The organism is Pseudomonas rhizozeae, assembly GCF_031583775.1.
Lineage (GTDB): Bacteria > Pseudomonadota > Gammaproteobacteria > Pseudomonadales > Pseudomonadaceae > Aquipseudomonas.
In genome coordinates this window covers 55,354-112,600 of sequence record NZ_JAVLSB010000064.1, presented here as the reverse complement: position 1 = coordinate 112,600, position 57,247 = coordinate 55,354, and the positions used below count along the sequence as shown (strand labels likewise).

Here is a 57,247-nt window from a genome sequence, read left to right as displayed (position 1 = left end):
TGTGCCAGTCCCAGGTGCCGAGTTGCGCCGATTCCAGGGCCAGGTCGAGGCGTTCCTGGCTGTCCTTTAAGGCGTGCTCGGCAGCCTTGCGCTCGGTGGTGTCGAGGAAGGTGCTCAGCAGATAGGGCTGGCCCTCGAGTTCGACCTTTTGCGCGCTGAGGATGCCGTCGTGAATCTGGCCGTTGCTGGCGCGGAACTGCACCTCCATGCTCACCAGCTCGCCCTTGGCCTTGGTCGACTTGATCAGCGCCGCGCGCTGTTCGGGATGCACCCACAGGCCCAATTCCACGGTGGTGCGGCCGATGGCGTCCTGCACCGGCCAGCCGAACAGGCTTTCGAAATACTGGTTGGCCTCGGTGATCAGGCCGTCTTCCTGGCGCGTCAGCAAAACCATGTTCGGACACAGGTGAAACAGCGTGGCGAAGCGTTTTTCCGAACTGCTCAAGGCCTGTTCGCGCTGGCGCTGGTGGGTGATCTCGCGGATCACCCCGATCATCCGTGGCCGGCCGTGTTTGTCCGGCAGCAGGCTGCCGTTGATCTCCAGCCAGTGCAGGCTGCCGTCGGGCCAGCGGATGCGGTGGTGCATCGCCTGCTCCAGTGGCGCGCCGGCCACTACCGCGTGGAAGGCGCGGATGGTTTTCGCCCGGTCTTCGGGCGGCAACAAGTCGAGGTATTCGAGGTCTTCCGGCAGCGGTTGCCGGGGATCGAAGCCGAACAAGGCCTGGGTGCCACGTGACCAACTGATCTGGCCGCGTTCGATGTCCCAGTACCACGCGCCCAAATGCGCGCCGTTCAGGGCCGCCAGCAATTGCGGGGCACTTTCCCAACTCTGCTCGGAGTGTTGCGGGTCGACAGCCTGAATACGTGGCATCGGCGGTATACGGTCAACAGATTTGGGCATCGGGAGCAGGCCTTGGGCTGAATTGGGCGTGAGGCACAGGATTCGCGGCTTTATAGGAGTAGCACAACTTTGCCTTATGTCCCTGGCAGATCGACTTGTGCATCCAGTAAGGCCATGAAAGCCCGTGCAGCATTCGACAGCGTCCGTTCGGTGTGCACGATATAGCCTAGCTGGCGAGTGAGCTGTATGCCCGGCAAAGGGATACGCGCCACTTGATCATCGAGCATGGTGCGCGGCAACACGCTCCAGGCCAGGCCTATCGAGACCATCATCTTGATGGTCTCCAGGTAATTGGTGCTCATGGCGATGTTCGGCGTCAGGCCTTGAGCCTCGAACAGCCGCTGGACGATGTAGTGGGTAAAGGTGTTGCCGCCGGGGAAAACCGCCGGGTGGCGGGCGACGTCCGCCAGGCTGACCGGCCCTTGGCTGAGCAGTGCATGTTCCGGCGCGACCACAAAATCCAGCGGGTCGTCCCACACCGGCATGGCTTTGACCAAGGTGTGCGGCTCCGGCGCCAAGGTGATCACTGCCAGCTCGGCGCGGCCATGGAGGATTTCTTCGTAGGCCACTTCCGAATCGAGAAACTGAATGTCCAGCGCCACCTCGGGATAACGCCGGGTGAACTCGCGCAACAGCGGGGGCAAGCGGTGCAGGCCGATGTGATGACTGGTTGCCAGGGTCAATCGGCCGCTGACTTCGCCGGTCAGGTTGGTCAGTGCGCGGCGGGTGTCGTCCAACACGTTGAGAATCTGGTAAGCCCGTGGCAGCAAGGCCCGGCCCGCTTCGGTCAGGCCGACTTCACGGCCCAGGCGATCGAACAGCCGCACGTTCAACTGCTGCTCCAGGCCGGCAATGCGTTTGCTGATCGCCGGTTGCGTCAGGTGCAAGCGTTCTCCGGCGCCGGAGAAGCTGCCAGTCTCGGCGATGGCAATAAAGGCATTCAGGTTGGCCAGATCCACGGTGCTATTCCAGTTGGTTATTCAAAGCATGAAAAATATGAATTTGAGTTATTCAATGTAACCCCATAGGATCAGCCTCACAAGCCAAGGGGTTATTGAACCGTTCAAGACCCAGGGCATAGAAACAAGCTGATGAGGAACCGTCTGATGGCCGGCAAAACGCTCTACGACAAGCTCTGGGATTCGCATTTGGTCAAACAGCGCGACGATGGCTCGGCGCTGATCTATATCGATCGTCACATCATCCACGAAGTGACTTCGCCGCAAGCCTTCGAAGGTTTGCGCCTCGCCGGGCGCAAGCCTTGGCGCATCGATGCCAACATCGCCACCCCGGACCACAACGTACCGACCACCCCTGAGCGCAAGGGCGGCATCGAAGCCATCGCCGATCAGGTCTCGCGTTTGCAGGTCCAGACCCTTGATGACAACTGTGACGAATACGGCATCGTCGAGTTCAAGATGAATGACGTGCGCCAGGGCATCGTCCATGTCATCGGCCCGGAGCAGGGCGCCACCTTGCCGGGCATGACCGTGGTCTGCGGCGATTCGCATACCTCGACCCACGGTGCTTTCGGTGCCTTGGCCCATGGCATCGGCACCTCTGAGGTCGAGCATGTGCTCGCCACCCAGTGCCTGGTCGCCAAGAAAATGAAGAACATGCTGGTCAGCGTCGAGGGCAAACTGCCGTTCGGCGTGACGGCCAAGGACATCGTCCTCGCGGTGATCGGCAAGATCGGCACCGCCGGCGGTAATGGCCACGCCATTGAGTTCGCGGGCAGCGCGATTCGCGACCTGTCCGTCGAAGGCCGCATGACCATCTGCAACATGTCCATCGAAGCCGGCGCCCGCGTGGGCCTGGTGGCGGCGGACGAGAAAACCGTGGCCTATGTCAAAGGTCGCCCGTTCGCCCCGAAAGGCGCGGAGTGGGACTTGGCTGTCGAAGCCTGGAAAGATCTGGTGTCAGACCAGGACGCGGTGTTCGACACCGTCGTCGAACTCGACGCCACCCGGATCAAGCCGCAAGTCAGTTGGGGCACGTCGCCCGAAATGGTCTTGGCGGTTGATCAAAACGTGCCGGACCCGGCCAAGGAAATGGACTTGGTCAAACGCGGCTCGATCGAACGTGCGCTGAAGTACATGGGCTTGACCGCCAATCAGGCGATCACCGACATCCAGTTGGACCGGGTGTTTATCGGTTCCTGCACCAACTCGCGGATCGAAGACTTGCGCGCCGCGGCGGTGATTGCCAAGGGCCGCAAAGTCGCCTCGACCATCAAGCAAGCCATCGTGGTGCCGGGCTCGGGTCTGGTGAAGGCCCAGGCCGAATCCGAAGGCCTGGACAAAATCTTCCTTGAGGCCGGTTTCGAATGGCGCGAGCCGGGTTGCTCGATGTGCCTGGCGATGAACCCGGACCGTTTGGAGTCTGGCGAACATTGCGCCTCGACCTCGAACCGCAACTTCGAAGGCCGCCAGGGTGCCGGGGGGCGTACCCACCTGGTGAGCCCTGCGATGGCCGCCGCCGCCGCGGTGAACGGTCGTTTCGTCGACGTCCGTGAATTGATCTAAGGAGCGCAGCATGAAAGCTTTTACCCAGCACACCGGTCTTGTCGCGCCTTTGGATCGTGCCAACGTCGACACCGATCAGATCATTCCCAAGCAGTTCTTGAAGTCGATCAAGCGCACCGGTTTCGGCCCGAACCTGTTCGACGAGTGGCGTTACCTGGACGTCGGGCAGCCGTATCAGGACAACTCCAAGCGCCCGCTGAACAAGGACTTCGTGCTCAACGCCGAGCGTTACCAAGGCGCCAGCGTGTTGCTGGCCCGTGAGAACTTCGGCTGCGGTTCCAGCCGCGAGCACGCGCCGTGGGCCCTGGAAGAGTACGGTTTCCGCAGCATCATCGCGCCGAGCTACGCCGACATCTTCTTCAACAACAGCTTCAAGAACGGTTTGCTGCCGATCATTTTGAGCGACGCCGACGTTGATGAGTTGTTCAAGCAAGTGGAAGCCGATCCGGGCTATCAGTTGCAGATCGACTTGCAGGCGCAGACCGTCACCCGTCCCGACGGCAAGGTGCTGGGCTTTGAGATCGACGCGTTCCGCAAGCACTGCCTGCTCAATGGCCTCGACGACATCGGCCTGACCTTGATGGACCACGAGGCGATCGCGAGCTTTGAAAGCAAACACCGGGCGAGCCAGCCTTGGTTGTTTCGTGATGCCTGACTGATTTCGAATGTGTGTAGGCAGGGCCGGCCCCATCGCTGGCAAGCCAGCTCCCACAGGATTCGCGTGGAATCCATTTCTCGTGGGCACTACAAACCACTGTGGGAGCTGGCTGCCAGCGATGGCGGCATAAGCAACAACACAAGACTCACTCCAAAAAAGGAAGTCCCCATGACCAGCACCGCCCAGCACACTCAAGTGGTCCAAAAGCAATTCGGCGAACAGGCTTCGGCCTACCTGAGCAGTGCCGTGCACGCTCAAGGCACCGAGTTCGCGCTGCTACAGGCTGAGCTGGCCGGGCAGGGCGCTGCGCGGGTGCTGGACCTGGGGTGTGGCGCCGGGCATGTAAGTTTTCAGGTGGCCGGGCTGGTCAAGGAAGTGGTGGCCTACGACCTGTCGCAACAGATGCTCGACGTGGTCGCCGCCGCGGCGGTGGATCGCGGTTTGAGCAACGTGACCACGGTCAACGGTGCCGCCGAGCGCCTGCCGTTCGCCGAGGGTGAGTTCGACTTCGTTTTCAGCCGCTATTCCGCGCACCACTGGAGCGACCTGGACCTGGCCCTGCGGGAAGTGCGCCGGGTGTTGAAACCGGGTGGCGTGGCGGCGTTTATCGACGTACTGTCGCCGGGCAGTCCACTGTTCGACACCTACCTGCAAAGCGTCGAAGTGCTGCGCGACACCAGCCACGTGCGCGATTATTCTGCCGCCGAGTGGCTGCGCCAGGTCAGCGAGGCCGGGTTGCACACCCGCAGCACCACGCGCCAGCGCTTGCGTCTGGAGTACAACTCCTGGGTGGAACGCATGCGTACCCCCGAAGTGATGCGCGCGGCGATCCGCCAGTTGCAGCAGGCGATGGGCAACGAAGTGCGCGAGTATTTCGAAATTGACGCCGACGGCTCGTTCAGCACCGATGTGCTGGTGCTGTGGGCTGAGAAGTAGTCTGTTAACGATAAAATTTTCCGGGTGGGCCCACGGGCGCGCCGACTGATGACACGAGGAACGCATGAGCAAGCAGATTCTGATTCTCCCAGGCGACGGTATTGGCCCGGAAATCATGACCGAAGCGGTCAAGGTCCTGGAGCTGGCCAACGACAAGTACAGCCTGGGCTTCGAACTGAGTCACGACGTGATCGGTGGCGCCGCCATCGACAAACATGGCGTGCCGCTGGCTGACGAAACCCTGGAACGTGCCCGCGCCGCTGATGCCGTGCTGCTGGGCGCGGTGGGCGGCCCGAAATGGGACACCATCGAGCGGGATATCCGCCCTGAGCGCGGCCTGCTGAAAATCCGCGCGCAACTGGGTCTGTTCGGCAACTTGCGTCCGGCGATTCTTTACCCGCAACTGGCCGACGCTTCCAGCCTGAAACCGGAGATCGTCTCCGGCCTGGACATCCTGATCGTCCGTGAACTGACCGGCGGTATCTACTTCGGCGCGCCACGCGGCACCCGCACCCTGGAAAACGGCGAGCGCCAGTCCTACGACACCCTGCCGTACAGCGAAAGCGAAATCCGCCGTATCGCCCGGGTCGGCTTCGACATGGCCATGGTTCGCGGCAAGAAGCTGTGTTCGGTGGACAAGGCCAACGTCCTGGCGTCCAGCCAGTTGTGGCGCGAAGTGGTCGAGCAAGTGGCCAAGGATTACCCTGAAGTCGAACTCAGCCACATGTACGTCGACAACGCCGCCATGCAGCTGGTCCGCGCACCGAAGCAGTTCGACGTGATCGTCACCGACAATATGTTCGGCGACATCCTGTCCGACCAGGCATCGATGCTCACCGGTTCCATCGGCATGCTGCCGTCGGCCTCGCTGGACACCCAGAACAAGGGCATGTACGAGCCGTGCCACGGTTCGGCGCCAGACATCGCAGGCCAGGGCATTGCCAACCCATTGGCGACCATTCTGTCGGTGTCGATGATGCTGCGTTACAGCTTCAACCAGCAGGCTGCCGCCGATGCCATCGAACAGGCCGTGAGCCGGGTGCTCGACCAAGGCTTGCGCACCGGCGATATCTGGTCTGCCGGTTGCACCAAAGTCGGTACGCAGGAAATGGGCGACGCAGTAGTCGCCGCGCTGCGGAATCTGTAATCTCTCGGGCCCGCTGCCACTTTCACCCATGAAAGCAGCGGCCCACTTTTCAAGAAGGTGTAGTTGCGATGAAACGTGTAGGTCTGATCGGTTGGCGCGGTATGGTCGGTTCCGTGCTCATGCAGCGGATGCTGGAAGAGCAGGATTTCGATCTTATTGAGCCGGTGTTTTTCACCACTTCCAATGTCGGTGGCCAAGGCCCGTCCGTGGGCAAGGACATTGCTCCGCTCAAGGACGCCTACAGCATTGAAGAGCTGAAAACCCTTGACGTGATTCTGACCTGCCAGGGCGGCGACTACACCAGCGAAGTTTTCCCCAAGCTGCGCGAAGCCGGCTGGCAGGGTTACTGGATCGACGCCGCGTCCAGCCTGCGCATGCAGGACGACGCCGTGATCGTGCTGGACCCGGTCAACCGCAAGGTCATCGACCAGCAACTGGACGCCGGCACCAAGAACTACATCGGCGGCAACTGCACCGTCAGCCTGATGCTGATGGGCCTGGGCGGCCTGTTCGAGGCTGGCCTGGTGGAGTGGATGAGCGCCATGACCTATCAGGCGGCCTCGGGTGCCGGCGCGCAGAACATGCGTGAGCTGATCAAGCAAATGGGCGCGACCCACGCGGCCGTCGCCGATCAACTGGCCGATCCGGCCAGCGCGATCCTCGACATCGACCGCCGCGTGGCCGAAGCCATGCGCAGCGACGCCTACCCGACCGAAAACTTCGGTGTGCCGCTGGCCGGCAGCCTGATCCCGTGGATTGACAAGGAACTGCCTAACGGCCAGAGCCGCGAAGAATGGAAGGCCCAGGCCGAGACCAACAAAATCCTCGGTCGCTTCAAGAACCCGATCCCGGTCGACGGCATCTGCGTGCGCATCGGTGCCATGCGCTGCCACAGCCAGGCGCTGACCATCAAGCTCAACAAAGACGTGCCGATCGCCGACATCGAAGGGCTGATCAGCCAACACAACCCATGGGTCAAGTTGGTGCCGAACAACCGCGACATCAGCATGCAGGAGCTGAGCCCGACCAAGGTCACCGGCACCCTGAACGTACCGGTTGGCCGCTTGCGCAAGCTGAACATGGGCTCGCAGTTCGTTGGCGCCTTCACCGTCGGCGACCAGTTGCTGTGGGGCGCGGCCGAACCGCTGCGTCGCATGCTGCGGATCCTGCTGGAACGTTGATTGCTCGGTGATGTGGAAGAACCCGTGCCTTGAAAGAGGTGCGGGTTTTTTATTGGGTGTGCCTGCGAGTCATGTGTCGATTTATAAGCCTTAATCGCTGGCAAGCCAGCTCCCACAGGTTGCCAGGGTGTCTGTGAAATTTGCATACGACCCTGAACCTTGCTGGAGCTGGCAAGCCAACTCCCACAGGGGCCAGCGGTGATCATTCAATCTCTGTACACCGAAAAAACCTGTGGGAGCTGGCTTGCCAGCGATGGGGTCAGCCCTGCCACTGCAAACCTCAGGTCAATTGCCTGCCCGCCACCCACCCGGTAAAGTGCCGCTCCCCCCGTTTCGCCTGAGGTACACCCATGAGCCAGTCCTTTGCCATTGCCGTGATCGGCGCCACCGGTACTGTCGGCGAAACGCTGGTGCAGATTCTTGAAGAACGCGACTTCCCCGTTTCTGATCTGCATCTACTGGCCAGCAGCGAATCCGCCGGGCATTCGGTGCCGTTTCGCGGCAAGAACGTGCGAGTGCGGGAAGTGGATGAGTTCGACTTCAGCAAAGTCCAACTGGTGTTCTTCGCCGCCGGCCCGGCGGTGACCCTGAGCTTCGCACCCCGTGCCATCGCCGCCGGCTGCTCGCTGATCGACTTGTCCGGCGCCTTGCCAGCGGAGCAGGCCCCGCACGTGGTGCCGGAGGCCAACGGCCAAGTGCTTGCCGGCCTCAAGCGCCCGTTTCAGGTCAGCAGCCCGAGCCCGAGCGCGACCACGTTGGCCGTGGTGCTGGCACCCTTGCTGGAATTGCTCGACCTGCAGCGGGTCAGCCTGACCGCCAGCCTGGCGGTGTCAGCCCAGGGCCGCGAAGCCGTGTCTGAGCTGGCGCGGCAGACCGCCGAGTTGCTCAACGTGCGGCCGCTGGAGCCGCAATTCTTTGATCGGCAAATGGCCTTCAACCTGCTGGCGCAAGTCGGCACACCAGACGAGCAGGGCCACACGCTGCTGGAAAAACGGCTGGTGCGCGAGGTGCGCCAGGTGATCGACAAACCTTTGCTAAAGATTTCCGTAACTTGCATTCAAGCCCCGGTGTTTTTTGGCGATAGCCTTAGCGTGACCTTGCAGTCAGCCACTGACATTGACCTGGCGAAGATCAACGCGGCGCTGGAAGCGGCACCGGGTATTGAGCTGGTGGAGGCGGGCGATTACCCGACGCCGGTGGGCGATGCAGTGGGGCAGGACGTGGTGTACGTCGGTCGTGTACGCGGCGGCATCGACGACCCGGCGGAACTAAATATGTGGCTGACGTCAGATAACGTACGCAAGGGCGCTGCGCTCAATGCTGTGCAGGTGGCTGAATTGTTGATAAAAGACCTGCTGTAAAAGATACTTGGCAACAATTTGTCGACTGATTCTAGGCGAGCGCTATGCTTGGCCGGAGTGCTGAAGGCGAGCCACCCTCCGGGGCTTCCTGGGGCATGAAAGAAATAATCGCACGCGACACCCCGCCGGGACCGCGCGCAATGCCTTACGGCAGCGATCATCAACACCTTCTCGCTGGCCGAGGAACGCTCAAACAAAGGATGAGGCTATGGTTCAAGTTCGCAAACTGGTGTTAGCAATAGCGGCCGCCTCGGCGCTGTCCTCCGGTATGGCGCATGCCCTCGGGCTCGGGGAACTGACCCTGAAGTCGACCCTGAACCAGCCGCTGGTGGCGGAAATCGAGTTGCTTGATGTCAAGGAACTGACCGCCGCCGAAGTGGTGCCGAGCCTGGCCTCGCCCGATGATTTCGCCAAGGCCGGTGTCGACCGCCAGGCGTTCCTCAATGACTTGAGCTTCACCCCGGTAATCAACGCCAACGGCAAGAGCATCCTGCGGGTCACGTCGAGTAAGCCGCTGTCCGAGCCGATGGTGAAATTCCTGGTCCAGGTGATGTGGCCCAATGGCCGCTTGCTGCGCGACTACAGCGTGCTGCTCGACCCCTCCAAATTCTCGCCACAAACCGCCGACGCCGCCGCGCAGCCGGCCCCTGGCAATGCCGCAACGGGTGCTGCAGTCTCGGCACCGGTCACCGGCGCCAGCCAGGCCAGCCAATACACCACCACGGCGCGCGATACGTTGTGGGAAATCGCCGCCAAGGCGCGCAACGGTGCCTCGGTGCAGCAAACCATGCTGGCGATCCAGGCGCTGAACCCGGATGCCTTTATCGATGGCAACATCAACCGTCTGAAAACCGGCCAGGTGCTGCGCCTCCCGGACGCAGTGCAGAGCGCCAGCCTGCCGCAACCCCAGGCCATCGCTGAAGTCGCCGCGCAAAACACCGCATGGCGCCAGGGCCGTAAGTACGTCGCCAAGCAGGGCGCCGGCCAGCAGCAACTCGACGCCACCAACCGTCCGCGTCAGCAGGCCCCGGCGCCGGGTGCGGCCAAGGACAATCTGAGCCTGGTCTCCGCCGAAGCCGGCAAGGCAGGCAAGGGCGCGGCTGGCGACAGCAAAGCCTTGAGCAACAAATTGGCGGTGACCCAGGAAAGCCTGGACACCACCCGTCGCGACAATGCTGAGCTGAAAAGTCGCATGGCCGACCTGCAGAGCCAACTGGATAAACTGCAGCGCCTGATCGAACTCAAGAACAACCAGCTCGCCAAGCTGCAGGCTGAAAACGGCGGCGCCCCTTTGCCGGCAGACACCGCGCCGACGCCAGCCATGCCCGCGGAACTGGTCGCCACGCCTGCCAATCCAGCCACTCCCGCAACGCCTGCCGGCGAAGCGCCCATCACACCTGCCGCACCCACTGAGGCGGCACCGGCCACCCCGGCCGTCACACCAGTCGCCGAGCCTGTCGCGTCGGCCAGCGATGAACGGAAATTCAATGACCTGCTGACCAACCCGGTGCTGATGGGGCTGATCGGCGGCGGCGCGGTCATTCTGCTGCTGTTGCTATTGCTGTTGGCCCGTCGCCGCAAAGCCCAGCAGGAAGCCGAGAAACACCTGCGCATGGCTCGCGCATTGGCGGAAGAACAAACCTTCACCACCGATCAGGACCTGCCGGACAGCAGCTTCGAAGGCCTCGAAGTGCCGCCGCCAGCGGTGAAACTCACACCCGCGGCGGCAGCCCCGGCTCCGGCACCCGCGCCTGCTCCGGCGCCGGTGATTGCGCCAGTGGTGGTCACTCCGCCAATCGCTGCGCCACTGGTGTCACCGGCCGCCGATGCGTTTGACGATGTACTGCCCAAAGCCCAGTCGCACATCGACCAGGGCCGTCTAAACCAGGCCGCTGCGCTGCTGGAAGAGGGCATCAAGTACGAACCGCAACGCAGCGATTTGCGCCTCAAGCTGATGGAAGTCTACGGTCAGCAGGGCGACCGCGATGCCTTCGTCGGCCAGGAGCGGCAGTTGGTGGCCAACGGTGAAAACTACGCCCAGGTCGAGAAGCTCAAGGCGCGCTTCCCGGCCATGGCGGTGGCCGTGGTCAGTGGTCTGGCTGCCGCAGCGGTCGCGGCCGAGCTGGACGCCCAGTACGTCAAGGACCTGCTGCTCGACGAGCCGCAAGCGCCGAGCACCACTGATGACGATTTCGACAGCACATTCGACCTGAGCCTGGACGACCTGGAAGCCGGATCGCCGACCGTGGTGCCTCCGATAGCCGACACCAACGGCGAGCTGGAAGCCTTTCCGGCCGACGACGACTTGAGCTTCGAGTCGATCCTGGCGCAGCAAACCGACCTCAAGGACAACCTTGACGATCTGTCGGACTTCGATCTGGACATGGACCTCGGTGCAGAAACTTCACCGGCCATTCTGGCCGAGGATGACTTCCTGCTGAACCTGGACGACGACCTCAGGGATCTGCCCGCCGCAGACGTGCCGACCATCAATGAAGCGGCGCTGGACGATCTGGAATTGCCGGCCGACTTCGACCTGTCCGTGGCCGACGACGTGGCGACCACCAGCGAGCCGGATGCGTTCACCGCCGAGCTGGATGACGTCAATGCCGAGCTGGACCGCATGTCCGGCGACCTTGGCGGGCCACGCTTCACCGCCGAAGACGCTGCCGCCACCGCGATGGACGAGCCGGAATTCGACTTCCTGTCGGGCACCGATGAAGTCGCGACCAAACTCGACCTGGCCCAGGCCTACATCGATATGGGCGATAGCGACGGCGCCCGCGACATCCTCGGTGAAGTGCTCAGCGAAGGTGACGATGGCCAGAAGAGCGAAGCCAAGGACATGTTGTCCCGCTTGGTTTGAGGGTGAAGTGAACAAAAACGGCAGCCATTGAGGCTGCCGTTTTTGTTTCAGCTTACAGTCCACGTTGGCTGATCCTTCGCCTTCGCGGGCAAGCCCGCTCCCACAGGGTTCAGGGCTGACCGCTCATTCTGGGTCCGGCACAAGAACCTGTGGGAGCTGGCTTGCCTGCGATGGGGCCATCACTGCCACCAGACACTTTGCTCCAGCATTCAGGCCAGCAAATCCTCATAAAACGCACCAAACGGCCGGGTAGGGTGGGCGATCTGGATTTCCAGGATCCACAGGCCGACGTTCGGGCATTGCTCGAAACTGCCGAGGTCGCCGGCGCGGTAGATGGCGTGCGGGAAGTCGCTGACCCGGTGTCCGCGAATTTCCAGGTTCAGGCGCCAGCCCATGGCGCGGGCCTGTTCCTCGGCGTAGCGGTACAGCTCGCGCCCGGCCACTTGATGATGTCGCCAATGTGCCTGCACCCGCTCAAACAGGGTTTTCGCCGCCAGGGCACAGGCCTGCATCTGCGGGTCGTTGCCAACGGTGAAAGTGGCACCGGTGTCGCCTTCATGGAGGTTCCAGACCACGCCCAGGTCGATAAAGAAAATATCGTTGTCGGCCAACAGCGGATCACCGTCGGAGGGTTGCTTGAAGGTTTTCAGGGTGTTGGCGCCGAAACGGATTTTCGACGGGTGCCAGATGCGGTCCATGCCCAGTTCGTTCAGGACCTCCAAGCTCATGGCTAAGGCTTCGGATTCGCGCATGCCGGGGTGGATGCGGCGCGCCATTTCCTCAATGGCTTCCCAGGTTTTCTGCTTGGCATGCAGCATGCCTTTGAGGCTGTAGGCCAGGCCCACGGCTTCTTTTTCCAGGATTGTCATCGGCAGGTCTCGGCGTGGAGCGGTTTCAATAGGTGGCTAACCTTATAGCCAAACTGGCTGGCAGTATGCAATCACTGAAAACACGGCGGGCACTGGCGTCCCGCGATTGCAGCCTTATAATGCCCGCCTTTGCGACCATCAGCAGGCTGTCACCCCTTGGCAAATATAGATAACCCAGCCGTCGAAATGGCGGCTGACGGCTTTTACCGCATTGCGCTGGGCGTCGAATACAAAGGCTCGCGCTATCGCGGCTGGCAGCGCCAGGCGTCTGGCGTGCTCACCGTGCAGGAAACTCTCGAAAACGCCTTGTCGAAAGTTGCCGATTCGCCGGTCTCGCTGCAGTGCGCCGGGCGGACCGACGCCGGCGTGCATGCCTGCGGGCAAGTGGTGCACTTCGACACCCAGGTCGAACGCTCGATGAAAGCCTGGGTGATGGGCGCCAACATCAATTTGCCGCATGACGTCAGCGTCACGTGGGCGCAGGTGATGCCGGCGCATTTTCACGCGCGCTTCAAGGCCATCGCCCGGCGCTACCGCTACGTGATCTACAACGACCAGATCCGTCCAGCGCACCTCAATCAGGAAATCACCTGGAACCACCGCCCGCTGGACGTCGAGCGCATGGCTGAGGCCGCGCAGTATCTGGTCGGCACCCATGACTTCAGTGCGTTTCGCGCCGGACAATGCCAGGCCAAATCGCCGATCAAGGAACTGCATCACCTGCGCGTGAGTCGCCACGGCAAGATGATCGTGCTGGATATCCGCGCCAGTGCGTTCCTGCATCACATGGTGCGCAATATCGCCGGCGTGCTGATGACCATCGGTGCGGGAGAGCGTCCGGTGGAATGGATGAAAGAGGTACTGGAAAGCCGCATCCGGCGCACCGGTGGGGTCACGGCGCATCCGTTCGGCTTGTATCTGGTGCAGGTCGAGTACCGCGACGAATTCCCGCTGCCCGAACGTTACATCGGGCCGCACTTCCTCACCGGGTTCGCCGAACTTGACGGCTGACGCCCTCGAACGCATTTGTTACCATCCGGGACTTTCTCGGATTGGCCTGGGAGTTTTCAACGACATGTCAGCCGTTCGCAGCAAAATTTGTGGGATTACCCGCATAGAGGATGCGTTGGCGGCGGTCGAGGCCGGGGCCGATGCCATCGGATTTGTGTTTTACGCCAAGAGCCCGCGGGCGGTGACGTTCCAGCAGGCGCGCGCGATTATCCAGGCGTTGCCACCGTTCGTGACCACCGTCGGTTTGTTCGTCAACGTCAGCCGTTGCGAGTTGGGTGAATTGCTCGACGCCGTGCCCCTGGACCTGTTGCAGTTCCATGGCGATGAAAGCGTCGACGATTGCGAAGGCTGGCACCGTCCGTACATCAAGGCTGTGCGGGTCAAGGCCGGTGACGATATCGCTGCGGCGTGCGCGGCTTTCCCGAGCGCCAGCGGCATTTTGCTGGACACGTATGTCGAAGGAGTGCCCGGCGGAACCGGCGAAGCGTTCGACTGGTCACTGATACCGCAAGGGTTGAGCAAACCGATCATCCTTGCCGGCGGCCTGACGCCGGAAAACGTCGCCGGGGCGATTGCCCGCGTTAGGCCGTATGCGGTGGACGTCAGCGGCGGCGTCGAGGCGAGCAAGGGAATCAAGGATCACGCGAAGATTCAGGCATTTATCAAAGCGGTGCGTGATGTGACGGCTGGCTAGCTGCCGCCGTCCATACCTTCACTTGCACGAAAGCAGGCATGGCTGAGGGTTTTTGGCGGGTACGCAGGTCAGTTTCACCGACCCGGCCAGCCAAGAATCATCGCCACACACATGAATTTAGCTCAAGGGCATACACGGGGCTGCGAACTCAAGCGTTCGAGCCGCCGGTACTGGAGAAAGAAAGCATGAGCAACTGGTTAGTAGACAAACTGATCCCTTCGATCATGCGTTCCGAGGTGAAGAAAAGCTCGGTGCCAGAAGGTTTGTGGCACAAATGCCCGTCCTGCGAGGCGGTGCTCTATCGTCCTGAGCTGGAAAAGACCCTGGACGTCTGCCCCAAGTGCAACCACCACATGCGTATCAGCGCTCGCGCTCGCATCGACATCTTCCTCGATACTGAAGGCCGTGCCGAACTGGGTGCGGACCTGGAGCCTGTCGATCGCCTGAAATTCCGCGACGGCAAGAAGTACAAGGATCGCCTGACCGCTGCGCAGAAGCAGACTGGCGAGAAAGACGCGCTGATCTCCATGAGCGGCACCTTGCTCGGTATGCCCGTGGTGGTGTCGGCGTTCGAATTTTCGTTCATGGGTGGCTCGATGGGCGCCATCGTCGGTGAGCGCTTCGTGCGCGCCGCCAACTACGCCCTGGAACACAAATGCCCGATGATTTGCTTTGCCGCCTCCGGTGGTGCGCGGATGCAGGAAGCACTGATCTCGCTGATGCAAATGGCCAAAACCTCCGCGGTGCTGGCGCGTCTGCGTGAAGAAGGCATCCCGTTTATTTCGGTGCTGACCGACCCGGTGTACGGCGGCGTGTCTGCCAGCCTGGCGATGCTCGGCGACGTGATCGTTGGCGAACCGAAAGCGTTGATCGGCTTTGCCGGCCCGCGCGTGATCGAGCAAACCGTGCGTGAAAAACTGCCGGAAGGCTTCCAGCGCAGTGAATTCCTGCTGGAACACGGCGCGATCGACATGATCATCCACCGCCAGGAACTGCGCCCGCGCCTGGGTAACCTGCTGGCGCAGATGATGGGCTTGCCGACGCCGAAGTTCGTCGCCGCGCCGATCGAACCCATCGTGGTTCCGCCGGTACCTGCGGACCTATGACCCCACGCACCCTGGGCGAGTGGCTCGCCTACCTTGAGCAGTTGCATCCTTCGGCCATCGACATGGGGCTGGAGCGTTCGCAACAGGTAGCGTCGCGCATGGGCCTGGGTAAGCCGGCGCCTCGGGTGATCACGGTCACCGGCACCAACGGCAAGGGCTCGACCTGCGCATTCGTGGCGTCATTGCTACGCGCGCAGGGCCTGAACGTCGGTGTCTACAACTCTCCGCACTTGCTGCGTTACAACGAGCGGGTGCAGGTCAACGGCGTCGAAGCCACCGATGCGGCACTGTGCGAGGCCTTTGCCGCTGTCGAAGCGGGTCGCGGCGACACCACGTTGACGTATTTCGAAATGGGCACCCTGGCGGCCTTCTGGCTGTTTCAACAGTCGAGTCTCGACGCCGTGGTGCTGGAAGTCGGACTGGGTGGGCGTCTTGATACGGTCAACGTGGTCGACGCCGACATGGCGCTGGTCACCAGCATCGGTGTGGATCACGCCGATTACCTGGGCGATACCCGCGAATCCGTGGCTTACGAAAAGGCCGGGATTTTCCGCCAGGGCGCGCCGGCGTTGTGTGGCGACCTCGATCCTCCGCAACCCTTGCTGGACAAGGCTCAAGAGCTGGCCTGTCCGCTATTGCTGCGTGGCCGCGACTTCGACCTGAACATCGGTACCGACACTTGGCACTGGCGCGGTGTCGACGGGCAGGGCGGAGCGGTCGAGCTGCGCAATCTGCCGTTGTTGGATCTGCCGATGGAAAACGCCGCGCTGGCCTTGCAGGCCTATCGGCTGGTCGGTTTGCCGTGGGATGACGCGCAGATTGTCGAGGCCTTGAACGCCACTCGAGTGGTCGGCCGTCTTGATCGGCGCACCTTCACCTGGCAAGGCAAGCGCCTGAATGTGTTGCTGGACGTTGGGCATAACCCGCATGCCGCGCAGTACCTGGCGCGGCGTCTGGCCAGTCGGCCACCGATTGGCAAGCGTCTGGCGGTGTTCGGTTTACTGGCCGACAAGGATCTGGACGGTGTGGTCGGCGAACTAAATGCTAGTGTCCAGCATTGGGCGGTGGCGCCACTGGATTCACCGCGCGCGCGGCCCGTGGCGGATTTGCACAAGGCGTTGCAGAACCTTGGCGCGTCGGTGACGTCCTACGACAGCGTGGCGGCCGCCCTCGACGGGCAGTGCGCCGCAGCGACCGGCGACGACGAAATTCTGTTGTTCGGATCATTTTTTTGTGTTGCCGAGGCCCTCGACTGGTTGGCCCGGCGCTCCACGGAGGAAGCGGCAAATGGCTTTGCTGGATAAGGCATACAAGCAGCGCATGGTAGGTGCGTTGGTATTGGTGGCCCTGGCGGTGATTTTCCTGCCGATGCTGTTTTCCCGTCAGGATGAACAGCGGCAGATCACGGTCGAAGCCCCGGTCACACCGCAGGCGCCTTCGGTGCCGCCGGTGCAGGTCGAGCCCGTGGCGGTGCCGGAACCTCAGGCGCTGCCGCAGGAACCGGTGCCAAGCGATGATGAGGTGGTGCAACAGGCCGCACCATCGACGTCGATAGCGCCGGCCGCTCCTGCGCCAGCGCCAGCACCTGCACCTGTCCCGGCGGCCAAGCCGATTGCGCCAGTGGTGCCCAAGACTCCGCCGTCGCAGCCGATTGTGCCAGCGCCAGCCACCAGCAAACCGGACACCGCGCAAAGCCGTGTCGACGCTAATGGCCTGTCGGTCAGTTGGTCGGTGCAACTGGCCAGCCTGTCGAGCCGCGAAAGCGCCGAGGCCTTGCAGAAAAACCTGCGCAGCCAGGGCTACAACGCCTACATCCGCTCCGGCGATGGCAAGAATCGGGTGTTCGTCGGGCCGCTGATCGAGCGCGCGGAAGCCGATCGACTGCGTGACTTGCTGGACCGCCAGCAGAAGCTCAAGGGTTTCGTCGTGCGTTTCCAACCAGAGCGCGGCTAAAACTATCGCCCCGATTTGAAATGCACACACAATCGCAGCTTACCGATAGTCATGGGCTCTGCTAAAATGCGCCGCCTTATCCGTCTGTAGGCTGCACTGTGCCATTTACCTGGGTTGACTGGGCGATCGTTGCAATCATCGCCATCTCCGCTTTGATCAGTCTGAGCCGCGGCTTCGTAAAAGAAGCATTGTCGCTGGTGACCTGGATCATCGCAGGAGTCGTCGCCTGGATGTTCGGTGGTTCATTGTCCGAGTACCTCACCGGATACATCGAAACCCCATCGGCTCGCGTGATCGCGGGCTGTGCCATCATGTTTGTCGCCACACTGATCGTGGGCGCAATGATCAATTATCTTATCGGCGAATTGGTTCGCGTCACCGGGTTGTCCGGGACCGATCGATTCCTCGGCATGGCCTTTGGCGCCGCCCGTGGCGTGTTGCTGGTGGTCGTGGCGGTCGGGCTGTTGAGCCTGGGGCCGGTACAGCAGGACGGGTGGTGGAAAGAATCACAACTCGTGCCGAAGTTTTTATTGGTCGCAGACTGGTCCAAAAACCTGATCCTGGGGTGGAGCAGTCAGTGGCTTGCCAGCGGAATCAGCGTACCCGCTGAAATTCCGTTCAAGGAGCACCTCTTGCCCGCAGCCAAAACGCCGCAGTGAGTCGTGTTCAGTTCAGATCCATAAAGTAGGGGTTGCGTCGCATGTGTGGCATCGTCGGTATCGTCGGTAAGTCGAACGTCAATCAGGCGCTGTATGACGCGCTAACCGTGCTCCAGCACCGCGGCCAGGACGCTGCCGGGATCGTGACCAGCCATGATGGCCGGTTGTTTCTGCGCAAGGACAATGGCCTGGTGCGTGACGTGTTCCATCAGCGTCACATGCAGCGCCTGGTCGGCCACATGGGAATCGGCCACGTCCGTTACCCAACCGCCGGCAGCTCGACATCGGCCGAGGCTCAGCCGTTCTACGTCAACTCGCCGTACGGCATCACCCTGGCGCACAACGGCAACCTGACCAACGTTGAACAACTGGCCAAGGAGATTTACGAATCTGACCTGCGCCACGTCAACACCAACTCCGATTCGGAAGTGCTGCTCAACGTGTTCGCCCACGAACTGGCCCAGCGCGGCAAGTTGCAGCCTACTGAAGAAGACGTGTTCGCCGCCGTGACTGACGTGCACAACCGTTGCGTCGGTGGCTACGCGGTCGTGGCGATGGTGACCGGCTACGGCATCGTCGGTTTCCGCGATCCGCACGGTATTCGCCCGATCGTGTTCGGCCAGCGTCACACCGACGAAGGCGTGGAGTACATGATCGCTTCCGAAAGCGTGGCCCTGGACGTATTGGGTTTCACCCTGATCCGCGACCTGGCACCGGGCGAAGCGGTCTACATCACCGAAGACGGCAAGCTGCACACCCGCCAGTGCGCGACCAACCCGTCGCTCACCCCGTGCATTTTCGAACACGTGTACCTGGCGCGTCCCGACTCGATCATGGACGGCGTGTCGGTGTACAAGGCGCGTCTGCGCATGGGCGAGAAACTCGCCGACAAGATCCTGCGTGAGCGTCCTGAGCACGACATCGACGTGGTCATCCCGATCCCGGACACCAGCCGCACCGCCGCGCTGGAATTGGCGAACCATCTGGGCGTGAAGTTCCGCGAAGGCTTCGTCAAGAACCGTTACATCGGCAGGACCTTCATCATGCCGGGCCAGGCCGCGCGGAAAAAATCCGTGCGCCAGAAGCTCAACGCTATCGAACTGGAATTCCGCGGCAAGAACGTGATGCTGGTGGACGACTCGATCGTCCGTGGCACCACCTGCAAGCAGATCATCCAGATGGCCCGTGAAGCTGGCGCGAAAAACGTCTACTTCTGTTCCGCAGCCCCGGCCGTGCGTTACCCGAACGTGTACGGCATCGACATGCCGAGCGCGCACGAGTTGATCGCGCACAACCGCAGCACCCAGGACGTGGCCGACCTGATCGGCGCCGACTGGCTGATCTATCAAGACCTGCCGGACTTGATCGAAGCGGTCGGCGGCGGCAAGATCAAGATCGACAGCTTCGACTGCGCGGTGTTTGATGGTCAGTACGTCACCGGCGATATCGATGATGTCTACCTGAACAAGATCGAGCAGGCGCGCAACGATGCCTCCAAGGTCAAGACCCAGGCGGTCAGTGCGATCATCGATCTGTACAACAACTGAGTTTCCACCGGCCCTGAGGGGCCGGTTTTGTATCTACCAAGGCTCCCGGCAGCGGGAGCCGCGCAAGGAGTGACAGCATGAGTCAGGATTGGGATGCCGGTCGGCTGGACAGCGACCTCGAAGGCGTAGCGTTCGATACCCTGGCCGTCCGCGCCGGTCAGCACCGCACGCCGGAAGGCGAACACGGTGACCCGATGTTCTTCACTTCCAGCTACGTGTTCCGCACCGCCGCCGACGCTGCCGCGCGCTTTGCCGGTGACGTGCCGGGCAACGTTTATTCGCGTTACACCAACCCGACCGTGCGCTCGTTCGAAGAGCGTATTGCCGCGCTGGAAGGCGCCGAGCAGGCCGTGGCGACCGCCACTGGCATGGCGGCGATCATGGCAGTGGTGATGAGCCTGTGCAGTGCCGGCGACCACGTGCTGGTGTCGCGTAGCGTGTTTGGCTCGACCATCAGTCTGTTCGAGAAGTACTTCAAGCGCTTCGGCGTCGAAGTCGATTACGTGCCGTTGGCCGAATTGTCCGGCTGGGACGCCGCCATCAAGCCCAACACCAAGTTGCTGTTCGTCGAATCGCCATCCAATCCGCTGGCGGAATTGGTTGATATCGCCGCTCTGGCGCAAATTGCTCACGCCAAAGGCGCGATGCTGGTGGTCGATAACTGCTTCTGCACACCGGCGCTGCAACAACCGCTGAAGCTCGGCGCCGACGTAGTGGTGCATTCGGCCACCAAGTTCATCGACGGCCAGGGACGTTGTATGGGCGGCGTGGTGGCTGGTCGCAGCGAGCAGATGAAAGAGATCGTCGGTTTCCTGCGCACCGCCGGGCCGACCCTCAGCCCGTTCAATGCCTGGATTTTCCTCAAGGGCCTGGAAACCCTCAACCTGCGGATGAAGGCGCATTGCGCCAATGCCCAGGCACTGGCCGAATGGCTGGAGCAGCAGGACGGTATCGAAAAAGTGCATTACGCCGGCCTCAAGAGCCACCCGCAGTACGAGTTGGCCCAGCGGCAGCAGAAAGGTTTTGGCGCCGTGGTCAGCTTCGAGGTCAAGGGTGGCAAGGAGGGCGCCTGGCGCTTTATCGATGCAACCCGGTTGATCTCCATCACCGCCAACCTGGGTGACAGCAAAACCACCATCACCCATCCGAGCACCACCTCCCACGGCCGTCTGGCGCCGGCGGAGCGTGAGGCAGCGGGGATTCGTGACAGCCTGATCCGCGTCGCGGTCGGCCTGGAAGATGTGGCCGACCTGCAAGCGGACCTGGCGCGCGGGCTGGCAGCCTTGTGATCGAGTTGTCCACGCCTGGCGTTGGCCTTAACGGTCGCGTTGCCCTGGTAACCGGTGCTGCACGCGGCATCGGCCTTGGGATCGCGGCCTGGCTGATCTGTGAAGGATGGCAAGTGGTGTTGACCGACCTGGATCGTGAGCGCGGTTCGAAAGTGGCCAAGGTCTTGGGCGACAATGCCTGGTTCATCACCATGGACGTGGCGGACGAGTCCCAGGTCGCCACCGGCGTTGCCGAGGTGCTGGGTCAATTCGGCCGTCTTGATGCGCTGGTGTGCAACGCTGCGGTCGCCGATCCGCACAACATCACTCTGGAAAGCCTCGAGCTCAAGCACTGGAACCGCGTGCTGGCGGTGAACCTGGGTGGGCCGATGCTGCTGGCCAAGCACTGTGCGCCGTATCTGCGCGCGCACAACGGAGCGATCGTCAACCTGGCCTCGACACGTGCCGGACAGTCCGAACCTGACACCGAGGCCTATGCGGCGAGCAAGGGTGGGCTGTTGGCCTTGACCCACGCCTTGGCCATCAGCCTCGGTCCGGAGATCCGCGTCAACGCCGTCAGCCCCGGCTGGATCGACGCCCGCGACCCGGCGTCACGGCGTGCCGAGCCGCTGACGGATGCCGATCACGCGCAGCATCCGGCGGGCAGGGTAGGGACGGTGGAGGACGTGGCGGCGATGGTGGCCTGGCTGCTGTCGCGCAATGCCGGTTTCGTCACAGGCCAAGAGTTCGTGGTCGACGGCGGCATGACCAAGAAGATGATCTACCGCGATTAGCCGTTCTGAAAAAACTTCAATCCTGCTATTGACTTAGCTTCGGTACCTGCGTAAATTTCGCGGCCTCAGAGATGCAAAGGGTGATTAGCTCAGCTGGGAGAGCGTCTGCCTTACAAGCAGAATGTCGGCGGTTCGATCCCGTCATCACCCACCATTTTTGAGTCTTGCGAAAGCAGGAAGGAAGCTGAAAAGCATCCACCGACGCGCAGCGGTAGTTCAGTCGGTTAGAATACCGGCCTGTCACGCCGGGGGTCGCGGGTTCGAGTCCCGTCCGCTGCGCCATATTTTCCAGATCGGTTGCGACCGGCCTGAGATTGAAAAACCGCAAGGTGCTTCAATCCGACAAAGGTTCACACAGACGCAAGTCTGAGCGATACGCAGCGGTAGTTCAGTCGGTTAGAATACCGGCCTGTCACGCCGGGGGTCGCGGGTTCGAGTCCCGTCCGCTGCGCCATATCTGCCTCAAGGCCCACTGAACGCCTTGAAGCACGAAGCAAGCGAAAGCTGCTTTGATCCGATAGCAAAGACCCTGGTCGAAAGGCCGGGGTTTTTTGTTTCTGCGATTTGATCATTTAATCATCTGAGCTGATAGTGCATTTAAATGCGCTCTCTTATCTGCTGTCTGTGCGTCTGTAAATGACTGATCTATGTATCTACAAGTATCTATATCTCGGTTAGATACAGTGAGATACATGTCATAAGGTTAGTTGTTTAAAATCTTTTGGCTGTTATTTAAATATCCGCATACTCCCTGTTTGCCATGTTCGGACGACCGATAAGTTAGCCCGGGCGGGCGTCATTCAATAACGGAGGCGGGTATTAATGAGTACAACAAAAAAGGCGACGTTCGGTGCAGGGTGTTTCTGGGGTGCCGAGCATGCATTTCGGGCGATCGAGGGGGTGGTCGATACCCGCGTCGGTTTCGCCTCGGCCGCCGGTGATGACAGCGTGCAGATCGAAGTGGTGCAGATTGAGTTCGACGCGGCTCGCTTGCCTTACCCTGAACTGGTCGAGCATTTCTGGGGGCTGCACAATCCGACATCAATTGACCGGCAGGGGGCTGACAGCGGCACCAAGTACCGTTCAGCGATCTTCGTGCACGACGCCGAACAGCAGGTGGTGGCGAGGCAGGCCAAGCAGGCGCTGACCGAGTCGGGCCGCTACAGCAAGCCCGTGGTGACCCACATTCTTGAGTTGGGTGCGGTGGAGTGGGCGAGCGAAGATCAACAGCGTTATCTGGAGAAACACGGCAAGACCAGTTGCTCGCTCTAGTTTTCTAACTATTCGTAACGTCACGCGGCTCGGTAATGGAACTTACAGGGCGCGCCGCCGTTCGCCCCTCTAATCATCAGAGCAACACTATCACTATGATTAAAACCACCGTTGTTTCTTCTCTGTTAAGTACTGCGTTATTGTGTGTCGCGCCTTTCGCGCAGGCGGCGTCGACTTTGGTTTATTGCTCGGAGGGCAGCCCGGCAGGGTTTGATCCAGGGCAATACACCACTGGCACCGATTTCGATGCGTCGGCCGAAACCATCTTCAATCGCTTGACTCAGTTTGAGCGTGGCGGCACCTCTTTGGTAGAAGGCTTGGCGACGAGTTGGGATGTGTCGCCCGACGTACACACCTACACGTTCCACTTGCGCAAAGGTGTGAAGTTTCACACCACGCCCTGGTTCACTCCGACCCGTGATTTCAATGCGGACGATGTGCTATTCACGTTTAACCGCATGCTCAACAAGGACGATCCGTTTCGCAAAGCCTACCCGACTGAATTCCCATACTTCACTGACATGGGCCTGGACAGCAACATCACCGCGGTCAACAAAGTTGACGACTACACCGTCCAGTTCCACTTGAAGACTGTCGACGCCGCGTTCGCCCAAGACATGGCGATGAGTTTTGCGTCAATTCAGTCGGCGGAGTATGCCGCGAAGTTGCTGAAGGAAGGCAAGCCGTCCGACCTCAATCAAAAACCGATCGGCACCGGGCCGTTTGTGTTCAAGAGTTACCAGAAAGACTCAAACATTCGCTTCACCGGCAATAAGGATTACTGGAAGCCGGACGACGTGCGCCTGGATAACCTGATTTTTGCCATTACCCCGAACCCATCGGTGCGTGTGCAGAAGTTGGCCAAGAATGAATGCCAGGTCAGCTATTACCCGCGACCGGCGGATCTGGCGGCGTTGCGTGCGGACAAGAACCTGAACCTGCCGAGTCAGGCCGGTTTCAACATCGGCTACCTGGCGTACAACACGCTGCCCAAGATCAAGGGTCACGACGAAGCCAATCCGATGGCGCAGTTGAAAGTGCGTCAGGCGCTGGACATGGCGATCAACAAACAGAACATCATCGACGCCGTGTACGAAGGGGCTGGGCAACTGGCGGTGAACGCAATGCCGCCGACCCAGTGGTCGTACGACACCAGCATCGCCGATGCTCCACGAGACATCGAAAAAGCCAGGCAATTGCTCAAGGAGGCCGGGGTTGCCGATGGCACGGAGATCACCTTGTGGGCAATGCCGGTGCAGCGTCCCTACAACCCCAACGCTAAATTGATGGCGGAGATGATCCAGGCGGATTGGGCGAAAATCGGTATCAAAGCGAAGATCGTCAGTTATGAATGGGGCGAGTACAACAAGCGCGCCAAGCAAGGTGAAAACGGAGCAATTCTAATTGGATGGAGTGGCGACAACGGCGACCCAGACAATTGGCTGGGAACGCTGTTTGGTTGCGACGCGCTGGAAGGCAACAACTATTCGAAATGGTGCGACCCAACTTATGACGCGCTGATCAAAGAAGCCAAGGCGACCGCCGATCATGGCAAACGCGTCGAGCTGTACCAGCGGGCGCAGCATGTGCTCAAAGACGCGGTGCCGATCACGCCGATCGCTCACTCGACAATCTTCCAGCCGCTGAGTAAAGCCGTGGATGGCTACAAGATCAGTCCGTCCGGCTACAGCTCGTTTTATGGCGTCGGCCTCAAGTAACAGCGTTGCGCGCGGATCCACTACCGGCTGAGCCCCGTGCGCACTGATGGCAGCGGATAGGGCCGGGCGCTGACGTTTATGGGCGCCGGCCTGGTTGTCGGTCGGCTCCAGACAAGGGGGGGGGCGATTGGAGCTCCGTCTTGAGACAGTCGATAAACGCGCGCAACTTCTTCGGCGCGTTCTGCCCTTAAAAGTGGAACACGGGATGTGGCGCTTGTTACGTTTAGCGGTCAGTAACCCAACTTGTCTCGCAGCCCGTAATACCAAGCGCCCAAGGCCGCGAACGGCGTGCGCAACAGTTGCCCGCCGGGGAAGGGGTAATGTGGCAAGTCGGCAAACGCATCGAAGCGCTGGGCCTGGCCCCGTAGTGCCTCGGCCAGCACCTTGCCAGCCAGGTGCGTGTAGGTAACGCCATGGCCGCTGCAACCCTGGGAGTAATAAATGTTGTCGCCGAGGCGCCCGACCTGCGGGAGACGCGACAGAGTCAGCAGGAAATTTCCGGTCCAGGCGTAATCAATCTTTACGTCCTTGAGTTGTGGAAAGGCCTTGAGCATTTTCGGGCGAATGATCGCTTCGATGTTCGCCGGGTCCCGAGCGCCGTAAACCACGCCACCGCCGAAGATAAGGCGCTTGTCGCTGGTCAGTCGGTAGTAGTCGAGCAAGTAGTTGCAGTCTTCGACGCAATAGTCCTGAGGCAACAACGCCTTCGCTAGTTCTTCACCCAAGGGTTCGGTAGTGATCACTTGCGTGCCGCACGGCATCGACTTGGCCGCCAGTTCCGGCACCAAATTACCGAGGTAGGCGTTGCCGGCAACGATGATGAACTTGGCCCTGACCTTGCCCTGAGGCGTGTGCACCACCGGATTGGCACCGCGCTCGATGCGCACCGCCGGCGATTGCTCATAAATAGTGCCGCCCAAGGACTCGACGGCAGCGGCCTCACCGAGGGCCAGGTTGAGCGGATGAATGTGCCCGCCGCTCATGTCGAGCATGCCGCCGACGTACTGGTCGCACGCCACGACCTCGCGGACGCGCTGCTGGTCCAGCAGCTCCAGTTGCGTGTGGCCGAAGCGTTCCCACAAGCGTTTTTGGGATTCGAGATGACCCATTTGCTTGGGAGTGATCGCGGCAAACACGCCGCCGTCCTTCAGGTCGCACTGGATGTTGTACTTGGCGACTCGCTCGCGAATGATCCGGCCGCCCTCGAACGCCATCTGCCCCAACAGCTGCGCCTGCCTGGGGCCGACGCTGCGCTCGATCACGTCGATGTCACGGCTGTAGCTGTTAACGATTTGCCCGCCATTGCGCCCTGACGCGCCAAAGCCGACCTTGGCCGCTTCTAGCACGGTGACGCGAAAGCCGCTTTCCAGCAGGAACAGTGCCGACGACAGCCCGGTGTAGCCCGCGCCGATCACGCAGACATCGGTCTCGACGTCGTCTTGCAGTGCCGGGCGCGGCGGCACCGCATTGGCGGACGCGGCGTAATAGGATTCGGGGTAGGGAGTGTTCGCCATCCTGCAGCCTCTGTTTAATATATTTTACGAGTGCGCCGATCCTACCCGAGAAAAAAATCCTCCGCCAGCCAGCCGGATTTTCCGGCCCGCCAACGCAATTAAATATTTTGCATATTCATAGGGTTAGCCCAAAAAAGGTGTTGACACCTTTTTGGAATTCCGTAGAATGCCGCCTCACAGCAGGCACGTAGCTCAGTTGGTTAGAGCACCACCTTGACATGGTGGGGGTCGTTGGTTCGAGTCCAATCGCGCCTACCAAACAAAATCCGCTCTGCTGGGCGGTCTAGAAGGGCTCACCGAAAGGTGGGCCCTTTTTTGTTGCGTGTGGAATTTGCCAAAGCCTTGGGCATCTCTATCGATTCCACGTCTTTTTCGGGTGCCGCTAAAGGCACGATGACATCAGCCGATGAATTAGAACGGAAGTCCAAACTTCCGACTTTCAAAGGCAACCAATAGCCTGCTTTTTTCGTACTTTTTTGCTCATGGATGTTTAAGCGCTGCCGCCCTCATCACTCTTTGAAGTCGAAAATAATGATCGAGCCTGAACGGATCGTCACCCTTTCACGGGAAGTGGAATCACTCGCCAATCGCGGCGTCAGTGACATACAAATGATCACTCGCCAGACCCGATTGCTGGCCATCAATGCGCTGATCGAAGCGGCGCATGCCGGCAAAGCCGGGTTGGGTTTTTCGGTGGTGGCCGAAGAAGTCAAAAATATCTCTGAACGTATTTCAAAAATCGCCAGCGGCCTCACCGAAGACTTGCAGGTGTCGGTCAACGAGTTGACTGATCTAGGCCGCAGCATGTGCTTTGATGTACGTGGGCAGCGGCTGGCGGATTTGTCCTTGAATTTGATCGAGATCATCGACCGCAACCTGTACGAGCGCACCTGTGACGTACGCTGGTGGGCGACGGATGCATCGCTGGTGGATCTGCTGATCAATCAAACGCCGCAAAGCTGTGTCCATGCCAGTGAGCGCTTGGGGATCATTCTCGACAGCTACACCGTGTACCTGGACATCTGGGTGGCCGACCTCAATGGGCAGGTCATCGCGTCGGGGCGGGCCGGGACCTTTGATAAAGTCATCGGCGCCAACGTCGCCGAGGCGCCGTGGTTCAAGCAAGCGCTGCGACATTCATCAGGCGATCAGTATTTTGCCGGCGAAGTGGCGGTCGAGCCGCTGCTCAATGGCGCGCAAACCTGTGCGTTCAGTGCGGCGGTGCGCGGCAAGACGGGCAAGCAGGCGCCGGTGATTGGGGTGATCGGGATTATGTTCGACTGGAAGAGCCAGGCCGATTCGGTCATCAACGGAGTGCGCCTGAGTGACGAGGAGCGTGCTAGAAGTCGAGTGATGATGGTCGACGCCAAGCACCGGATCATTGCTAGCTCTGACGCGCAGAGTCATCTGGGCGAGAGCATTGAATTACGGCCCAAGGCCGGGCAGCCCAACGGTTACAGCTCCCTGAGCGAAAACCACATTCAGGCCTATGCCATGACGCCCGGGTTCGAGACCTATCCCGGCATGGGCTGGCTCGGTGTCATCGAGCAGCAACTGCCGGCCATTGATTCGTAGCAGGACCTTTGGCGAGGCACCGGCACGCGCGCGCTTTTTGGGCTACTACTGACAGCTCAATCAAAATCCTAGCCTGAAGGAAGCCGCGCGATGCTTGCTCATTGGTCTTTGGCTGCAATTCATTTGTTGGCGTTCGCCCTGGGATTCTGGGCGGTGCTCAATCGTGGCACGGCGTTCAGTCGATTGGCCGCCGGAACGGCGCAGGCGCGCAGCGTGTTGCTCGCCGACAACCTGTGGGGCATCTCTGCGGTAATTTTGCTGGTCAGCGGTGGGATGCGCGCCTTTGGTGGGTACGAAAAAGGCACGGAGTATTACCTGTATCAGCCGTTGTTTCACCTGAAGATGACGCTGTTCGCGCTCATTCTGTTGCTGGAAATAATGCCCATGATCACCCTGATCAAATGGCGGATTGCACTGGGTCGCGGCAAGGCGATTGAGGCAGGCCGGGCGAAGATCTACGCGCGGATCAGCCATAGCCAGGCGTTGCTGATGATGCTGATGGTCGTGGCGGCCACGGGCATGGCGCGGGGATTCAGTTTCGGATAGGCGATTTCTCAGTGGTTAAAACGAATCGTCTTACAGCGAATCATGATGGGGATAGTTAGTATCGGTTCCAAGTTGTTACCGCGCTGTTTGCGATTTGGAAAGCCGATATTTGGATCCATCGAGAAGGAGGGGGCGAACGGGAGTCACAAGGGGAGAGGGGGCTTGAATCTTTAGCCAGCCATGCTCTGGGGCGCAAGGGCTGGCTACTGACTGCAACGGGATTCAGGGAGTGTTCGGCTTGTCGGGGGCAGTGAGGCCGGCCTGAATGCGTTGGTAGATTTCTTCGCGATGCACCGCAACGTTTTTCGGGGCGTTGATGCCAATCCTGACTTGCTGGCCGCTCACGCCCAGAATGGTGATCGTAATGTCATCACCGATGTTTATGCTTTCACCGACTTTGCGGGTGAGTATCAGCATGGTCTTCTCCTTGATTGCGTGGTAGGGCACCTGATTCAAAAAGTGCAGAGGTCGGTGGTCTGTATAGATTAATGCCAGTTGTCATGTTGTGGGTGCCTCATTCTGACGCGCAGACGCTGCATTAATTCCCAAGGCGCAACTATACAGCGCCGCACATCATCATTCTCGTTGTTTTGTGGCCGTTTTGTCGCACTCATCAAGTGCGCGCGAGTGATAAAATCGCGATTTTTGGCTTTCAGAGGAAAACGCTGTGCGCAAAATGGCCGTGGTAATTGCAGTACTGGCACTGGCGGGATGCGGTGAAGGCAAGCAGGTTGAAGCTCGCAAGGCCTCTAACGCAACGGTTTCAGCGCCGGCCGTGGCCGCAGGTCCATTGTGGGACCTGGAAGTGCGCGGGGTTACTCCCCAGGCAGTCAGCGACCTGAGCGGCTGGTTGATCGAGCACAGCTTTGTCTCCAACGTGGTCACCGAAAATGGCAAGGTGCGCATACTGGTGGGGCCGTTCAACACCAAGGCTGAGGCCGAAGCGCGACAAGTCGAACTGACGGCGGCGTTGGTTCGTGCGAAAAAACAGAACATCGAATCGTTGGTGGTGGAGCGTCCCGCAGCGCCGTAACGCATTTCAGGAGCGCGCTGTTGCTTGGGATCGCCGGCTGATCGCGATACCCCGACTCCACCAATAAAAAGGCTCTGTTCATCACTGATCAGGCCTTTTTTTTCGGCTTGGCCTGCTCAGCCACAGGCCTTCAAATTCACCGGGCCGACAAACTCGTTGCCGCGTCCCATCACACAGGCAACGCTTTGGTTACGCTGTCGCTCCCAAGCCTCGACCGGATAGGTTTTGTTCCAGGCTTCATAGAGTTGGCGGTCCTGGCGGGACAGTTTCAGACCGTATTGCTTGCTCATGTAGAAGTAAGTGCGCGCGATCATGCCTCGAATGGATGGCCGTGGCATGACCTTCTTGGCCTTGAAATCAATCTGCGTCTGGCAGGAACCGTATTGCCCCGTCTGCACCGGCAACCAGCCGTAACTGAAGTTGCTGCGATCGCCGTTGACCTCGCCGATGCTTGGCACCAGGTTGTGCAAGTCAGCTTCGGCGCGTTGGTAGGTCGGGTCGTAGCGGGTGCAATTCTTGCGTCCGCCCTGTTGCCAGCATTGGCGCTGATGACCGATCTGCCAGGCCGGGACGATGTGTTCCCACTCAATGCGCTCCGCGCGCTTGGCGTTCTTGCGGGGCACGTAACCGCAGGCTGCGAGGTTGACGCGGTTACCGGTGTATTTGCAGCCGCAATAGAACTCGGTGGACTGCGGCGCGTACAACTTCCACGCGACTTTCTTGGCTTCGCTGAAGGTACGGGGCGCAGCGGCTTGGGTGCCCGTTGCGATCAACAGCAACAGCAGGGCAGAACAAAAGCGGACACTCATTGACTCAATCTTCCTTCGGCACGACCCAGAAAATCTGCACGCCACCATCGTCGCGGTAGGCGAGGGTGACGTTGTCGTTTTCGTCGATCTCTTCGAGCAGTTGCTCCCAGTCCGCCTGCGGTTCATCCGGCAAACGGAAGATCAGCGCAGCGCGAGCTTTCTGGGCGGTCGGGGAATTGATGATTTTCGAGATGCGCTGGCCCATGCGTGCGTAGGCATCTGGAGAAGAACTGGCGGCCACGGAGTTATCCTTATTAAGCTGTACGTGCATACAGTATTTAACTGTAAGCGTTTTCGCAACTGCTTAAATTTCAAGAAAATCCTCTGACAGCGCTTTTTCCTTTTTGGTGTAGGAAGTGTCGATTTTTTATGGTGGGAGAGCGGGTGCGTTATCGCGTATCACTCGCCTGAGCGGCGAACGGCAGTGCCCGGCCTGATCAGACCGGGCGGGAGCCGGGATCAATATTCCCAGAACATCCGTTGCAGCTCTTTACTGTCATTAGTCTTGGTCAGCGCGACCATCGCTAAGATGCGCGCTTTCTGAGGGTTCAAATCATGGGCGACGACCCAGTCATATTTATCGTCTGGCTGCTCCGCGTTACGCAGGACGAAACCGCCGGCATTGACGTGGGATGAACGGATGATTTGCACGCCATCCTTGCGCAGGGCCTGCAAGGTCGGGACCACCCGGGACGATACAGAACCATTGCCGGTGCCGGCGTGAATGATCGCCTTGGCGCCCGCCTGAGCCAGTGCCTTGTAAGCCGTGTCGCTGACGTTGCCGTAGGAATAGGCGATTTCTACGTCGGGAAGGCTCTTGATGGTCTTGATATCAAACTCCGAGTCCAGGGTGTGACGCTTGGCCGGCAGGCGGAACCAGTACGATTTGCCTTCGACCACCATGCCCAGTGGACCCCAGGCGCTTTTGAACGCTTCGGTCTTGATGTTGATCGATTTGCTGACATCGCGACCGGACTGGATTTCGTCGTTCATGGTCACCAGCACGCCTTTGCCACGCGCCTCTTTGCTACTGGCCACGGCGACCGCGTTGTACAGGTTGAGCATACCGTCCGCCGACATGGCGGTGCCCGGACGCATGGAGCCGACGACGATGATCGGTTTGTCGGTTTTTTCCACCAGGTTCAGGAAGTAGGCAGTTTCTTCCAGGGTGTCGGTGCCGTGAGTGATGACGATGCCATCGACGTCGTTGCTGTCGGCCAGTTCGGCTACACGACGGCCCAGTTGCAGCAGGTTGTCGTTAGTGATGCTTTCGGAGGCTATCTGCATCACTTGTTCACCGCGCACGTTGGCCAATTGGCTGAGTTCGGGCACGCCAGCAATCAATTGCTCGATCCCAACTTTCGCGGCCTGGTACGTCGCGCTGTTCGCGGCGCTGGCACCGGCCCCGGCAATGGTGCCGCCGGTGGCAAGAATCACGACGTTGGCGAGTTTTTGAGGTGGCGGGGTTTCTTTTGCCTGAAGGGCGGTAGGAAGCAGGAGTAGGAGGGCTAAGGCGCCCGGAACGAAAGTTTTCAAAGCAGATGTCATTATTTTCTCTCTAGTTGTAGTGACGGTGCGGGTGCAGGTCTATCTAGAAACGCCTCCGGGCCGATCTGAATGCCGAAGGTAAGCGTGGTAGAGCAGGATCTGTACCATTCGCCGGTTAAACAGAAAATAAACATAAGTCTCTGATTGTTAGCGTTTAATTCCTGCGTCGCAGTCCGGCTCGCGGTGCCGCCTATCCGGGTTTCCGAACAGGTGTGTGGACATTTGTTCGGCTGACCGAAAGGGCTGACGGCTGCTTTCCAGTGAAGGGCGCGCGTTTACTCAAGAAAGTCAGAGCGGGGTCGATGGACTGTTAGCCCTTTCTCTTCCCTGGAGCTTTCATGTCTTTTTCTGTCGGATTCCCCAATGCCAGCGGCGTCACCATCGGCGGTCAGTCCAGTGCAACCATCAAGGCGATGAGCGAGGCGGCAAGCGACGCCGCAAAGGCGGCGCTGGGCGTTGAAGCGGAAGACGACGGCACGGTCCGCACCGGGCCGTTGAGCGCTCAGCCAGAAGAGAAGAAAGCCGAAAACAGCAACCAAAGCATTGCGGTGAAAACATTGCTCAAGCGCATGCAGGAATTGCAGGAACAATTGCAGCGCCAGCAGCAACAACTGGCGGCCGCCGAAGCCGCGTCTTATCCGACTGAGGAAGCGCGGACGGCGACGATCATGGCGATGCAAAGCCAGATCGGCGATACCAACGGTGCCTTGGCGCAGGTCACTGGAAATCTGGTCAAGGAATTAGCGAAAGACACCTCGAGCGGCAGCGTGATTAATACCACTGCTTGAGTGCAGCGGATTTTGTCTTAGACGCGAATAAACATGTTTTGTGGTCGTTGACAAATCTCCGCCGGGTTCTCATAGTTCGATCTACGCAAACGTTTGCGAGGTGGTTGTGGTGGCTTATTGCGCCGAACGCGGTGTGACAGCCTAACCCAGCGCAAGCGTTGCTCACAAATAATCATAAGATCGGAGTGAACCCATGAAGCTGCCATTCGCTGGACGTCTTCTCGCTGTCGCCATGCTGGCTGCCACCGCCACGCTGCCGCTGTCCTCGGCCTTCGCCGACACCCCCGAAAAACCTAAAGTCGCTCTGGTCATGAAATCCCTGGCCAATGAATTCTTCCTGACCATGGAGGATGGCGCCAAGGCCTACCAGAAAGACCACGCGGCCGACTTCGATCTGATCTCCAACGGCATCAAGGATGAAACCGATACCGCAGGCCAGACCCGTATCGTCGAGCAGATGATTCTGGCCAAGGTCAACGCGCTGGTGATTGCCCCCGCTGACTCCAAAGCCATGGTGCCAGTGATCAAGAAAGCCATCGATGCCGGGATCACCGTGATCAACATCGACAATCAGCTAGACCCGGCCGTGGTCAAAAGCAAAAACATCAGCGTGCCTTTCGTAGGCCCGGACAACCGCAAAGGCGCACGCTTGGTGGGTGAATACCTGGCCAAGCAACTGAAGGCAGGCGACCAGGTCGGCATCATCGAAGGCGTGTCCACCACCACCAACGCCCAGGCGCGTACCGCAGGCTTCAAAGATGCCATGGAAGCCGCGCAGATCAAGGTGGTTTCGGTGCAGTCCGGTGATTGGGAAATCGACAAAGGCAACAAAGTCGCCGCCTCGATCCTCAGCGAATACCCTGATGTCAAAGCCTTGCTGGCCGGTAACGACAGCATGGCCGTTGGCGTCGTCTCGGCCGTTCGTGCGGCGGGCAAGGCCGGCAAAGTGCAAGTGGTCGGCTACGACAACATCAACGCAATCAAGCCGATGCTCAAGGATGGCCGCGTGCTCGCCACCGCCGACCAGTACGCCGCCAAGCAAGCAGTGTTCGGCATCGAAACCGCGCTGAAAATCGTCAAGGGCGAGAAGGTCGACAGCGGCACCGATGGCGTGATCGAAACGCCGGTCGAGCTGGTTACCAAGTAAGTCTTCCTGGCGACACAAGGGCGCTCGCCCGACCGGGCGGGCGCATGGAGAGTTTTATGTCAGTTTCGGCCCCGAACGCTGTTCTTTCGGTCAGCGGTATCGGCAAGACCTACGCACAACCTGTGTTGACCGGCATTGACCTGACGCTGATGCGCGGCGAAGTGCTGGCGCTGACCGGTGAAAACGGCGCCGGCAAAAGCACGTTGTCCAAGATCATCGGCGGGTTGGTCACACCAACCACCGGCCAGATGCAGTTCCAGGGCCAGGATTACCGGCCGGGCAGCCGTACTCAGGCGGAAGACCTGGGCATTCGCATGGTCATGCAGGAACTCAATCTGCTGCCGACGCTGTCGGTGGCGGAAAACCTGTTTCTCGATAATCTGCCCAGCCATGGCGGGTGGATCAGTCGCAAACAATTGCGCAAGGCCGCCATCGAGGCCATGGCCCAGGTTGGCCTGGACGCAATTGACCCCGACACCCTGGTCGGTGAACTGGGGATCGGCCACCAGCAGATGGTGGAAATCGCCCGCAACCTGATTGGCGATTGCCATGTACTCATTCTCGACGAGCCGACGGCGATGCTGACGGCCCGGGAAGTGGAAATGCTGTTCGAACAGATCACCCGCCTGCAGGCTCGCGGCGTGTCGATCATTTACATCTCACACCGCCTCGAAGAACTGGCGCGAGTGGCGCAGCGCATTGCCGTGCTGCGCGATGGCAATCTGGTGTGCGTCGAGCCGATGGCCAACTACAACAGCGAGCAACTGGTGACCCTGATGGTCGGTCGCGAGCTCGGTGAGCACATGGACCTGGGGCCACGGCAGATCGGTGCGCCAGCGCTGACGGTGAAGAACCTCAGCCGCTCCGACAAGGTCCGCGACGTGTCCTTCGAAGTCCGCGCCGGAGAGATTTTTGGCATCTCCGGATTGATCGGGGCAGGGCGCACCGAGCTGTTGCGCCTGATTTTCGGCGCCGATGTTGCCGACAGCGGCTCCGTGGCGCTGGGCTCGCCGGCGCAAGTGGTGAGCATTCGTTCGCCCGCCGACGCGGTGGGGCACGGCATCGCCTTGATCACTGAAGACCGCAAGGGCGAGGGCTTGCTGCTCAGCCAATCGATCAGTGCCAATATTGCCCTGGGTAACATGCCGGTGATCTCAAGCGGCGGCGTGGTCAGTAACAGCGACGAAACCGCCCTGGCGCAGCGCCAGATCAAGGCCATGCGCATCCGCAGTTCCAGTCCGACGCAATTGGTCTCGGAACTGTCCGGTGGCAATCAACAGAAAGTGGTGATCGGTCGCTGGCTGGAACGCGACTGCTCGGTGATGCTGTTCGACGAACCGACCCGAGGCATCGACGTCGGCGCCAAATTCGACATCTATGCCTTGCTCGGCGAACTGACGCGCCAAGGCAAAGCGCTGGTGGTGGTGTCCAGCGACCTGCGCGAATTGATGCTGATCTGCGACCGGATCGGGGTGCTGTCGGCCGGCAAGCTGATCGACACTTTCGAGCGCGACAGCTGGACCCAGGATGATTTGCTTGCTGCCGCGTTTGCCGGCTACCAAAAACGTGATGCGTTGCTCAACGAAGCAGCGCCTAGGGATCTCCCATGAAAACTGCTTCTTCCGCCGGCAAAGCCAGTGGCAATTTCTACGGCCTCGGCACTTACCTGGGCCTGGCGGGCGCCTTGCTGGCAATGGTTGCGCTGTTCTCGGTCATGAGCAGCCACTTCCTGTCCTACGACACGTTCAGCACCCTGGCCAACCAGATTCCCGACCTGATGGTGCTGGCGGTAGGCATGACCTTTGTACTGATCATCGGCGGTATCGATTTGTCGGTGGGTTCGGTGCTGGCGCTGGCGGCATCGACTGTCAGCGTGGCGATTCTCGGCTGGGGCTGGAGCGTGATGCCGGCGGCGTTGCTGGGCATGGCAGTCGCCGCATTGGCAGGCACCGTCACCGGTTCGATCACAGTGGCCTGGCGCATTCCGTCGTTCATCGTGTCGCTGGGCGTACTGGAAATGGCCCGTGGCCTGGCGTACCAGATGACCGGCTCGCGCACTGCCTACATCGGTGACTCGTTCGCCTGGCTGTCGAATCCGATTGCGTTTGGCATCTCGCCGTCGTTCATCATTGCACTGCTGGTGATTTTCATCGCCCAGGCGGTGCTGACGCGCACGGTGTTTGGCCGTTATTTGATCGGCATCGGCACCAACGAAGAGGCCGTACGCCTGGCGGGGATCAATCCGAAGCCGTACAAAATTCTGGTGTTCAGCCTGATGGGGTTGCTGGCGGGTGTCGCTGCGCTGTTTCAGATATCCCGGTTGGAAGCCGCTGATCCTAACGCCGGTTCCGGCCTCGAGCTGCAAGTGATTGCCGCGGTGGTGATCGGCGGAACCAGCCTGATGGGCGGCCGTGGCTCGGTGATCAGCACCTTTTTCGGTGTGTTGATCATCTCGGTGCTCGCGGCGGGCCTGGCACAGATCGGCGCCACTGAACCAACCAAACGCATCATTACCGGCGCGGTGATCGTGATCGCCGTTGTCCTCGATACTTATCGCAGTCAGCGCGCAAGCCGGCGGGTTTGATTCATGGCAACGATCAAGGATGTGGCCGCCCTGGCGGGAATTTCCTACACCACGGTGTCCCACGTGGTGAACAAGACGCGCCCGGTCAGCGAAGAAGTGCGGGTCAAGGTCGAGGCTGCGATCAAGCGTCTCGACTACGTGCCCAGCGCCGTGGCGCGCTCGCTAAAAGCGAAAACCACGGCGACCATCGGCCTGCTGGTGCCCAACAGCCTCAACCCGTACTTCGCCGAACTGGCGCGGGGTATCGAGGATTATTGCGAGCGCAACGGCTACTGCGTGATCCTGTGCAACTCCGACGATAACCCCGATAAACAGCGCAGCTACCTGCGAGTGTTGTTAGAGAAACGTGTCGACGGCTTGATCGTGGCCTCTGCTGGCGACGACGGTCAGTTCGCCGAAGGCCTGGCCAGCGTGCGCACGCCCATGGTGGTGGTCGACCGCGGCCTCGACGGCGTAGATGCTGACCTGGTGCGGATCGACCACGAATATGGGGCCTACCTGGCGACCCGGCATTTGCTCGAATTGGGCCACACCGACATCGCTACCATCGGCGGCCCTCAGGGCACCAGCGTGGCGCAAATGCGTCTGGCGGGCTTCAACCGCGCGCTGCAAGAGGCGGGTATCGATGCCGTGCCCGGGCGCATTCTGCAAAGCGATTTCACCAGCACCGGCGGCTACAACGCGGCATCGCTGCTGCTCGAAAGCCAGCCGCCCTCGGCGATTTTCGCCGGCAACGACATGATCGGCATCGGCGTGCTGCGGGCGGCGGCGGAACGTAACATCCGCGTGCCCAGCGAACTGTCGGTCATTGGCTTCGACGATATTCAGATGAGCCGTTACGTGTACCCGGCCCTGACCACCGTGGGGCAATCAATCCTGCAACTGGGTGAGATGGCCGCCGAAGTTTTGTTGCGCCGCATTGCAACGCCGGCGCTGGCCACCGATCAGCGAATCGTGACGCCCAGTATCGTCTTGCGAGAATCGACCGCGCCGCTTTCCGGTGTGTTTGCCCAATACCGCTGAACCGAATGAATGAGTAGTGACGAATGCCTGCAAAAGTAGTGGTAATCGGTAGCCTGAACATGGACCTGGTGACGCGGGCGCCGCGGCTGCCCCGTGGTGGCGAGACGCTGATCGGTCATACCTTCGCCACGGTGTCTGGCGGCAAGGGCGCCAATCAGGCGGTCGCCGCCGCGCGCTTGGGCGCGCAGGTATCGATGGTCGGCTGCGTTGGCTCCGATGCCTATGGTCACGAGCTACGCGATGCCTTGCTGGCGGAGCAGATCGACTGCCAAGCAGTCAGCACCGTCGAGGACTCCAGCGGCGTGGCGTTGATCGTGGTGGATGACCAGAGCCAGAACGCAATCGTGATCGTCGCCGGTGCCAACGGTGCGCTGACTCCTGCGGTAATCGACCAGTTCGACGCCGTGCTGCAGGCAGCGGACGTGATTATCTGCCAGCTCGAAGTGCCGGATGCCACGGTCGGCCATGCGCTCAAGCGCGGTCGGGCACTGGGCAAAACGGTGATCCTCAATCCCGCGCCGGCGTCGCGCCCGCTGCCAGCGGACTGGTACGCGAATATCGATTACCTGATTCCCAATGAAAGCGAAGCGTCGGCGCTGACCGGCCTGTCGGTAGACTCGCTGGCGTCCGCCGAAGTGGCGGCCTCTCAACTGCTGACTGCCGGCGCTGGCAAAGTGATCATCACCCTCGGCGCTCAAGGCTCGTTGTTTGCCGATGGCCAGGGTTTCCAGCATTTCCCTGCGCCGAAAGTGCAGGCCGTCGACACCACGGCCGCCGGCGATACCTTCGTCGGTGGTTTTGCCGCCGCGCTGGCCTCTGGCCGCAGCGAAGCCGAGGCCATCGGCTTCGGTCAGGTGGCAGCCGCGCTATCGGTCACGCGCGCGGGTGCGCAACCCTCGATTCCTACCTTGTCCGACGTACAGGCGTTCCCGGCACCATGAAAAAGACCCCGTTGCTCAACATCGCTGTGTCACGGCTGATTGCCTCCCTGGGGCACGGTGACAAAGTCGTCATTGGCGATGCCGGCCTGCCCGTGCCTCCGGGCGTCGAGTTGATCGACCTGGCCTTGACCCACGGCGTGCCGGAGTTCATCAGCACCCTGAAGGTGGTGCTCAGCGAAATGCAGGTGGAAAGCCATGTGTTGGCTGATGAGCTGTTCGTCAAGCAACCACCGGCATTGGCTGCGCTGAATGAACTGAATGCCGCTGGCGCGGTAGGCGAGCGGACTTTGGTTAGCCACGAGCAATTCAAAGTGCTCAGCCAACAAGCGCGGGCGGTGATTCGCACCGGTGAATGTCAGCCGTATTGCAACATCGTGCTGGTGGCGGGGGTGACGTTCTAATCTCCAGCCCGGATTTCAGATTTTTCCCACGCACAAGGAGTGCGCCATGTACCGCTATGCTCAGAAACTGCCTCAACTGCTGTGGAGTGTTTTGCTCGTGTCCCTGCTGAACGCAACAAGCGCCCAGGCGGCGGAGAAGATTGACCTGATCATCGACACCGATCCCGGGGCTGACGATGTGGTCGCCTTACTGTTCGCGCTGGCCTCGCCGGAGGAACTGAACATTCGCGCGCTGACCACCGTGGCCGGCAATGTTCGGCTGGACAAGACCTCGCGCAATGCTCGTCTGGCCCGCGAGTGGGCCGGGCGCGAAGAGGTGCCGGTCTACGCCGGCGCACCGAAGCCGCTGATGCGTACGCCGATCTACGCGGAAAATATCCATGGCAAGGAAGGGCTGTCGGGCGTCACCGTGCACGAACCGAAGAAAGGACTGGCCGAAGGCAGTGCGGTCAATTACCTGATCGACACCTTGAAAACCGCCAAGCCTCACAGCATCACGCTGGCCATGCTCGGCCCGCAGACCAACCTGGCGCTGGCGCTGATTCAGGAGCCTGAAATCGTCCAGGGCATCAAGGAAGTGGTGATCATGGGTGGCGCACATTTCAACGGCGGTAACATCACGCCAGTGGCCGAATTCAACCTGTTCGCCGACCCGGAAGCCGCCGAAGTAGTGCTCAAGAGCGGCGTCAAGCTAACGTACTTGCCGCTAGATGTGACCCATAAAATCCTCACCAGTGACGCGCGCCTGAAGCAGATCGCCGCGTTGAACAACAACGCCAGCAAGCTGGTGGGCGATATTCTTAACGAGTACGTCAAGGGCGACATGGAGCACTACGGCCTGACCGGTGGCCCGGTGCATGACGCCACGGTGATCGCTTACTTGCTCAAGCCGCAGTTGTTCAGCGGCCGCTCCGTCAACGTGGTGGTCGACAGCCGGGAAGGCCCGACCTTCGGCCAGACCATCGTCGATTGGTACGACGGCCTCAAGGCGCCGAAGAACGCGTTTTGGGTCGAGAATGGCGATGCTCAAGGCTTCTTCGATCTACTGACCGAACGCCTGGCGCGGTTGAAGTAAGCTGATCCCCGCAGGTGCCAGCCTGCGGGTGTTTCACTCCCTTTCGGAATGCGCAGCGCCAAGGTGGCCGGCTGGGTACTTGCCGAAAATTTGCGCGATGAATGTCTGCGCGCCTTGCGTACCCAGCTCCTTGACCAATAAGTCGATGCTAATGATCGCCAACTCTTCCGGACTGCCGGGGCTGTACGAGCTATGGCCCTGCGGCCATTCGGCTTTGATGTCGGCTTTGATTGCAACGGTGGTCATGGTGGGCTCGCGAAGTCGGAAAAGTCTGTAGGCCGAGTTAACCATTTTGCGTTGCGTTTGGCACTGCGACTTAGGCATCAAATCGTTGCTATGCGACACTTGGCACTTTGCTGCTTCCAAGGACTGCACCGTGCAGATCGATTTGACTCAACCTGATGCCCTGACCCTCGACGCCGTGCGCCAATTGCTAGCCTCCGCCAATGACGACGAGCACACGCAACTGCGCGTGACCCGGGCCGGCATCGCCTACATTTCCTCGGGCGTGGTCGGCGGCAGCGACATCGGTGGTCTGCTTTTTCGCCTGGAAACCTGGGCAAAAGGATCCGGGTATGTAGGACGCGTCGCCGCCAGTGATGAGGTCTGGGTCATGCAGATTTTCAATGCATTGAAGGACAACTGGCCGAACCCGCCCTACGACTACATCGACGTTTACTAAGCGTCGTTCATATTAAGTCACGATTGCATCGTGAAAGCCGGATGATGGCTCAGGCAAACTGCCGGTTCGAACCGTCCGAGGGCAGGGCGCTGGTGCCCGTTTTGAAACCAAAGCCTGAATGGGCGGTCGCACAGACTCAGCTTAATTATTGAAAGGAGGCTTCATGCCTTGGAAGCTCGCATCATTGGGTAGTGTGATGGCAATGGCCGTGTTGGCCGGTTGCGGCACCACCACCGAATCGGCAAAAGACCCGGTTGCCGCTGAATCGGGGCACAGCCGCTGCGAAGCGAAAGCCGCCGAGTTCGCCATCGGCCAGAAGGCCTCGCCGGCCCTGCTCGAAGAAGCCCGCAAGCGTGCAGGCGCGCAGAACGCTCGGATTCTCAAGCCCGATGACATGGTCACTCTGGAATATCGCTCCGATCGGCTGAACCTCAACACCGACGCCAACCTGGTGATCGGTCGAGTCAACTGCGGCTAGAAGCCTCAGATTTTTGTTCCGTGCATAAAAAACCCCGTCACATGGACGGGGTTTTTTTAGCGCGCCGAGAAATTACTCAGGACGAACTTGTGCAGCTTGCATACCCTTTTGGCCTTTCTCAGCCACGAAGGAAACGGTTTGGCCTTCTTTCAGGCTTTTGAAACCGTCGCTTTCGATAGCTTTGAAGTGTACGAACAGGTCGTCACCGCCACCTTGAGGAGTGATGAAGCCGAAGCCTTTTTCATCGTTGAACCATTTAACGGTGCCGGTTTGGCGATTAGACATGGTGTATCTCCAAGAAACATATATTTTCAGTAGTACTGTGCTGCTCAGGCCAACTGGGCACACCGGGGTATCATAGTCGAAATGTTCGCTTTGGGAGCCCCCCGGACGCGCTGTTTGCCAATCAGTCGTGTTTTCTTTCGCAGGGTGTGTGGCTGAAAGCCCCGGTTTATGGGGCTTGCAGCGCAAAAAAAAGACGATAAAAAAAGCTGTAAAAGCTGCATAAATTGTACGAAAAGACGCTTTTCACGGGCGTTTCATCGACTTTTCGAGCCTTAAAGCGGCTTCGTACGGCTTATTTTTTGACTTTGTTATCGGCCTTGCATGCGGAGATCTGGGTCAATGCCTTTTGCTTAAGGGTGTCAGGCGCTGTGTTGTCCATCAGGGACTGGATTTCTTTGGCGGGGTACGACTTGATAGCGTCGGCGCCGCACGCACAATGAGCCTTGGCGGCTGCCGCGCCGATCTGCGGCGTGGCCGCTTCCGTGCATTGAGCCATGTATTTTTCGCGCTCGCCCTTGGGCCATTCGGCGTGTGCGGCCAGGGGCAGCATCAGGACAATGGGTGCGACTACTGCGAACAAACGATTCAGACGCATGCGAAGATGCTCCTTGTTGGTCAATGTCTTGTTATCTGAGGGGTGGTGCGGCGATCAAGTTCAGCACTCTCGCACAAAAGCGTCGGTTTTGCCCTGACACAAATGTGCGGTGCGGCCATGACCTTTCATCTGTGCTAGCATCCGTGCTCGGCATTTTCAGGCTCCGGATGACCTTCAGTCCCGGCAGCAGCAAGTGGCCGAATAACCCTGATTTGAACCCCAGTCACTCTGGTTCGGTTTTCCGGTTGGCCGCAAGGCTCCTGCCGCTGTAAGGCAGGCGTTCGTCATTGAATGGCCTGGATCGGATCTTGTACTGGCTCATCCCAACCCACGTGACCTTTGGTAGGGGTCACCACTAGGAGAGGAGGCGCCATGCCAACTATTACTCTTCCCGACGGCAGTCAACGTTCGTTCGATCACCCGGTATCCGTTGCCGAGGTCGCCGCATCCATTGGTGCTGGTCTGGCCAAAGCCACTGTGGCCGGCAAGGTCGACGGCAAACTGGTCGACGCCAGCGATATCATCACCGGTGACGCGACCCTGCAAATCATTACGCCCAAGGACGAAGAGGGGCTGGAGATCATTCGCCACTCTTGCGCTCACCTGGTCGGCCACGCGGTCAAGCAGTTGTACCCGACCGCGAAAATGGTCATCGGCCCGGTCATCGACGAAGGCTTCTATTACGACATCGCCTACGAGCGTCCTTTTACTCCGGACGACCTGGCGGCCATCGAACAGCGCATGCTGCAACTGATCGAGAAAGATTACGACGTCATCAAGAAAGTCACTCCGCGCGCCGAAGTGATCGAAGTGTTCAAGGCCCGCGGCGAAGACTACAAGCTGCGCCTGGTCGAGGACATGCCGAACGAGCAGGCCATGGGCCTGTACTACCACGAAGAATATGTCGACATGTGCCGCGGCCCGCACGTGCCGAATACCCGCTTCCTGAAGTCCTTCAAGTTGACCAAGCTGTCCGGCGCCTATTGGCGCGGTGACGCCAAGAACGAACAACTGCAGCGGGTCTACGGCACGGCGTGGGCGGACAAGAAACAGCTCGCCGCCTACATTCAGCGCATCGAAGAAGCCGAAAAGCGCGATCACCGCAAGATCGGCAAGCGCCTGGGCCTGTTCCACACTCAGGAAGAATCCCCAGGCATGGTGTTCTGGCACCCGAACGGCTGGACCCTGTACCAAGTGCTCGAGCAGTACATGCGCAAGGTTCAGCGCGACAACGGCTACCTGGAGATCAAGACTCCGCAAGTCGTTGACCGCAGCCTGTGGGAGAAATCCGGGCACTGGGCCAACTACGCCGACAACATGTTCACCACTCAGTCGGAAAACCGCGACTACGCGATCAAGCCGATGAATTGCCCGTGCCACGTACAAGTGTTCAATCAGGGCCTGAAAAGCTACCGCGAGTTGCCGATGCGCCTGGCTGAATTCGGTGCTTGTCACCGTAACGAGCCGTCCGGTGCTCTGCACGGCATCATGCGCGTGCGCGCTTTCACTCAGGACGATGCGCACATCTTCTGTACTGAAGAGCAAATGCAGGCTGAATCTGCTGCGTTCATCAAGCTGACCCTGGACGTGTACCGTGACTTCGGCTTTACCGAAGTCGAAATGAAGCTGTCCACTCGTCCGGAAAAACGCGTCGGCTCCGATGAGTTGTGGGATCGCGCCGAGGCGGCATTGGCCGCCGCCCTTGACAGCGCGGGCCTCGCGTACGACTTGCAGCCGGGCGAAGGTGCTTTCTACGGTCCGAAGATCGAATTCTCGCTGAAAGATTGCCTTGGTCGCGTCTGGCAGTGTGGTACCTTGCAGCTCGATTTTAACCTGCCGATCCGTCTGGGAGCCGAATACGTCTCCGAAGACAACAGTCGCAAGCACCCGGTCATGTTGCACCGGGCGATCCTCGGATCCTTCGAACGTTTCGTCGGGATTCTGATCGAGCACTATGAGGGTGCATTCCCCGCGTGGCTCGCTCCGACCCAGGCAGTGATCATGAATATCACTGATAAACAGGCCGATTTTGCCGCTGAAGTTGAAAAAACTGTCAACGAAAGCGGATTTCGTGCCAAGTCCGACTTGAGAAATGAAAAGATCGGCTTTAAAATCCGCGAGCATACTTTGCTCAAGGTTCCCTATCTCTTGGTTATTGGAGATCGGGAAGTCGAGATGCAGACTGTCGCTGTGCGTACTCGTGAAGGTGCTGACCTGGGCTCGATGCCCGTCGCCCAGTTCGCTGAGTTCCTCGCGCAAGCGGTTTCCCGGCGTGGTCGCCCAGATTCGGAGTAATTATTATTAAGCGTGAAATGAGACAAGATAAACGAGCTGCACCGAAAGCCCCGATCAACGAGAATATCTCGGCACGCGAGGTTCGGTTAATTGGCGCTGACGGCGAGCAGATTGGCATCGTCTCGATTGATGAAGCGCTTCGTATTGCTGAAGAAGCCAAGCTTGATCTGGTAGAAATTTCCGCAGACGCAGTCCCACCGGTTTGCCGGGTGATGGACTACGGCAAGTCGATCTTCGAAAAGAAGAAGCAGATTGCCGCGGCGAAGAAAAACCAGAAGCAGATTCAGGTAAAAGAAATCAAGTTTCGTCCAGGGACGGAGGAAGGGGATTACCAGGTAAAACTGCGCAACCTGGTACGTTTCCTGAGTGATGGGGACAGGGCCAAGGTATCCTTGCGATTCCGCGGCCGTGAGATGGCCCACCAGGAGCTGGGGATGGAACTGCTCAAGCGAGTTGAAGGTGACTTGCTCGAGTACGGTTCGGTCGAACAGCATCCTAAGATGGAAGGACGCCAGCTGATCATGGTCATCGCCCCGAAAAAGAAGAAGTAATCAACAGGGCACGGCAGGCCTTCTGATTATGTTTATCAACTGAATGCGGAGTATCCGAACATGCCAAAAATGAAGACCAAAAGTGGTGCTGCTAAGCGGTTTCTGAAAACTGCTAACGGTATCAAGCACAAGCACGCTTTCAAGAGCCACATCCTGACTAAAATGTCGACCAAGCGTAAGCGTCAACTGCGCGGTAGCAGCTTGCTGCATCCGTCTGACGTGGCAAAAGTCGAGCGCATGCTGCGCCTTCGTTAATTTAGTCAAGAATAGAGGAAGTAACTCATGGCTCGTGTAAAGCGTGGCGTCATTGCCCGTAAACGTCACAAAAAAATTCTGAAACTTGCTAAAGGCTACTACGGCGCTCGCTCGCGCGTATTCCGTGTTGCCAAGCAAGCGGTAATCAAGGCAGGCCAATACGCCTACCGTGACCGTCGTCAGAAAAAACGTCAGTTCCGCGCTCTGTGGATCGCTCGTATCAACGCTGGTGCTCGTATTAACGGTCTGTCCTACAGCCGTTTCATCGCCGGCCTGAAAAAAGCGTCCATCGAGATCGACCGTAAGGTTCTGGCTGATCTGGCAGTGAACGAAAAAGCGGCGTTTGCTGCGATTGTCGAGAAAGCTAAAGCCACCTTGGCTTAAGTACCCCCGACAGTCACCCGGCCTCACCTCTGTGGGGCCAGGTGTTAAACGTCATAAATAGGGGAAGAGCCTTCAAGCTCTTCCCCTATTTTGTATCTGGAGTCTGTACATGGAAAACCTGGATGCGCTGGTCGCTCAAGCACTAGAGGCTGTGCAAAGCGCTGAAGATATCAATGCCCTGGAGCAAATCCGGGTTCACTACCTTGGCAAGAAAGGTGAATTGACTCAGGTGATGAAGACCCTGGGGAATTTGCCGGCTGAAGAGCGTCCGCAAGTCGGTGCGCTGATCAACGTGGCCAAGGAGCGCGTCACCGAGGTGCTCAATACCCGCAAGGCGCAGTTTGAGGAGGCCGACCTGGCCGCCAAGCTCGCTGCGGAGTCGATTGACGTCACATTGCCTGGCCGTGGCCAGACTTCCGGTGGTCTGCATCCGGTTACGCGGACTCTGGAACGTATTGAACAATTCTTCACCCGCATCGGCTACGGCATTGCTGAAGGTCCTGAGGTGGAAGACGATTACCACAACTTCGAAGCGCTTAACATTCCGGGCCACCACCCGGCGCGCTCGATGCACGACACCTTCTATTTCAACGCCAACATGCTGTTGCGCACCCATACCTCGCCGGTCCAGGTCCGCACCATGGAAGCGAACCAGCCGCCGATCCGCATCGTCTGCCCAGGCCGTGTGTACCGCAGCGACTCGGATATCACCCATTCGCCGATGTTCCACCAGGTCGAAGGCCTGTTGGTTGACCGCGATATCAATTTCGCCGACCTGAAGGGCACCATCGAAGAATTCTTGCGGGTGTTCTTTGAGAAAGAACTGGCGGTGCGATTCCGTCCTTCGTACTTCCCGTTCACCGAGCCCTCCGCTGAAGTCGACATGGAGTGCGTAATGTGCAGCGGTAAAGGCTGCCGCGTCTGCAAACAGACTGGCTGGCTGGAAGTGATGGGTTGCGGCATGGTCCACCCGAACGTACTGCGCATGTCCGGGATCGACCCGGAAGAGTTCTCGGGCTTTGCCTTCGGCATGGGCGTCGAGCGTCTGGCCATGCTGCGTTACGGCGTGAACGACTTGCGTCTGTTCTTCGACAACGACTTGCGGTTCCTCGCGCAATTTCGCTAGTCGTAACGAATTCTTAGGAGAGCAGGATGAAATTCAGTGAACAATGGCTGCGTGGCTGGGTAAGCCCGCAGGTGAATCGCGACGAGCTGGTTGCCCGTCTGTCGATGGCCGGTCTTGAGGTCGATAGCGTAACGCCGGCCGCCGGTGAGTTCAGCGGCGTGATCGTCGGCGAGGTGCTCAGCACCGAACAGCATCCCGACGCCGACAAGCTGCGCGTTTGCCAGGTCAGCAATGGCGCGGAAACCTTCCAAGTGGTCTGCGGCGCGCCGAATGTGCGTCAGGGCCTGAAGATTCCATTCGCCATGATCGGTGCCGAACTGCCGGGCGACTTCAAGATCAAGAAAGCCAAGCTGCGTGGCGTTGAGTCCAACGGCATGCTGTGCTCGCAGGCTGAGCTGCAGATCGGTGAAGGCAATGACGGCCTGATGGAGTTGCCGGTCGATGCGCCGGTGGGCAAGGACATCCGTGAATACCTGGGCCTGGACGACGCGAGCATCGAGGTCGATTTGACCCCGAACCGTGGCGACTGCCTGTCTTTGGCCGGCCTTGCCCGTGAAGTCGGCGCGCTGTATGACGCTGAAGTCACCCGCCCGGTCGTGGCGGTGGTACCGGCGGTGCACGACGAAGTGCGCTCGGTGGAAGTATTGGCCCCGGCGGCGTGCCCGCGTTACCTGGGTCGCGTGATGCGTAATGTCGACCTGTCCAGGCCGACGCCGCTGTGGATGGTCGAGCGCCTGCGCCGCGCTGACGTGCGCAGCATCGACGCTGCGGTCGACATCACCAACTACGTGATGCTGGAACTCGGTCAACCGTTGCACGCCTTCGATCTCGCCGAAATCAACGGCGGCATCCGCGTGCGCATGGCCGAAGAAGGCGAGAAGCTGGTACTGCTCGATGGTCAGGAAGTCAGCCTGCGCAGTGATACATTGGTGATCGCCGACCATCACCGCGCCCTGGCGATTGCCGGCGTAATGGGTGGCGAGCACAGCGGTGTCTCCGAGACCACCCGTGATTTGTTCCTTGAGAGCGCGTTCTTCGACCAGATCGCCGTCGCCGGCAAGGCCCGCTCCTACGGCCTGCACACCGACGCCTCGCACCGTTACGAGCGTGGCGTGGATTGGCAACTGGCCCGTGAAGCGATGGAGCGTGCCACTGGCTTGCTGCTGGAGATCACCGGCGGCGAAGCGGGCCCGATCATCGAAACCGTCAGCGAGCAACACCTTCCGTCGATTGCGCCAGTCACTCTGCGTGCCGCGCGCATCGCACAGATGCTCGGGATGGAAATGGAATCGGCCGAGGTCGAGCGTCTGCTCAGCGCCCTGGGCCTGAACATCTCCGCCGACGGGGCAGGGCAGTGGCGCGTTGAAGTGCCAAGCCATCGCTTCGACATCAGTCTGGAAGTCGACCTGATCGAAGAGCTGGCTCGTCTGTACGGCTACAACCGTCTGCCGGTGCGCTACCCGCAAGCGCGTCTCGCGCCGCAAGCCAAGGCCGAAGCCCGCAGTGACCTGCCGGAACTGCGCCGCTTGTTGGTGGCTCGCGGTTATCAGGAAGCAATCACATACAGCTTCATCGATCCGAAACAATTCGAGTTGTTTAATCCGGGCGTGGAACCGTTGCTGCTGGCCAACCCGATTTCCAACGACATGGCCGCCATGCGTTCGTCGCTGTGGCCGGGACTGGTCAAATCGTTGCAGCACAACCTGAACCGTCAACAGGATCGCGTGCGCCTGTTCGAAAGCGGCCTGCGTTTTGTCGGCCAACTGGATGGCTTGAAGCAAGAGCCTATGCTCGCCGGTGTGGTCTGCGGCAGCCGTCTGCCAGAAGGCTGGGCGCAGGGCCGCGACACCGTGGATTTCTTCGACGTCAAGGCTGACGTCGAAGCGGTACTGGGCTTCGCTGGTGCCCTGGGTTCGTTCAGCTTCGTGCCAGGCAAGCATCCGGCATTGCACCCTGGGCAAACTGCACGTATCGAGCGCGATGGGCGGGAAGTCGGTTATGTCGGCTCGCTGCATCCGGAACTGGTGAAAACCCTCGGCCTCGACCGTCCGGTATTCGTTTTCGAGCTGGTGCTGGCCGAAGTGGCATTGGGTAAAATGCCGAAATTCCAGGAGTTGTCGCGCTTTCCTGAGGTACGACGTGACCTGGCACTGATCGCTGACACCGGCGTCGCCGCCAGTGCGGTGCTGGACGTAATCCGTGAAAATGCAGGCGAATGGCTGACGGACCTCAGGCTATTTGACGTGTATCAGGGTAAAGGCATTGATCCGCATAGAAAAAGCCTTGCAGTCGGCTTGACCTGGCAGCATCCATCGCGCACTCTTAATGACGATGAGGTGAATACCACGACGCAAAACATCCTCACCTCGCTCGAACAAAGGTTGAACGCCACGTTAAGGAAGTGACGTATGGGGGCTTTGACGAAAGCTGAGATGGCGGAACGTCTGTATGAAGAGCTGGGCCTGAACAAGCGGGAGGCCAAGGAATTGGTCGAACTGTTTTTCGAAGAAATCAGGCACGCTCTTGAAGACAACGAACAGGTGAAGTTATCGGGTTTTGGTAACTTCGACCTTCGGGACAAACGCCAGCGGCCTGGCCGCAATCCGAAAACGGGAGAAGAAATCCCGATCACGGCTCGCCGTGTGGTCACCTTTCGTCCAGGGCAGAAGTTGAAGGCCCGAGTTGAGGCTTATGCTGGAACCAAGTCATAACGACGAGCTACCCGTCATCCCAGGCAAACGCTACTTCACCATCGGTGAAGTCAGCGAGCTCTGCGCGGTCAAACCGCACGTGCTGCGCTATTGGGAGCAGGAGTTTCCTCAACTCAACCCCGTCAAACGCCGCGGAAACCGCCGGTATTATCAGCGCCAGGACGTGCTGATGATCCGGCAGATCCGCGCGTTGCTATACGACCAGGGTTTCACCATCGGCGGAGCGCGCCTGCGCCTTTCCGGCGATGAAGCCAAAGACGACACCACCCAGTACAAACAAATGATCCGCCAAATGATCGCCGAGCTCGAAGACGTGCTCGTCGTCCTCAAGAAATAAAATCCTGCTTTTAAATACTTCCAGTATTCAAAAGCTTGCGATATATTCTTGAGCGTTCTTCGAAGCAGAAGAACGAGTTTCACGCCTAGTCGGGGCGTAGCGCAGTCCGGTAGCGCACTAGCATGGGGTGCTAGGGGTCGAGTGTTCGAATCACTCCGTCCCGACCATATAATTCAAAGGGTTGCGAGATTTTATCTCGCGACCCTTTTTTATTTTTTGGTCGTTTTTACCCCTACAAAACGACTGGCTCTGGGTGGTTTTTTCGGATGTGTTACCAATATCGGATTTTGTCCTAGAGGCTTTTGGCAGGCGGATTGCTCCGGCCTACCTAGCGGCCATTCGATGATGGGATGAGAATTCAGTAACGACCAAAGGCACATTACGGCTCTCACTAGAAGAGCTATCATCCCGCCATCAGCTCAAGAGGGGCTCCCTGGCCGGCCAATTCCGGCACTCCCTTGGGCATAACGACAAGGATGGTTGCGCATGGACGACATCGTTCAGCCCCTCACGCCCCAAGAAGAAGTCCAGCCTAAAGAAGTAAAAATCCTTGCCACCTTGGTGGCGAAGCTGAACCTTGCAGATTTCCAGAACGCCATCCCTGTGATACGCGAGCTTCGCATCTCGAACGAGACGAGTGATCGTTTTGTCAATGCGACTCTTACCCTTCGCTCGGCGCCCGAGGTATTTAAGTCCAAGATCTGGCGGATTGACGAGATCGCTGCAGATAGCTTCCGGGTCATACTTGGGCTTGATCTTGTTCTGGATGGCCCGTTGTTGAATCGCTTGACAGAAGCGGAGATGTCGACCTTTACCTTCGTTCTTGAAGCCGATGACAAGGAGGCGGAAAGCGGTCGCAAGGAAGTTGCTCGGCTTGAACAGGTCGTAGACCTTTTGCCCAGAAACCAGTGGGGCGGATTGCGGCATATACCAGATATGACTGCGGCTTTTGTTCAGCCGAATGATGCGGCGGTTGAGCGGTTGCTCAAACAGGCGGCCGAGTTGCTTCGTCTTAGCGATAAGCCATCCGCACTTGATGGATATGAGGGTGGCCCCAAAAGAGCTTGGCAGTTGGCGTCGGCTGTGTGGGGTGCGGTGGCGCGCATGAAGCTCGACTATGCGTTGCCACCGGCAAGCTTCGAACAATCCGGACAGAAGATTCGTAGCCCCAGTCAGATTGCGGACTCCGGGTTGGCTACTTGTCTCGACCTGACTCTGCTTTTCTGCGCGGCATTGGAGCAGATCGGTCTTAACCCTGTGATCGTATTCACCCATGGTCATGCTTTTGCTGGTTTGTGGCTTAAGCCCGAAGAGTTTACGACTGCCCTGGTGGATGATGTCACAGCAGTACGTAAGCGGGTGAAGCTTCAGGAACTCGTGCTGTTCGAGACTACCCTCATTACTCACAACTCAATACCGCCATTCTCTTATGCGGTAGAGATGGGCACGAAACAGGTCGCCGAAGACGCTGAAAGTGTTTTCGAGATGCTGCTGGATATCCGCCGCGCCCGTCTGCAACGTATCAAGCCACTCGCCAGCTCAGAGGCTCAGATCGCGCGTGTTGCCGTTACTGAATCTGACGAAGCCCCATCGCTTCTGGTGGAGGAGGGGATCGGCATCGCCGATGACAACATTGAGGTGCAGGTTGAGGATCTCTCCAAGCTCGATCCTGCAGATCGCCTCGGCCGTTGGCAGCGTAAGCTTTTGGATCTGTCGCTTCGAAATAACTTACTCAATTTCAAAATGGGTAAGCGTGCGCTGAAGCTTGAATCTCCTGATCCTGGTGCGCTCGAGGACATTCTTGCAAGTGGACAGTCTCTGAAGTTGCTTACCAGGCCTGACCTGATGGATGGTGCAGATCCGCGTGAGCGCGCACTCTATGAGCAGCGTGAGCGAGAAGATGTTCGCCGTCGTCATGCTGAAGATGCTCTTAAGCGCAGGGAAATATTCGTTGCGCTGACGTCCGCCGAAATGGATGTCCGGTTAACTGAGTTGTATCGAAGCGCTCGTACTGCTTTGCAGGAAGGTGGTTCCAACACTCTGTTCCTGGCCATCGGTTTTCTTAGCTGGACGCGTGAGGATAGGGCGGGGCAGAAGTACAAAGCGCCGCTGGTGTTGGTACCAGTTACGTTGGAACGTAAGAGCGCCCGCTCCGGATTCACCATGGTGCTGCACGATGATGAGCCTCGTTTTAACCCGACTCTGATCGAGATGCTGCGTCAAGACTTTGAGTTGGGCTTGGGTTCGCTGGAGCAGGAGCTGCCTCGGGACGACTCCGGTCTGGATATCGCAGGTATTTGGAACAAGGTTGGTCATGCGATCAAGGACATCGCTGGTTGGGAGCTGAACGAGGACGTTGTACTCTCGATGTTCTCGTTTGCTAAGTATCTCATGTGGAAGGATCTTGCCGAGAATGCAGAGCACCTTCGACAGAGTCCAGTAGTCCAGCACCTTCTGGATACGCCACGCGATTCGTTCATCTCCGATACCCCGTTTCCGGAGGCTGAGTCTCTGGACCGTGATTACGGCCCAACTGATGTGTTCTGCCCACTGCCATCTGATTCATCTCAGCTTGCGGCTGTGATGGCAGCAGCCAAGGGCAAAGACTTCGTTCTCATCGGCCCACCCGGCACGGGTAAAAGCCAAACGATTTCCAACATGATTGCCCAGTCGATCGCTCAAGGGCGCCGGGTTCTGTTCGTATCTGAGAAAATTGCTGCCCTGGACGTCGTGTACCGGCGCTTGCGTGAAATCGGTCTGGGTGAGTTCTGCCTTGAACTTCACTCCAGCAAAGCTCGGAAAACGGATGTCCTTGCTCAGTTGCAGTCGGCTTGGGAGGCGAAAGGGCAGGTAGACGCTGCCGCATGGGAGGTGGAAGCGCAGCGGCTCGCTTCCCTGCGTGACAGCCTCAATATTTATGTCGAGCGTCTGCATCGCCGGCACCGCAACGGCTACACCATCTACGATGCCATCGGGACGGTGACATCTGGTGTTGATGAGGCAGTAGCTTCACTTGGTTGGCCATCTCCGGAAACGCATGATCAGAAGGCCATGCTTGAGCTTCGAGAGCTGGGCGACCGCCTTGAAGTGAACGCACAAGCTGTGGGCTACAGTCAGTTGGCAGGCAACGCTTTGTCCGCGGTAGGCCAAGCAGAGTGGTCGCCTCATTGGCAACAACAACTCGTGCAGGCTGCTCGTGACGTGCTTCCCGCAGTGCTTGAGGTCCAGCGAGCTGCTGATCGCTTTGTTGAGCTGTCCGGGCTTCCTGTTACGCAGTACACCCCTACAGCGCTTGAAGGGCTATCGATCCTTTCTCAAGCACTTCCGGCTGCCGCTGGGCATGATTGGCGTTTCGCATTGCGACCTGATGCTCGCTCAATTGCTCAGCGTCTGAGTGACGGTTGTACCGGGATCGAGCAGCACCGTGACATCAACTCTAGGCTCTCAACTTTCTGGCCGTCTCGTGTTGTTGCTGATGCTAAACAAGGCATTGATCTGCTGCAGCAACGCCGCGCAACTTTCGCAGAACTGGGCCAAGCCTGGCCACAAAGTGTCTGCGACGTCCTTGGGCAAGCTGTCACATTACTGGATCAGATAGACGACCTTAAGCAGCAGCTAACCGCGTCCTACAGTGACGCCATTGAAGCGCTTGATACCGAGTTCCTGCTGCGCGAGTGGAAAGATGCGGAGGAGTCTTTCTGGCCTAAGTCTTGGCTTGGAAAACGCCGAATCGCTGGGCTACTGGCTCCGATGCAGACTTCAACAGGTGAAGTCGACAATGGTAAGGATCTCGCTACTTGGGTAGAGATTCGGTCGGTGCGTCGAGCAGTCGATGAGCTGGAGCCAGGTCATGAGTGTGTCGCTGTTTGGCAAGGTGCTAAATCCGAAGCAACGCATCTCGCGACAGCAATCAAACTGCAAGAGGTCATTAGGCTTCAGAAAAATAACTCCGTCTGGATCGATGATGGCTTCCAGTTGGTTGAGCAGGGCCAGCTTGGTGATGAGTTGAAGGAGGAACTCCGCCGGCTGCGTGCGCTTACTCGTCTCGATGCTGGGTTAGATGAGCTGGTTGAGCTCGGCTCAGCAACTAGCTCTCTCTGGAGCGGTTTGAACACTGATATTGATGTGCTGACAGCAGCGCTGTGCTTCCAGGCTGAACGACGTGATATCGAAGAATGCGGCCGGCTTGTCGACGACCATCCTCATGTAGAGGAGGGGCGTTGTGGCTCGTTGTTCAAAGCTGATTTTGAGCTGCTCAAGAAAAGAGCAGCAATTGAACGAGAGTTGGTGGATCTGGCTGATCTGCGAGAAATTGCCCCTGCCTGGAATAACTTGAAAACGAAGGTTGATGTTGCACGTAGGGCGGTAGCATTCCAGGGGGAGATGGCTACCGCGGTGGCGAAGCTAGCACTTAATCCTGAGCAGGTCGCGGCCTATAAAGCACCACTTCAAACTTTGCTGGGGGATGGTAACGCACTGCTTGAGCCGGAAGCTGCTATAGCTATTGCCGGAGTTACCCTTCGCGAAAAGTTCGAATTGCTCCAGGAGCGAGCAGCGCACCTGACTGCCGTCGGTCATTTTACCGAAATGGGCGTCATCGAAATTGCCCATCTTGCACTAATCGATATCAAGAAAAACTGCGAAACGGTTGTCTCGTCTGAATCGCGCCTCAAGGCATGGTGCGCTTGGCGGAAGGTTCGCGATGAAGCCTACGCTGTCGGACTGGCTCCGATTGTTCAAGCGATGGAAACAGGAGCCATTACCTCTGGAAAAGTCCGTCGTGTATTGGAAGTGAATTATGCCCGCTGGTGGCTGAACACGACGGTGGACAACGAGGAGGTGATCCGGACGTTCGTCAGCGTTGAGCACGAACAGCGCATTCGTGATTTCCGGGCTTTGGATGACAAGTTCACCGAGCTGACCAAGGACTGGCTCCGAGCTCGGCTGTGTTCCGACCTACCAAGCCAAGACAGCGTAAGTCGCTCTTCAGAATGGGGAGTCCTGCGCCATGAGATGGGCAAGAAGACCAAGCATATTCCATTGCGGGAGCTGATGAGTCGTGCGCCAGAAGCGCTAACCAAACTCACTCCATGCTTGCTCATGAGCCCTCTCTCCATTGCTCAGTATCTGCCGCCTGCCTCAACACCGTTCGATCTCGTAATCTTCGATGAGGCATCTCAAATACCTGTCTGGGATGCCATCGGGGCCATGGCCCGAGGGAAGCAGGTAGTGATGGTGGGCGACCCCAAACAGCTCCCTCCAACTTCCTTCTTTGACCGAGCTGAGTCGACCGCTGAAGATGAGGATGTAGAGGCTGATCTCGAGAGTATTCTGGACGAGTGCATCAGCGCCAACCTGCCGATGCGTAATCTGAACTGGCACTACCGCAGCCGCCACGAGAGTCTGATCGCCTTCTCGAATCAGCGTTACTACCAGTCGAAGCTGGTGACCTTCCCATCACCGTTTACGGCCGACAAGGCAGTACGGCTGTGCCCTATCCCTGGTGTATATGACAAGGGAGGGTCAAGAACCAACTTGATCGAAGCAAGATCGTTGGTTGCCGATCTGGTAGCTCGCCTACAGTCTCCGGTTTTCCGTGAAAGCAGGAGAACCGTGGGGGTCGTAACCTTCAACGGTGAGCAGCAGAAGCTCATCATGGACATGCTGGACGAGGCTTGCCGGAAAGACCCATCACTCGACGTGTATTTCGCTGAGTCCGAGCTGGAGCCAGTTTTCGTCAAGAACCTTGAGAGCGTTCAAGGTGATGAGCGAGACATCATCTACTTCTCAACCACGTACGGGAAAGATGCTGCTGGCGTGCTGTCGATGAACTTCGGTCCGATGAACCGCCCTGGTGGTGAGCGTCGACTGAATGTGGCTATCACCCGCGCTCGCCAGGAGCTTTTGGTGTTCTCGACCTTGCGACCAGAGCACATTGATTTGGCTCGTACGCAAGCGATTGGGGTGCGGGATCTCAAGCACTTCCTAGAGTTTGCAGAGCGTGGCCCGCGGGCTCTCGCAGAAGCTAACTTTGGCAGCGTGGGTGGTTTCGACAGCCCATTCGAAGAGGCGGTTGCAGCAGCCTTGGCCAAAAAGGGGTGGCAGATACATACTCAGATTGGCGTTTCTTCCTTTCGTGTAGACCTTGGGGTTGTTCACCCTGATGCTCCCGGGCGATTCCTTGCCGGTATTGAATGCGACGGTGCTACCTATCACCGCAGCGCGACTGCTCGAGATCGCGACAAGCTCCGTGAGTTTGTGCTGCGTGGACTTGGCTGGGAGATCGTTAGGATATGGTCGACGGACTGGTGGGTAGATGCAATTGGAACTGCTGAGAAGGTGCATCAGCGTCTGAATGAGCTCCTCGCTGAGTCTCGAGCCAAGCAAACTGTCATTGATGCAGCTCTGGAGGCAGAGCGACTGAAAATCGACGCGGCTATGGCTGAGGTCATTGAGGTAGTGGATCAGGTGGCTGTGGTCGCCGCAGCGGATGGTTTGGCCGAAGCCAATGATCCTTCAGGCGCTTTGCCTGAGTTGAAGTACGCCAAGGCGGCATCTCTCACGCCAGTCGAGGATGTCCTGGCTTTTGTTCGCCCCCTTGAACATTTGATTTATAAAGAAACCGACCCTCGTCAGGCGGTAGGGTTGGTCGATCCAGATCAGTTCTTTGACGCGAGTTACACAGAAACGTTGGAGCAGATGATTGCTCATGTGGTAGCGGAAGAGGGACCGGTTCTGGACACGGTGCTCGCAAGGCGCATTGCCCGTGCTCATGGCTGGGTACGAACCGGCTCACGGATACGTGATCGCGTTGACCAAATTGCCCGTGCTCGATTCCGCTTACATGAAGAGGAGCAGGCAGGAATTTTTTTCTGGCCTACTCATATAGAGTCGGATGCCTGTGTCGTTTTCCGTAGGCCCGGCGACGAAGATTCCACGAGAGGGCTATCTGAAATCTGTCTGCCAGAACTGCGTGCTTTGGTTGACGAAATGGTGCAGCGGGGCCACGAAGGGGAGTCATTGATATACGCTGTTGCGAAGGAAGCTGGTGTAAGCAAGCTTGCTCATGCGGGACGTCAGCGAATTGAGAAGGCCATACGCCAAACGGCGGAGTAAACGAGAAACAAGGGGGTCATGAAGGTCCCCTTGCTTCTGGGTAACTGGTCGTGCCTTTGCTCTGAGAAGCGTGGAGTACAAATGCGCTATTTCTGGGTTAACTGATATTTCGGTTTCCAAATACTCAGGTGATTCAGGCAATGCCACGAGTTATGTTAATGTGCCATCATGTGAACGGTACGGAGAGTCGTGATGGGTTGGAAAGGGACTGTACGTTCGCTGCAAGCGTCTGCGCGGCGATCAGAGCGCAACGCTCATCGCCGTCAGCGTGAGCTTGAAAAGCGACAGAAAGAGTACGCAAAGATGGAAGCGCTGGAACAAGCAGCGTATGAAGTTGAGGTGTACGAAAATCACGTAGATATCCTCCTTTCGATGCACAAGGAGTGTGCCGAGCCTGTGAAATGGAAGCGAATTCTCTCCAATCCTGAACCTAAACAGCCTCTCAAGAGCGGTGCTCTTGAGCAAGAAGCTACGCATGCGGCCGCTACATATCACCCCAATTTCTGGGCTCGGCTTTTCAAGCTAGAGGCTCGTCAGCGCATGGCCCTGGAAGGAAAAATTGGCACCGCGCAGGCGGAAGACGAAAGGCAATATCAGGCTCAGCTTGATGAATGGAAAACTGCCCATACCGAGTGGGCGGAGGAGAGGGACATTGCGATCCGTATCCTTGATGGTGACCGTCAGGCCAAGCTAGATGCCATCGAAGCTTTCGAGTCGTTTGCAGAAATATCACACCTCGGCTCAGCTATTCAGATGATTGTTCATGAAGGTGGTGTCTTAGAAGCGAAAGTCGCTATTCATGGCTCCGACGTGATTCCGACCGAAATAAAATCTCTACTCAAAAGCGGCAAGCTGTCGACCAAAGCTATGCCTGCTGGGCGGTTCAACGAACTTCATCAGGACTACGTGTGCAGTTGCGCCCTGCGAGTAGGTCGAGAGTTGTTGGCAATCCTGCCGGATGACCTGGTCATCGTCACCGCTC

The 57,247-nt window shown here is 59.2% G+C and carries 52 protein-coding genes and 5 tRNA genes (2 of these 57 running past the window's edge); 46 read left to right on the top strand and 11 right to left on the bottom strand.

Annotated features, from left to right (window positions below; genetic code table 11):
• Window positions 1-901, bottom strand: partial view of an EAL domain-containing protein gene (locus tag RG836_RS23130; protein ID WP_310849869.1) — the 5' portion only. It extends 2,378 nt beyond the left edge of the window; only the first 901 of its 3,279 coding nucleotides appear in the window; its start codon is at window positions 899-901; its stop codon lies off the left edge, out of view.
• A 74-nt stretch (window positions 902-975) separates the two neighbouring features.
• Entirely contained in the window at window positions 976-1,860 is an 885-nt protein-coding gene (locus RG836_RS23125) for a LysR family transcriptional regulator (protein WP_310849868.1), read from the bottom strand.
• A 147-nt stretch (window positions 1,861-2,007) separates the two neighbouring features.
• Here RG836_RS23125 and leuC point away from each other — a divergent pair, with 147 nt between their 5' ends.
• The 7 genes from leuC to RG836_RS23090 all read left to right on the top strand — a co-directional run bounded on the left by leuC (window position 2,008) and on the right by RG836_RS23090 (window position 11,575).
• Window positions 2,008-3,426 carry a 3-isopropylmalate dehydratase large subunit gene (gene leuC / locus RG836_RS23120; RefSeq protein WP_310849866.1) on the top strand — a complete coding sequence of 473 codons (1,419 nt, stop codon included), beginning with the start codon at window positions 2,008-2,010 and terminating at the stop codon, window positions 3,424-3,426.
• A gap of 10 nt (window positions 3,427-3,436) precedes the next feature.
• Complete coding sequence (leuD, locus tag RG836_RS23115) at window positions 3,437-4,081, top strand: 3-isopropylmalate dehydratase small subunit (RefSeq protein WP_310849865.1); 645 nt, start codon at window positions 3,437-3,439, stop codon at window positions 4,079-4,081.
• Between the two features lie 171 nt (window positions 4,082-4,252).
• Window positions 4,253-5,020: a class I SAM-dependent methyltransferase gene (locus RG836_RS23110; protein WP_310849864.1), complete on the top strand. Its 768-nt coding sequence runs from the start codon at window positions 4,253-4,255 to the stop codon at window positions 5,018-5,020.
• Window positions 5,021-5,084: 64 nt separating this feature from the next.
• Window positions 5,085-6,167, top strand: a complete 1,083-nt coding sequence (gene leuB, locus RG836_RS23105) for a 3-isopropylmalate dehydrogenase (protein ID WP_310849862.1) — start codon at window positions 5,085-5,087, stop codon at window positions 6,165-6,167.
• Between the two features lie 68 nt (window positions 6,168-6,235).
• Window positions 6,236-7,348 carry an aspartate-semialdehyde dehydrogenase gene (gene asd, locus RG836_RS23100; RefSeq protein ID WP_310849860.1) on the top strand — a complete coding sequence of 371 codons (1,113 nt, stop codon included), beginning with the start codon at window positions 6,236-6,238 and terminating at the stop codon, window positions 7,346-7,348.
• 350 nt (window positions 7,349-7,698) lie between these two features.
• Complete coding sequence (locus RG836_RS23095) at window positions 7,699-8,709, top strand: aspartate-semialdehyde dehydrogenase (RefSeq protein ID WP_310849859.1); 1,011 nt, start codon at window positions 7,699-7,701, stop codon at window positions 8,707-8,709.
• Between the two features lie 208 nt (window positions 8,710-8,917).
• Window positions 8,918-11,575: a FimV/HubP family polar landmark protein gene (locus tag RG836_RS23090; RefSeq protein WP_310849857.1), complete on the top strand. Its 2,658-nt coding sequence runs from the start codon at window positions 8,918-8,920 to the stop codon at window positions 11,573-11,575.
• Window positions 11,576-11,784: 209 nt separating this feature from the next.
• Here RG836_RS23090 and RG836_RS23085 read toward each other — a convergent pair whose 3' ends face one another.
• Window positions 11,785-12,444 carry a M24 family metallopeptidase gene (locus RG836_RS23085; RefSeq protein WP_310849856.1) on the bottom strand — a complete coding sequence of 220 codons (660 nt, stop codon included), beginning with the start codon at window positions 12,442-12,444 and terminating at the stop codon, window positions 11,785-11,787.
• 186 nt (window positions 12,445-12,630) lie between these two features.
• On the opposite strand from RG836_RS23085, the gene truA reads away from it, so the two are divergent.
• The 14 genes from truA (at window position 12,631) to RG836_RS23015 (ending at window position 24,466) form a co-directional block, all read left to right on the top strand.
• On the top strand, window positions 12,631-13,455 hold the full coding sequence (gene truA / locus RG836_RS23080) for a tRNA pseudouridine(38-40) synthase TruA (RefSeq protein ID WP_310849957.1): 825 nt from the start codon (window positions 12,631-12,633) through the stop codon (window positions 13,453-13,455).
• 64 nt (window positions 13,456-13,519) lie between these two features.
• Entirely contained in the window at window positions 13,520-14,149 is a 630-nt protein-coding gene (locus RG836_RS23075) for a phosphoribosylanthranilate isomerase (protein WP_310849855.1), read from the top strand.
• Window positions 14,150-14,334: 185 nt separating this feature from the next.
• Window positions 14,335-15,255, top strand: a complete 921-nt coding sequence (accD, locus tag RG836_RS23070) for an acetyl-CoA carboxylase, carboxyltransferase subunit beta (protein WP_310849854.1) — start codon at window positions 14,335-14,337, stop codon at window positions 15,253-15,255.
• The gene (folC, locus tag RG836_RS23065) at window positions 15,252-16,559 is read left to right on the top strand and encodes a bifunctional tetrahydrofolate synthase/dihydrofolate synthase (RefSeq protein ID WP_310849852.1); all 1,308 of its coding nucleotides are present in this window, start codon (window positions 15,252-15,254) and stop codon (window positions 16,557-16,559) included. Before accD ends, folC begins: the two co-directional genes overlap by 4 nt.
• A complete protein-coding gene (locus tag RG836_RS23060) occupies window positions 16,543-17,208 on the top strand; it encodes an SPOR domain-containing protein (RefSeq protein ID WP_310849850.1) in 666 nt (221 codons plus the stop codon). The genes folC and RG836_RS23060 overlap by 17 nt, the downstream gene beginning before the upstream one ends.
• Window positions 17,209-17,306: 98 nt before the next feature.
• Complete coding sequence (locus RG836_RS23055; RefSeq protein WP_310849849.1) at window positions 17,307-17,867, top strand: CvpA family protein; 561 nt, start codon at window positions 17,307-17,309, stop codon at window positions 17,865-17,867.
• 41 nt (window positions 17,868-17,908) lie between these two features.
• Window positions 17,909-19,414, top strand: coding sequence for an amidophosphoribosyltransferase (gene purF / locus RG836_RS23050; protein WP_310849847.1), 1,506 nt, complete (start codon window positions 17,909-17,911; stop codon window positions 19,412-19,414).
• 77 nt (window positions 19,415-19,491) lie between these two features.
• Entirely contained in the window at window positions 19,492-20,703 is a 1,212-nt protein-coding gene (locus RG836_RS23045; protein WP_310849845.1) for an O-succinylhomoserine sulfhydrylase, read from the top strand.
• Window positions 20,700-21,476 carry an SDR family oxidoreductase gene (locus tag RG836_RS23040; protein ID WP_310849844.1) on the top strand — a complete coding sequence of 259 codons (777 nt, stop codon included), beginning with the start codon at window positions 20,700-20,702 and terminating at the stop codon, window positions 21,474-21,476. Before RG836_RS23045 ends, RG836_RS23040 begins: the two co-directional genes overlap by 4 nt.
• 78 nt (window positions 21,477-21,554) lie before the next feature.
• Window positions 21,555-21,630, top strand: a tRNA-Val gene (locus RG836_RS23035).
• A gap of 51 nt (window positions 21,631-21,681) precedes the next feature.
• A tRNA-Asp gene (locus RG836_RS23030) sits at window positions 21,682-21,758 on the top strand.
• A 95-nt stretch (window positions 21,759-21,853) separates the two neighbouring features.
• Window positions 21,854-21,930: transfer RNA gene (locus RG836_RS23025), tRNA-Asp, on the top strand.
• A 368-nt stretch (window positions 21,931-22,298) separates the two neighbouring features.
• Window positions 22,299-22,748 (top strand): peptide-methionine (S)-S-oxide reductase MsrA, encoded by a 450-nt coding sequence (gene msrA, locus RG836_RS23020; RefSeq protein WP_310849843.1) that lies wholly within the window; start codon window positions 22,299-22,301, stop codon window positions 22,746-22,748.
• Window positions 22,749-22,843: 95 nt separating this feature from the next.
• Window positions 22,844-24,466 carry an ABC transporter substrate-binding protein gene (locus RG836_RS23015; RefSeq protein WP_310849842.1) on the top strand — a complete coding sequence of 541 codons (1,623 nt, stop codon included), beginning with the start codon at window positions 22,844-22,846 and terminating at the stop codon, window positions 24,464-24,466.
• Between the two features lie 230 nt (window positions 24,467-24,696).
• On the opposite strand, the gene RG836_RS23010 is transcribed toward RG836_RS23015, so the two are convergent.
• Window positions 24,697-25,980, bottom strand: a complete 1,284-nt coding sequence (locus RG836_RS23010) for an NAD(P)/FAD-dependent oxidoreductase (protein WP_310849839.1) — start codon at window positions 25,978-25,980, stop codon at window positions 24,697-24,699.
• A gap of 181 nt (window positions 25,981-26,161) precedes the next feature.
• On the opposite strand from RG836_RS23010, the gene RG836_RS23005 reads away from it, so the two are divergent.
• From RG836_RS23005 to RG836_RS22995, 3 genes are all read left to right on the top strand, one after another.
• A tRNA-Val gene (locus RG836_RS23005) sits at window positions 26,162-26,238 on the top strand.
• A 273-nt stretch (window positions 26,239-26,511) separates the two neighbouring features.
• Window positions 26,512-27,555, top strand: coding sequence for a methyl-accepting chemotaxis protein (locus tag RG836_RS23000; protein WP_310849837.1), 1,044 nt, complete (start codon window positions 26,512-26,514; stop codon window positions 27,553-27,555).
• Between the two features lie 90 nt (window positions 27,556-27,645).
• Entirely contained in the window at window positions 27,646-28,101 is a 456-nt protein-coding gene (locus RG836_RS22995) for a DUF2214 family protein (protein WP_310849836.1), read from the top strand.
• 222 nt (window positions 28,102-28,323) lie between these two features.
• On the opposite strand, the gene csrA is transcribed toward RG836_RS22995, so the two are convergent.
• Entirely contained in the window at window positions 28,324-28,518 is a 195-nt protein-coding gene (gene csrA / locus RG836_RS22990) for a carbon storage regulator CsrA (protein WP_310849834.1), read from the bottom strand.
• A gap of 250 nt (window positions 28,519-28,768) precedes the next feature.
• On the opposite strand from csrA, the gene RG836_RS22985 reads away from it, so the two are divergent.
• A complete protein-coding gene (locus RG836_RS22985; RefSeq protein ID WP_310849832.1) occupies window positions 28,769-29,134 on the top strand; it encodes an SPOR domain-containing protein in 366 nt (121 codons plus the stop codon).
• A gap of 116 nt (window positions 29,135-29,250) precedes the next feature.
• On the opposite strand, the gene RG836_RS22980 is transcribed toward RG836_RS22985, so the two are convergent.
• The 3 genes from RG836_RS22980 to RG836_RS22970 all read right to left on the bottom strand — a co-directional run bounded on the left by RG836_RS22980 (window position 29,251) and on the right by RG836_RS22970 (window position 31,491).
• Window positions 29,251-29,943 (bottom strand): endonuclease I family protein, encoded by a 693-nt coding sequence (locus tag RG836_RS22980; RefSeq protein ID WP_310849831.1) that lies wholly within the window; start codon window positions 29,941-29,943, stop codon window positions 29,251-29,253.
• Window positions 29,944-29,947: 4 nt separating this feature from the next.
• Window positions 29,948-30,214, bottom strand: coding sequence for a DUF1654 domain-containing protein (locus RG836_RS22975; protein ID WP_310849829.1), 267 nt, complete (start codon window positions 30,212-30,214; stop codon window positions 29,948-29,950).
• Window positions 30,215-30,402: 188 nt separating this feature from the next.
• On the bottom strand, window positions 30,403-31,491 hold the full coding sequence (locus RG836_RS22970; protein ID WP_310849828.1) for an asparaginase: 1,089 nt from the start codon (window positions 31,489-31,491) through the stop codon (window positions 30,403-30,405).
• 338 nt (window positions 31,492-31,829) lie between these two features.
• On the opposite strand from RG836_RS22970, the gene RG836_RS22965 reads away from it, so the two are divergent.
• The 8 genes from RG836_RS22965 to RG836_RS22930 all read left to right on the top strand — a co-directional run bounded on the left by RG836_RS22965 (window position 31,830) and on the right by RG836_RS22930 (window position 39,450).
• Window positions 31,830-32,279, top strand: coding sequence for a hypothetical protein (locus RG836_RS22965; RefSeq protein ID WP_310849827.1), 450 nt, complete (start codon window positions 31,830-31,832; stop codon window positions 32,277-32,279).
• Window positions 32,280-32,472: 193 nt separating this feature from the next.
• On the top strand, window positions 32,473-33,426 hold the full coding sequence (locus RG836_RS22960) for a sugar ABC transporter substrate-binding protein (RefSeq protein ID WP_310849826.1): 954 nt from the start codon (window positions 32,473-32,475) through the stop codon (window positions 33,424-33,426).
• Between the two features lie 56 nt (window positions 33,427-33,482).
• Entirely contained in the window at window positions 33,483-35,036 is a 1,554-nt protein-coding gene (locus RG836_RS22955; protein ID WP_310849825.1) for a sugar ABC transporter ATP-binding protein, read from the top strand.
• Entirely contained in the window at window positions 35,033-36,010 is a 978-nt protein-coding gene (locus RG836_RS22950; RefSeq protein ID WP_310849823.1) for an ABC transporter permease, read from the top strand. The genes RG836_RS22955 and RG836_RS22950 overlap by 4 nt, the downstream gene beginning before the upstream one ends.
• A gap of 3 nt (window positions 36,011-36,013) precedes the next feature.
• The gene (locus tag RG836_RS22945) at window positions 36,014-37,033 is read left to right on the top strand and encodes a LacI family DNA-binding transcriptional regulator (protein ID WP_310849821.1); all 1,020 of its coding nucleotides are present in this window, start codon (window positions 36,014-36,016) and stop codon (window positions 37,031-37,033) included.
• Window positions 37,034-37,056: 23 nt separating this feature from the next.
• On the top strand, window positions 37,057-37,974 hold the full coding sequence (gene rbsK / locus RG836_RS22940; RefSeq protein WP_310849820.1) for a ribokinase: 918 nt from the start codon (window positions 37,057-37,059) through the stop codon (window positions 37,972-37,974).
• On the top strand, window positions 37,971-38,375 hold the full coding sequence (rbsD, locus tag RG836_RS22935) for a D-ribose pyranase (RefSeq protein WP_310849818.1): 405 nt from the start codon (window positions 37,971-37,973) through the stop codon (window positions 38,373-38,375). Before rbsK ends, rbsD begins: the two co-directional genes overlap by 4 nt.
• A gap of 46 nt (window positions 38,376-38,421) precedes the next feature.
• Window positions 38,422-39,450 (top strand): nucleoside hydrolase, encoded by a 1,029-nt coding sequence (locus RG836_RS22930; RefSeq protein WP_310849817.1) that lies wholly within the window; start codon window positions 38,422-38,424, stop codon window positions 39,448-39,450.
• A 33-nt stretch (window positions 39,451-39,483) separates the two neighbouring features.
• Here RG836_RS22930 and RG836_RS22925 read toward each other — a convergent pair whose 3' ends face one another.
• The gene (locus RG836_RS22925) at window positions 39,484-39,696 is read right to left on the bottom strand and encodes a hypothetical protein (protein ID WP_310849816.1); all 213 of its coding nucleotides are present in this window, start codon (window positions 39,694-39,696) and stop codon (window positions 39,484-39,486) included.
• Window positions 39,697-39,826: 130 nt separating this feature from the next.
• Here RG836_RS22925 and RG836_RS22920 point away from each other — a divergent pair, with 130 nt between their 5' ends.
• Both RG836_RS22920 and RG836_RS22915 read left to right on the top strand, forming a co-directional pair.
• Window positions 39,827-40,132 (top strand): hypothetical protein, encoded by a 306-nt coding sequence (locus RG836_RS22920; protein ID WP_310849814.1) that lies wholly within the window; start codon window positions 39,827-39,829, stop codon window positions 40,130-40,132.
• A gap of 163 nt (window positions 40,133-40,295) precedes the next feature.
• Complete coding sequence (locus tag RG836_RS22915) at window positions 40,296-40,610, top strand: I78 family peptidase inhibitor (protein ID WP_310849813.1); 315 nt, start codon at window positions 40,296-40,298, stop codon at window positions 40,608-40,610.
• A gap of 72 nt (window positions 40,611-40,682) precedes the next feature.
• Here RG836_RS22915 and RG836_RS22910 read toward each other — a convergent pair whose 3' ends face one another.
• A complete protein-coding gene (locus tag RG836_RS22910; protein ID WP_003179963.1) occupies window positions 40,683-40,895 on the bottom strand; it encodes a cold-shock protein in 213 nt (70 codons plus the stop codon).
• A gap of 292 nt (window positions 40,896-41,187) precedes the next feature.
• Window positions 41,188-41,490: a hypothetical protein gene (locus tag RG836_RS22905; protein ID WP_310849812.1), complete on the bottom strand. Its 303-nt coding sequence runs from the start codon at window positions 41,488-41,490 to the stop codon at window positions 41,188-41,190.
• Between the two features lie 372 nt (window positions 41,491-41,862).
• Between RG836_RS22905 and thrS the strand changes: the two genes are divergently transcribed.
• The 11 genes from thrS to RG836_RS22850 form a co-directional block, all read left to right on the top strand.
• Complete coding sequence (thrS, locus tag RG836_RS22900) at window positions 41,863-43,785, top strand: threonine--tRNA ligase (protein ID WP_310849810.1); 1,923 nt, start codon at window positions 41,863-41,865, stop codon at window positions 43,783-43,785.
• Window positions 43,785-44,336 carry a translation initiation factor IF-3 gene (gene infC / locus RG836_RS22895; protein WP_169843736.1) on the top strand — a complete coding sequence of 184 codons (552 nt, stop codon included), beginning with the start codon at window positions 43,785-43,787 and terminating at the stop codon, window positions 44,334-44,336. Before thrS ends, infC begins: the two co-directional genes overlap by 1 nt.
• 60 nt (window positions 44,337-44,396) lie before the next feature.
• Window positions 44,397-44,591, top strand: a complete 195-nt coding sequence (rpmI, locus tag RG836_RS22890) for a 50S ribosomal protein L35 (RefSeq protein ID WP_002553160.1) — start codon at window positions 44,397-44,399, stop codon at window positions 44,589-44,591.
• A gap of 27 nt (window positions 44,592-44,618) precedes the next feature.
• Window positions 44,619-44,975 carry a 50S ribosomal protein L20 gene (rplT, locus tag RG836_RS22885; protein ID WP_007905879.1) on the top strand — a complete coding sequence of 119 codons (357 nt, stop codon included), beginning with the start codon at window positions 44,619-44,621 and terminating at the stop codon, window positions 44,973-44,975.
• 109 nt (window positions 44,976-45,084) lie between these two features.
• Window positions 45,085-46,101 (top strand): phenylalanine--tRNA ligase subunit alpha, encoded by a 1,017-nt coding sequence (pheS, locus tag RG836_RS22880; RefSeq protein ID WP_310849807.1) that lies wholly within the window; start codon window positions 45,085-45,087, stop codon window positions 46,099-46,101.
• A gap of 26 nt (window positions 46,102-46,127) precedes the next feature.
• Window positions 46,128-48,506 (top strand): phenylalanine--tRNA ligase subunit beta, encoded by a 2,379-nt coding sequence (gene pheT / locus RG836_RS22875; RefSeq protein WP_310849806.1) that lies wholly within the window; start codon window positions 46,128-46,130, stop codon window positions 48,504-48,506.
• Between the two features lie 3 nt (window positions 48,507-48,509).
• Complete coding sequence (gene ihfA, locus RG836_RS22870; protein ID WP_002553164.1) at window positions 48,510-48,812, top strand: integration host factor subunit alpha; 303 nt, start codon at window positions 48,510-48,512, stop codon at window positions 48,810-48,812.
• Window positions 48,793-49,149 carry a MerR family transcriptional regulator gene (locus tag RG836_RS22865; protein WP_003179985.1) on the top strand — a complete coding sequence of 119 codons (357 nt, stop codon included), beginning with the start codon at window positions 48,793-48,795 and terminating at the stop codon, window positions 49,147-49,149. The genes ihfA and RG836_RS22865 overlap by 20 nt, the downstream gene beginning before the upstream one ends.
• 90 nt (window positions 49,150-49,239) lie before the next feature.
• A tRNA-Pro gene (locus RG836_RS22860) sits at window positions 49,240-49,316 on the top strand.
• A 319-nt stretch (window positions 49,317-49,635) separates the two neighbouring features.
• On the top strand, window positions 49,636-56,265 hold the full coding sequence (locus RG836_RS22855; protein WP_310849805.1) for a DUF3320 domain-containing protein: 6,630 nt from the start codon (window positions 49,636-49,638) through the stop codon (window positions 56,263-56,265).
• 192 nt (window positions 56,266-56,457) lie between these two features.
• Window positions 56,458-57,247: the 5' portion of a hypothetical protein gene (locus RG836_RS22850; RefSeq protein WP_310849802.1), read on the top strand. Its footprint extends 215 nt past the window's final position; 790 of the gene's 1,005 nt are visible here — the first part of the coding sequence; its start codon is at window positions 56,458-56,460; its stop codon lies beyond the right edge, outside the window.

Bases quoted from the DNA above. Each gene is read 5' to 3' on its own strand.
- RG836_RS23075 (WP_310849855.1), top strand. From the start codon at position 13,520: ATGTCAGCCGTTCGCAGCAAAATTTGTGGGATTACCCGCATAGAGGAT.
- leuC (WP_310849866.1), top strand. From the start codon at position 2,008: ATGGCCGGCAAAACGCTCTACGACAAGCTCTGGGATTCGCATTTGGTC.
- RG836_RS23060 (WP_310849850.1), top strand. From the start codon at position 16,543: ATGGCTTTGCTGGATAAGGCATACAAGCAGCGCATGGTAGGTGCGTTG.
- RG836_RS23090 (WP_310849857.1), top strand. From the start codon at position 8,918: ATGGTTCAAGTTCGCAAACTGGTGTTAGCAATAGCGGCCGCCTCGGCG.
- RG836_RS22965 (WP_310849827.1), top strand. From the start codon at position 31,830: ATGTCTTTTTCTGTCGGATTCCCCAATGCCAGCGGCGTCACCATCGGC.
- RG836_RS22945 (WP_310849821.1), top strand. From the start codon at position 36,014: ATGGCAACGATCAAGGATGTGGCCGCCCTGGCGGGAATTTCCTACACC.
- msrA (WP_310849843.1), top strand. From the start codon at position 22,299: ATGAGTACAACAAAAAAGGCGACGTTCGGTGCAGGGTGTTTCTGGGGT.
- rplT (WP_007905879.1), top strand. From the start codon at position 44,619: ATGGCTCGTGTAAAGCGTGGCGTCATTGCCCGTAAACGTCACAAAAAA.
- RG836_RS23015 (WP_310849842.1), top strand. From the start codon at position 22,844: ATGATTAAAACCACCGTTGTTTCTTCTCTGTTAAGTACTGCGTTATTG.
- folC (WP_310849852.1), top strand. From the start codon at position 15,252: ATGACCCCACGCACCCTGGGCGAGTGGCTCGCCTACCTTGAGCAGTTG.
- RG836_RS22930 (WP_310849817.1), top strand. From the start codon at position 38,422: ATGTACCGCTATGCTCAGAAACTGCCTCAACTGCTGTGGAGTGTTTTG.
- RG836_RS22865 (WP_003179985.1), top strand. From the start codon at position 48,793: ATGCTGGAACCAAGTCATAACGACGAGCTACCCGTCATCCCAGGCAAA.
- leuB (WP_310849862.1), top strand. From the start codon at position 5,085: ATGAGCAAGCAGATTCTGATTCTCCCAGGCGACGGTATTGGCCCGGAA.
- thrS (WP_310849810.1), top strand. From the start codon at position 41,863: ATGCCAACTATTACTCTTCCCGACGGCAGTCAACGTTCGTTCGATCAC.
- RG836_RS22970 (WP_310849828.1), bottom strand. From the start codon at position 31,491: ATGACATCTGCTTTGAAAACTTTCGTTCCGGGCGCCTTAGCCCTCCTA.
- RG836_RS22980 (WP_310849831.1), bottom strand. From the start codon at position 29,943: ATGAGTGTCCGCTTTTGTTCTGCCCTGCTGTTGCTGTTGATCGCAACG.
- pheT (WP_310849806.1), top strand. From the start codon at position 46,128: ATGAAATTCAGTGAACAATGGCTGCGTGGCTGGGTAAGCCCGCAGGTG.
- rbsK (WP_310849820.1), top strand. From the start codon at position 37,057: ATGCCTGCAAAAGTAGTGGTAATCGGTAGCCTGAACATGGACCTGGTG.
- ihfA (WP_002553164.1), top strand. From the start codon at position 48,510: ATGGGGGCTTTGACGAAAGCTGAGATGGCGGAACGTCTGTATGAAGAG.
- rbsD (WP_310849818.1), top strand. From the start codon at position 37,971: ATGAAAAAGACCCCGTTGCTCAACATCGCTGTGTCACGGCTGATTGCC.
- RG836_RS23045 (WP_310849845.1), top strand. From the start codon at position 19,492: ATGAGTCAGGATTGGGATGCCGGTCGGCTGGACAGCGACCTCGAAGGC.
- csrA (WP_310849834.1), bottom strand. From the start codon at position 28,518: ATGCTGATACTCACCCGCAAAGTCGGTGAAAGCATAAACATCGGTGAT.
- RG836_RS23085 (WP_310849856.1), bottom strand. From the start codon at position 12,444: ATGACAATCCTGGAAAAAGAAGCCGTGGGCCTGGCCTACAGCCTCAAA.
- RG836_RS22915 (WP_310849813.1), top strand. From the start codon at position 40,296: ATGCCTTGGAAGCTCGCATCATTGGGTAGTGTGATGGCAATGGCCGTG.
- RG836_RS22950 (WP_310849823.1), top strand. From the start codon at position 35,033: ATGAAAACTGCTTCTTCCGCCGGCAAAGCCAGTGGCAATTTCTACGGC.
- RG836_RS22855 (WP_310849805.1), top strand. From the start codon at position 49,636: ATGGACGACATCGTTCAGCCCCTCACGCCCCAAGAAGAAGTCCAGCCT.
- RG836_RS23000 (WP_310849837.1), top strand. From the start codon at position 26,512: ATGATCGAGCCTGAACGGATCGTCACCCTTTCACGGGAAGTGGAATCA.
- accD (WP_310849854.1), top strand. From the start codon at position 14,335: ATGAGCAACTGGTTAGTAGACAAACTGATCCCTTCGATCATGCGTTCC.
- purF (WP_310849847.1), top strand. From the start codon at position 17,909: ATGTGTGGCATCGTCGGTATCGTCGGTAAGTCGAACGTCAATCAGGCG.
- asd (WP_310849860.1), top strand. From the start codon at position 6,236: ATGAAACGTGTAGGTCTGATCGGTTGGCGCGGTATGGTCGGTTCCGTG.
- leuD (WP_310849865.1), top strand. From the start codon at position 3,437: ATGAAAGCTTTTACCCAGCACACCGGTCTTGTCGCGCCTTTGGATCGT.
- RG836_RS22960 (WP_310849826.1), top strand. From the start codon at position 32,473: ATGAAGCTGCCATTCGCTGGACGTCTTCTCGCTGTCGCCATGCTGGCT.
- RG836_RS22925 (WP_310849816.1), bottom strand. From the start codon at position 39,696: ATGACCACCGTTGCAATCAAAGCCGACATCAAAGCCGAATGGCCGCAG.
- RG836_RS22995 (WP_310849836.1), top strand. From the start codon at position 27,646: ATGCTTGCTCATTGGTCTTTGGCTGCAATTCATTTGTTGGCGTTCGCC.
- RG836_RS22910 (WP_003179963.1), bottom strand. From the start codon at position 40,895: ATGTCTAATCGCCAAACCGGCACCGTTAAATGGTTCAACGATGAAAAA.
- rpmI (WP_002553160.1), top strand. From the start codon at position 44,397: ATGCCAAAAATGAAGACCAAAAGTGGTGCTGCTAAGCGGTTTCTGAAA.
- RG836_RS22975 (WP_310849829.1), bottom strand. From the start codon at position 30,214: ATGCACGTACAGCTTAATAAGGATAACTCCGTGGCCGCCAGTTCTTCT.
- RG836_RS22955 (WP_310849825.1), top strand. From the start codon at position 33,483: ATGTCAGTTTCGGCCCCGAACGCTGTTCTTTCGGTCAGCGGTATCGGC.
- pheS (WP_310849807.1), top strand. From the start codon at position 45,085: ATGGAAAACCTGGATGCGCTGGTCGCTCAAGCACTAGAGGCTGTGCAA.
- RG836_RS23110 (WP_310849864.1), top strand. From the start codon at position 4,253: ATGACCAGCACCGCCCAGCACACTCAAGTGGTCCAAAAGCAATTCGGC.
- truA (WP_310849957.1), top strand. From the start codon at position 12,631: ATGGCGGCTGACGGCTTTTACCGCATTGCGCTGGGCGTCGAATACAAA.
- RG836_RS23095 (WP_310849859.1), top strand. From the start codon at position 7,699: ATGAGCCAGTCCTTTGCCATTGCCGTGATCGGCGCCACCGGTACTGTC.
- RG836_RS22905 (WP_310849812.1), bottom strand. From the start codon at position 41,490: ATGCGTCTGAATCGTTTGTTCGCAGTAGTCGCACCCATTGTCCTGATG.
- RG836_RS23010 (WP_310849839.1), bottom strand. From the start codon at position 25,980: ATGGCGAACACTCCCTACCCCGAATCCTATTACGCCGCGTCCGCCAAT.